The organism is Brevibacillus brevis NBRC 100599, assembly GCF_000010165.1.
Taxonomy (GTDB): Bacteria; Bacillota; Bacilli; order Brevibacillales; family Brevibacillaceae; genus Brevibacillus; species Brevibacillus brevis_D.
Window position 1 is genome coordinate 3,272,806 of sequence record NC_012491.1, and the last position, 57,207, is coordinate 3,330,012.

61 protein-coding genes and 3 riboswitches (2 of these 64 cut by a window edge) are annotated in these 57,207 nt (G+C 46.9%); of the genes, 17 read left to right on the forward strand and 44 right to left on the reverse strand.

From position 1 onward, the window contains the following. Positions 1–58, reverse strand: partial view of an Ldh family oxidoreductase gene (locus BBR47_RS15615; protein ID WP_015891383.1) — the 5' portion only. 1,007 nt of this gene lie to the left of the window's left edge; the window shows 58 of its 1,065 coding nt (coding positions 1–58); it begins with the start codon at positions 56–58; its stop codon lies beyond the left edge, outside the window. A 166-nt stretch (positions 59–224) separates the two neighbouring features. Then, positions 225–3,119 carry a D-alanyl-D-alanine carboxypeptidase/D-alanyl-D-alanine endopeptidase gene (gene dacB / locus BBR47_RS15620; protein WP_015891384.1) on the reverse strand — a complete coding sequence of 965 codons (2,895 nt, stop codon included), beginning with the start codon at positions 3,117–3,119 and terminating at the stop codon, positions 225–227. 179 nt (positions 3,120–3,298) lie between these two features. Between dacB and BBR47_RS15625 the strand changes: the two genes are divergently transcribed. Continuing rightward, entirely contained in the window at positions 3,299–3,841 is a 543-nt protein-coding gene (locus BBR47_RS15625; RefSeq protein WP_015891385.1) for a hypothetical protein, read from the forward strand. Positions 3,842–4,104: 263 nt separating this feature from the next. Here the strand turns inward: BBR47_RS15625 and BBR47_RS15630 are convergent, their stop codons facing one another. The 3 genes from BBR47_RS15630 to BBR47_RS15640 are packed head-to-tail and all read right to left on the reverse strand — an operon-like array spanning position 4,105 to position 6,509. After that, a complete protein-coding gene (locus tag BBR47_RS15630) occupies positions 4,105–4,836 on the reverse strand; it encodes an ABC transporter permease (RefSeq protein WP_015891386.1) in 732 nt (243 codons plus the stop codon). A gap of 12 nt (positions 4,837–4,848) precedes the next feature. Then, on the reverse strand, positions 4,849–5,598 hold the full coding sequence (locus BBR47_RS15635; protein ID WP_015891387.1) for an ABC transporter permease: 750 nt from the start codon (positions 5,596–5,598) through the stop codon (positions 4,849–4,851). After that, the gene (locus tag BBR47_RS15640; protein ID WP_015891388.1) at positions 5,598–6,509 is read right to left on the reverse strand and encodes an ABC transporter ATP-binding protein; all 912 of its coding nucleotides are present in this window, start codon (positions 6,507–6,509) and stop codon (positions 5,598–5,600) included. The genes BBR47_RS15635 and BBR47_RS15640 overlap by 1 nt, the downstream gene beginning before the upstream one ends. Positions 6,510–6,661: 152 nt before the next feature. Between BBR47_RS15640 and BBR47_RS15645 the strand changes: the two genes are divergently transcribed. Then, positions 6,662–7,375 (forward strand): response regulator transcription factor, encoded by a 714-nt coding sequence (locus BBR47_RS15645; RefSeq protein WP_015891389.1) that lies wholly within the window; start codon positions 6,662–6,664, stop codon positions 7,373–7,375. After that, positions 7,376–8,758: a sensor histidine kinase gene (locus BBR47_RS15650; protein ID WP_015891390.1), complete on the forward strand. Its 1,383-nt coding sequence runs from the start codon at positions 7,376–7,378 to the stop codon at positions 8,756–8,758. It abuts the gene before it with no gap. 90 nt (positions 8,759–8,848) lie between these two features. On the opposite strand, the gene BBR47_RS15655 is transcribed toward BBR47_RS15650, so the two are convergent. From BBR47_RS15655 to BBR47_RS15710, 12 genes are all read right to left on the reverse strand, one after another. Further along, positions 8,849–9,880, reverse strand: coding sequence for an ABC transporter substrate-binding protein (locus tag BBR47_RS15655; protein ID WP_015891391.1), 1,032 nt, complete (start codon positions 9,878–9,880; stop codon positions 8,849–8,851). After that, entirely contained in the window at positions 9,877–10,635 is a 759-nt protein-coding gene (locus tag BBR47_RS15660; protein ID WP_015891392.1) for an ABC transporter permease, read from the reverse strand. The genes BBR47_RS15655 and BBR47_RS15660 overlap by 4 nt, the downstream gene beginning before the upstream one ends. Further along, positions 10,635–11,417, reverse strand: coding sequence for an ABC transporter ATP-binding protein (locus tag BBR47_RS15665; RefSeq protein ID WP_041749456.1), 783 nt, complete (start codon positions 11,415–11,417; stop codon positions 10,635–10,637). Before BBR47_RS15665 ends, BBR47_RS15660 begins: the two co-directional genes overlap by 1 nt. After that, the gene (gene tenA, locus BBR47_RS15670) at positions 11,402–12,082 is read right to left on the reverse strand and encodes a thiaminase II (RefSeq protein WP_015891394.1); all 681 of its coding nucleotides are present in this window, start codon (positions 12,080–12,082) and stop codon (positions 11,402–11,404) included. The genes BBR47_RS15665 and tenA overlap by 16 nt, the downstream gene beginning before the upstream one ends. 7 nt (positions 12,083–12,089) lie before the next feature. Further along, a complete protein-coding gene (locus tag BBR47_RS15675; RefSeq protein WP_015891395.1) occupies positions 12,090–13,385 on the reverse strand; it encodes an acetylornithine deacetylase in 1,296 nt (431 codons plus the stop codon). Further along, positions 13,378–14,151 (reverse strand): thiazole synthase, encoded by a 774-nt coding sequence (locus BBR47_RS15680; RefSeq protein ID WP_016743633.1) that lies wholly within the window; start codon positions 14,149–14,151, stop codon positions 13,378–13,380. The genes BBR47_RS15675 and BBR47_RS15680 overlap by 8 nt, the downstream gene beginning before the upstream one ends. A 5-nt stretch (positions 14,152–14,156) precedes the next feature. Further along, a complete protein-coding gene (gene thiS, locus BBR47_RS15685; RefSeq protein WP_007729348.1) occupies positions 14,157–14,360 on the reverse strand; it encodes a sulfur carrier protein ThiS in 204 nt (67 codons plus the stop codon). Positions 14,361–14,558: 198 nt separating this feature from the next. Continuing rightward, positions 14,559–14,669, reverse strand: a riboswitch (TPP riboswitch). Positions 14,670–14,710: 41 nt separating this feature from the next. Next, on the reverse strand, positions 14,711–15,094 hold the full coding sequence (locus tag BBR47_RS15690; protein WP_015891398.1) for a kinase-associated lipoprotein B: 384 nt from the start codon (positions 15,092–15,094) through the stop codon (positions 14,711–14,713). Positions 15,095–15,127: 33 nt separating this feature from the next. Beyond that, a complete protein-coding gene (locus BBR47_RS15695; RefSeq protein ID WP_015891399.1) occupies positions 15,128–16,339 on the reverse strand; it encodes an alanyl-tRNA editing protein in 1,212 nt (403 codons plus the stop codon). Positions 16,340–16,420: 81 nt separating this feature from the next. Further along, on the reverse strand, positions 16,421–16,648 hold the full coding sequence (locus tag BBR47_RS15700) for a hypothetical protein (protein ID WP_041749457.1): 228 nt from the start codon (positions 16,646–16,648) through the stop codon (positions 16,421–16,423). A 96-nt stretch (positions 16,649–16,744) separates the two neighbouring features. After that, a complete protein-coding gene (locus BBR47_RS15705) occupies positions 16,745–18,028 on the reverse strand; it encodes a LysM peptidoglycan-binding domain-containing protein (protein ID WP_015891401.1) in 1,284 nt (427 codons plus the stop codon). Between the two features lie 64 nt (positions 18,029–18,092). After that, the gene (locus BBR47_RS15710) at positions 18,093–18,401 is read right to left on the reverse strand and encodes a thioredoxin family protein (protein ID WP_015891402.1); all 309 of its coding nucleotides are present in this window, start codon (positions 18,399–18,401) and stop codon (positions 18,093–18,095) included. Positions 18,402–18,604: 203 nt separating this feature from the next. Here BBR47_RS15710 and BBR47_RS31590 point away from each other — a divergent pair, with 203 nt between their 5' ends. Genes BBR47_RS31590 through BBR47_RS15720 form a run of 3 tightly spaced genes read left to right on the forward strand, consistent with a single transcriptional unit; the run spans position 18,605 to position 20,417 of the window. Beyond that, the gene (locus tag BBR47_RS31590) at positions 18,605–19,282 is read left to right on the forward strand and encodes a hypothetical protein (RefSeq protein ID WP_050763835.1); all 678 of its coding nucleotides are present in this window, start codon (positions 18,605–18,607) and stop codon (positions 19,280–19,282) included. After that, positions 19,258–19,731, forward strand: coding sequence for a DUF6080 domain-containing protein (locus BBR47_RS31595; protein WP_050763836.1), 474 nt, complete (start codon positions 19,258–19,260; stop codon positions 19,729–19,731). The genes BBR47_RS31590 and BBR47_RS31595 overlap by 25 nt, the downstream gene beginning before the upstream one ends. 56 nt (positions 19,732–19,787) lie before the next feature. Continuing rightward, entirely contained in the window at positions 19,788–20,417 is a 630-nt protein-coding gene (locus BBR47_RS15720) for a LysE family translocator (RefSeq protein ID WP_041749458.1), read from the forward strand. Between the two features lie 93 nt (positions 20,418–20,510). Here BBR47_RS15720 and BBR47_RS15725 read toward each other — a convergent pair whose 3' ends face one another. Both BBR47_RS15725 and BBR47_RS15730 read right to left on the reverse strand, forming a co-directional pair. Beyond that, positions 20,511–21,401: an NAD(P)-dependent oxidoreductase gene (locus tag BBR47_RS15725; RefSeq protein WP_015891406.1), complete on the reverse strand. Its 891-nt coding sequence runs from the start codon at positions 21,399–21,401 to the stop codon at positions 20,511–20,513. A gap of 26 nt (positions 21,402–21,427) precedes the next feature. Then, on the reverse strand, positions 21,428–22,903 hold the full coding sequence (locus tag BBR47_RS15730) for an aldehyde dehydrogenase family protein (RefSeq protein WP_015891407.1): 1,476 nt from the start codon (positions 22,901–22,903) through the stop codon (positions 21,428–21,430). Between the two features lie 99 nt (positions 22,904–23,002). Here BBR47_RS15730 and BBR47_RS15735 point away from each other — a divergent pair, with 99 nt between their 5' ends. Continuing rightward, positions 23,003–25,138, forward strand: a complete 2,136-nt coding sequence (locus BBR47_RS15735) for a helix-turn-helix domain-containing protein (RefSeq protein ID WP_041749459.1) — start codon at positions 23,003–23,005, stop codon at positions 25,136–25,138. 164 nt (positions 25,139–25,302) lie between these two features. On the opposite strand, the gene BBR47_RS15740 is transcribed toward BBR47_RS15735, so the two are convergent. Further along, positions 25,303–26,076, reverse strand: coding sequence for an alpha/beta hydrolase (locus BBR47_RS15740; RefSeq protein WP_015891409.1), 774 nt, complete (start codon positions 26,074–26,076; stop codon positions 25,303–25,305). Positions 26,077–26,490: 414 nt separating this feature from the next. Between BBR47_RS15740 and BBR47_RS15745 the strand changes: the two genes are divergently transcribed. Next, entirely contained in the window at positions 26,491–27,228 is a 738-nt protein-coding gene (locus BBR47_RS15745) for a MerR family transcriptional regulator (RefSeq protein ID WP_015891410.1), read from the forward strand. Positions 27,229–27,310: 82 nt separating this feature from the next. Here the strand turns inward: BBR47_RS15745 and BBR47_RS15750 are convergent, their stop codons facing one another. Next, the gene (locus BBR47_RS15750) at positions 27,311–28,330 is read right to left on the reverse strand and encodes a serine hydrolase domain-containing protein (protein WP_015891411.1); all 1,020 of its coding nucleotides are present in this window, start codon (positions 28,328–28,330) and stop codon (positions 27,311–27,313) included. 27 nt (positions 28,331–28,357) lie between these two features. Beyond that, entirely contained in the window at positions 28,358–29,182 is an 825-nt protein-coding gene (locus BBR47_RS15755; protein ID WP_015891412.1) for a MerR family transcriptional regulator, read from the reverse strand. 293 nt (positions 29,183–29,475) lie between these two features. On the opposite strand from BBR47_RS15755, the gene BBR47_RS15760 reads away from it, so the two are divergent. From BBR47_RS15760 to BBR47_RS15775, 4 genes are all read left to right on the forward strand, one after another. Continuing rightward, positions 29,476–30,030, forward strand: coding sequence for a GNAT family N-acetyltransferase (locus tag BBR47_RS15760; RefSeq protein WP_015891413.1), 555 nt, complete (start codon positions 29,476–29,478; stop codon positions 30,028–30,030). Positions 30,031–30,174: 144 nt separating this feature from the next. Next, positions 30,175–30,942, forward strand: a complete 768-nt coding sequence (locus BBR47_RS15765; protein ID WP_015891414.1) for a class I SAM-dependent methyltransferase — start codon at positions 30,175–30,177, stop codon at positions 30,940–30,942. Positions 30,943–31,175: 233 nt separating this feature from the next. After that, entirely contained in the window at positions 31,176–32,687 is a 1,512-nt protein-coding gene (locus tag BBR47_RS15770; RefSeq protein WP_015891415.1) for an MFS transporter, read from the forward strand. 106 nt (positions 32,688–32,793) lie between these two features. Then, positions 32,794–33,159: a winged helix-turn-helix transcriptional regulator gene (locus BBR47_RS15775; protein WP_015891416.1), complete on the forward strand. Its 366-nt coding sequence runs from the start codon at positions 32,794–32,796 to the stop codon at positions 33,157–33,159. Positions 33,160–33,226: 67 nt separating this feature from the next. Here BBR47_RS15775 and BBR47_RS15780 read toward each other — a convergent pair whose 3' ends face one another. From BBR47_RS15780 to nrdI, 12 genes are all read right to left on the reverse strand, one after another. Next, positions 33,227–33,790: an NAD(P)H-dependent oxidoreductase gene (locus BBR47_RS15780; RefSeq protein WP_015891417.1), complete on the reverse strand. Its 564-nt coding sequence runs from the start codon at positions 33,788–33,790 to the stop codon at positions 33,227–33,229. A gap of 178 nt (positions 33,791–33,968) precedes the next feature. Then, positions 33,969–34,445, reverse strand: coding sequence for a GNAT family N-acetyltransferase (locus BBR47_RS15785; protein WP_231850484.1), 477 nt, complete (start codon positions 34,443–34,445; stop codon positions 33,969–33,971). A 24-nt stretch (positions 34,446–34,469) separates the two neighbouring features. Beyond that, positions 34,470–35,978 (reverse strand): fatty acid--CoA ligase family protein, encoded by a 1,509-nt coding sequence (locus BBR47_RS15790; protein ID WP_015891419.1) that lies wholly within the window; start codon positions 35,976–35,978, stop codon positions 34,470–34,472. A 63-nt stretch (positions 35,979–36,041) separates the two neighbouring features. After that, positions 36,042–37,301: an MFS transporter gene (locus BBR47_RS15795; RefSeq protein WP_015891420.1), complete on the reverse strand. Its 1,260-nt coding sequence runs from the start codon at positions 37,299–37,301 to the stop codon at positions 36,042–36,044. Between the two features lie 46 nt (positions 37,302–37,347). Then, positions 37,348–38,649 (reverse strand): CapA family protein, encoded by a 1,302-nt coding sequence (locus BBR47_RS15800; RefSeq protein WP_015891421.1) that lies wholly within the window; start codon positions 38,647–38,649, stop codon positions 37,348–37,350. A 40-nt stretch (positions 38,650–38,689) separates the two neighbouring features. After that, positions 38,690–39,577: a MurR/RpiR family transcriptional regulator gene (locus tag BBR47_RS15805; protein WP_015891422.1), complete on the reverse strand. Its 888-nt coding sequence runs from the start codon at positions 39,575–39,577 to the stop codon at positions 38,690–38,692. 230 nt (positions 39,578–39,807) lie between these two features. Next, the gene (locus BBR47_RS15810) at positions 39,808–40,809 is read right to left on the reverse strand and encodes a DUF418 domain-containing protein (protein ID WP_015891423.1); all 1,002 of its coding nucleotides are present in this window, start codon (positions 40,807–40,809) and stop codon (positions 39,808–39,810) included. 349 nt (positions 40,810–41,158) lie between these two features. Beyond that, positions 41,159–41,635: an acyl-CoA thioesterase gene (locus tag BBR47_RS15815; protein ID WP_015891424.1), complete on the reverse strand. Its 477-nt coding sequence runs from the start codon at positions 41,633–41,635 to the stop codon at positions 41,159–41,161. A gap of 23 nt (positions 41,636–41,658) precedes the next feature. Further along, positions 41,659–43,950 carry a 5-methyltetrahydropteroyltriglutamate--homocysteine S-methyltransferase gene (metE, locus tag BBR47_RS15820; RefSeq protein WP_015891425.1) on the reverse strand — a complete coding sequence of 764 codons (2,292 nt, stop codon included), beginning with the start codon at positions 43,948–43,950 and terminating at the stop codon, positions 41,659–41,661. A gap of 144 nt (positions 43,951–44,094) precedes the next feature. Beyond that, positions 44,095–44,294, reverse strand: a riboswitch (cobalamin riboswitch). A gap of 86 nt (positions 44,295–44,380) precedes the next feature. Beyond that, positions 44,381–45,331, reverse strand: coding sequence for a class 1b ribonucleoside-diphosphate reductase subunit beta (gene nrdF, locus BBR47_RS15825; RefSeq protein WP_015891426.1), 951 nt, complete (start codon positions 45,329–45,331; stop codon positions 44,381–44,383). Between the two features lie 55 nt (positions 45,332–45,386). After that, the gene (gene nrdE, locus BBR47_RS15830) at positions 45,387–47,471 is read right to left on the reverse strand and encodes a class 1b ribonucleoside-diphosphate reductase subunit alpha (RefSeq protein WP_015891427.1); all 2,085 of its coding nucleotides are present in this window, start codon (positions 47,469–47,471) and stop codon (positions 45,387–45,389) included. Continuing rightward, positions 47,458–47,817: a class Ib ribonucleoside-diphosphate reductase assembly flavoprotein NrdI gene (gene nrdI / locus BBR47_RS15835; protein WP_015891428.1), complete on the reverse strand. Its 360-nt coding sequence runs from the start codon at positions 47,815–47,817 to the stop codon at positions 47,458–47,460. The genes nrdE and nrdI overlap by 14 nt, the downstream gene beginning before the upstream one ends. Positions 47,818–47,978: 161 nt before the next feature. Further along, a riboswitch (cobalamin riboswitch) is annotated at positions 47,979–48,178 on the reverse strand. 336 nt (positions 48,179–48,514) lie between these two features. On the opposite strand from nrdI, the gene BBR47_RS15840 reads away from it, so the two are divergent. After that, on the forward strand, positions 48,515–49,114 hold the full coding sequence (locus tag BBR47_RS15840) for an alpha/beta hydrolase (protein WP_231850485.1): 600 nt from the start codon (positions 48,515–48,517) through the stop codon (positions 49,112–49,114). A 5-nt stretch (positions 49,115–49,119) separates the two neighbouring features. Here the strand turns inward: BBR47_RS15840 and BBR47_RS15845 are convergent, their stop codons facing one another. The 4 genes from BBR47_RS15845 to tlp form a co-directional block, all read right to left on the reverse strand. Next, positions 49,120–49,632 (reverse strand): ACT domain-containing protein, encoded by a 513-nt coding sequence (locus BBR47_RS15845; RefSeq protein WP_015891430.1) that lies wholly within the window; start codon positions 49,630–49,632, stop codon positions 49,120–49,122. A 39-nt stretch (positions 49,633–49,671) separates the two neighbouring features. Continuing rightward, positions 49,672–50,001, reverse strand: a complete 330-nt coding sequence (locus tag BBR47_RS15850) for a hypothetical protein (RefSeq protein WP_015891431.1) — start codon at positions 49,999–50,001, stop codon at positions 49,672–49,674. A gap of 21 nt (positions 50,002–50,022) precedes the next feature. Next, positions 50,023–51,135: a tRNA 2-thiouridine(34) synthase MnmA gene (gene mnmA / locus BBR47_RS15855; protein ID WP_015891432.1), complete on the reverse strand. Its 1,113-nt coding sequence runs from the start codon at positions 51,133–51,135 to the stop codon at positions 50,023–50,025. 139 nt (positions 51,136–51,274) lie between these two features. Beyond that, on the reverse strand, positions 51,275–51,493 hold the full coding sequence (gene tlp / locus BBR47_RS15860) for a small acid-soluble spore protein Tlp (RefSeq protein WP_015891433.1): 219 nt from the start codon (positions 51,491–51,493) through the stop codon (positions 51,275–51,277). Between the two features lie 124 nt (positions 51,494–51,617). Between tlp and BBR47_RS15865 the strand changes: the two genes are divergently transcribed. Beyond that, positions 51,618–51,833, forward strand: a complete 216-nt coding sequence (locus tag BBR47_RS15865) for a hypothetical protein (protein ID WP_015891434.1) — start codon at positions 51,618–51,620, stop codon at positions 51,831–51,833. A 3-nt stretch (positions 51,834–51,836) separates the two neighbouring features. Here BBR47_RS15865 and BBR47_RS15870 read toward each other — a convergent pair whose 3' ends face one another. Together BBR47_RS15870 and BBR47_RS15875 are read right to left on the reverse strand one after the other, a co-directional pair. Beyond that, positions 51,837–52,187, reverse strand: coding sequence for a DUF952 domain-containing protein (locus tag BBR47_RS15870; RefSeq protein ID WP_015891435.1), 351 nt, complete (start codon positions 52,185–52,187; stop codon positions 51,837–51,839). 19 nt (positions 52,188–52,206) lie between these two features. Then, positions 52,207–52,452 carry a hypothetical protein gene (locus tag BBR47_RS15875; RefSeq protein ID WP_015891436.1) on the reverse strand — a complete coding sequence of 82 codons (246 nt, stop codon included), beginning with the start codon at positions 52,450–52,452 and terminating at the stop codon, positions 52,207–52,209. Positions 52,453–52,616: 164 nt separating this feature from the next. Here BBR47_RS15875 and BBR47_RS15880 point away from each other — a divergent pair, with 164 nt between their 5' ends. Then, entirely contained in the window at positions 52,617–53,627 is a 1,011-nt protein-coding gene (locus BBR47_RS15880; RefSeq protein WP_015891437.1) for a glycerophosphodiester phosphodiesterase family protein, read from the forward strand. A gap of 72 nt (positions 53,628–53,699) precedes the next feature. Continuing rightward, on the forward strand, positions 53,700–53,885 hold the full coding sequence (locus tag BBR47_RS30385) for a hypothetical protein (RefSeq protein ID WP_015891438.1): 186 nt from the start codon (positions 53,700–53,702) through the stop codon (positions 53,883–53,885). Between the two features lie 61 nt (positions 53,886–53,946). Here the strand turns inward: BBR47_RS30385 and BBR47_RS15885 are convergent, their stop codons facing one another. Together BBR47_RS15885 and BBR47_RS15890 are read right to left on the reverse strand one after the other, a co-directional pair. Continuing rightward, positions 53,947–54,999, reverse strand: a complete 1,053-nt coding sequence (locus BBR47_RS15885; protein WP_015891439.1) for a P1 family peptidase — start codon at positions 54,997–54,999, stop codon at positions 53,947–53,949. Then, a complete protein-coding gene (locus tag BBR47_RS15890; RefSeq protein WP_015891440.1) occupies positions 54,996–55,556 on the reverse strand; it encodes a GNAT family N-acetyltransferase in 561 nt (186 codons plus the stop codon). The genes BBR47_RS15885 and BBR47_RS15890 overlap by 4 nt, the downstream gene beginning before the upstream one ends. Before the next feature lie 176 nt (positions 55,557–55,732). Between BBR47_RS15890 and BBR47_RS15895 the strand changes: the two genes are divergently transcribed. Further along, positions 55,733–55,966 carry a hypothetical protein gene (locus BBR47_RS15895; RefSeq protein WP_015891441.1) on the forward strand — a complete coding sequence of 78 codons (234 nt, stop codon included), beginning with the start codon at positions 55,733–55,735 and terminating at the stop codon, positions 55,964–55,966. Positions 55,967–56,048: 82 nt separating this feature from the next. Here the strand turns inward: BBR47_RS15895 and BBR47_RS15900 are convergent, their stop codons facing one another. After that, positions 56,049–56,300: a hypothetical protein gene (locus tag BBR47_RS15900; RefSeq protein WP_015891442.1), complete on the reverse strand. Its 252-nt coding sequence runs from the start codon at positions 56,298–56,300 to the stop codon at positions 56,049–56,051. A 199-nt stretch (positions 56,301–56,499) separates the two neighbouring features. Then, positions 56,500–57,207, reverse strand: the 3' portion of a protein-coding gene (locus BBR47_RS15905) for a bile acid:sodium symporter family protein (RefSeq protein WP_015891443.1). It continues 267 nt past the right edge of the window; only the last 708 of its 975 coding nucleotides appear in the window; its start codon lies off the right edge, out of view — the gene reads right to left on this strand; it ends in the stop codon at positions 56,500–56,502.

The following is a 57,207-nucleotide window of genomic DNA, read 5'->3' on the forward strand; positions in this document are numbered from 1 at the left end:
CAAGCACTTCTGTTACGACTTGCTCCAAACGCTTCCAATGAAAGAGTGCAGGGTGCATCTTTTCTTTTTCCCCTCCTTCACCGCTGTTCTATACTTCGTCTGCTTCCTAATCTGAATATAGATATGTCGCCCGTTGATTGACCGCTACAGGCATTGACCCAGTTCAGGAGACGATACCAACAGAAAAAGGAGCACCCAGTAATTGGCACTCCTTTTTCGTATATCTATTCGTAACTGGCTAGTATCGTAATAAGCTGATCCTGCATCTTGGTAAACAGCTCTTCATCCTCGACATAGCCATTAAATAGAATCGAAACGATGAGCTTCTCCCCGCCTTTTGTCGTGATATAGCCTGACAGTGTGTTCACACCCGTCATCGAACCTGTCTTCGCATGAAGATTATTTGCGGCAGGTGTGTCCTTCAAGCGGTTTTTCAGTGTACCATCTATTCCCGCTATGGGTAAAGATTCATCATAAGCAGCAAATGTCGATTCCTTGGTCATCCCTTCAAGCACAGATGCGATCTGCCGAGCAGAAATTAGATTGTAGCGGGTCAAACCAGATCCATCCATCATGTCGAAGGTGGTATTCCCGCCAAGTGAAGCTACGGCTTCCTGAACGACCTCTGCACCACTGGCTGCGCTCCCTTTGCCTTTCTTTGCCGCTCCGAGCGTCTTGAGGAGCATTTCTGCGTAGTAATTGTCACTTCGCTTGTTTAGGTACTGAACAATGTCCTTGAGCGGCAGTGACTCAAATTGTGTCCATTTCACTGCTGCTGGAGGTACTTGCTGGATCAGCACTTCGCTTTTTGGAGCAAACGCAATTCCTTGCTGCTGCAACGTTTCCTTCAGTACGGTCCCCACATACTTGGCTGGCTCCTCCACGGGTACGCGCTCGTAATCCCCTTCGTGATCAAGCGGGAGGTTCCCTAACAGCCTGATGGTATTTGTTCCACGGTCACGCAGGATCGCAAACGTATTTTCTTCCCCTTTTTGTACGGTCTTGGCTTCATTGATCACCTGCACATACGCTGTTTTGGGTAGCACATTGATGTCCACTGGCTTGCCAGCATCGTTAGCGGGCTTGAATTCGATCATGACCGTCCCTCGGTTTAATGCGAGAGCCCCTATGGTCGGGTTGTAATAGTAGCTCTCGTCATCCCATGCCCAGCCGAGGCCAAGCCTTTGTTGATCAAAGTAGCTGTCATCCATCACGAGGTTCCCGTTGATACGCGTGATTCCTTGTTGCTTGAGCCACCCCGCTATTTTTTCAATCGACACACCTTCCTGCACCTGTAGTGCATTCTCCGTATGCAAGGTAGGGTCACCGTATCCTTTCACATACAGATTGCCTTGTTGTATTCCCGAAGAGGTGATAGGGGCATCTCCAAACACTTCTGTTTTAAAGACGTAATCCGAGCCAAGCTGGTTCAACGCGGTTGCGGTCGTCAACAGCTTCAAATTCGAAGCAGGGGTAAGCAGTGTGTCCGCATCCCGCTCGTATAAAACAGGGTCACCTGTTGTATCCAACGATTTGATCAAGATTCCAGCCGTTACCCCTGCTGCTTCCGGCGTATCTAGGATGGGATCGATCATAGCAGAGAGTGGGTACGACTTTTTCTCTGGAAGGCTGAATCCTTCCGGTGCTGCGATATCCGGGTAGGTTGTTAACAAAATTCCGATTCGATCCTGTAGCTCCCTTGCATACTTCGATTTATAAATGCCGTTGATCAAAATTGAGAAGGCCAGCTTATGACCATTTTTTGCCGTTACATAACCCGACATCGTATTGACTCCGCTTAATGAGCCTGTCTTCGCTACCAGGTTCTTTTCCGCACTGGTTCCTTTCATGCGGTTTTTCAAGGTGCCGTCTACTCCCGCGATTGGGAGTGATTTTTCCAGTTCCGTTCGATATTCTTGCTCCTGTAAAAAGATAAGCGCTTCGATCATCTGCTCGGGAGTTATCCAATTAAATCTCGATAACCCGGAACCATCGACCTGGCGGAAGCCTGACTCAATGCCAGCACGCTTCATCACGTCAGCTACTGCTTCACTGCCTGCTTCAAAGCTGCCCTCACCTTTCTGAGTTACGCCCAGCGTTTTTACTAGCATCTCCGCATAGAAGTTGTCACTTTCCTTGTTGAGCTCCACCGTGATCTCACCTAATGGTTTGGACAAGTGGGTATAGAGAGGCACTCCGCTTTGCAGCACGGTTTTTTTCACTTCCGCCTTCGGATGTAAGGCAATCCCTTGTTTTTGCAACTGATCCTTCCATAGATCGCCTACATAAAAAGCCGGGTCTTCCATCGTGACATCTTCATCATAAGGAGCTGCTTGCACCCCGATCGTACCGGATACGATGATTTCACTTTTTCCGCGCGGACGCTCGACAAGCACGTTGCTCTCCTTGCCCGCTGTCGTTTTCAACTGGTTTGTGACTGTTATGTATGTGGTAGCAGGGTTCATCGTCAGAACGGGGGCATCGTTCACCGTTTTTCCTGGGGTTGCGGTTAGGGTCGTAACGTTTTTATTTACGGCTAATCCACTTATCTGAGCGCTGTACCCATACGGTTCGTCATCCCACATCCAGCTCGTGCCCAGTCTGGTCTCATCGAAATAGCTGTCATCGAGTAGCAGATTTCCATTGATTCGTTTGATCCCCAAATCTTTGATGGCTTTTGCCATTTGCTGCAAATCCTCTGGCTTCAGACTTGGGTCCCCATAGCCTTTTAAAATCAGATCTCCTTGCAAAATACCTCCGTTATTCACCTTTCCTGAAACAAACACCTCGGTCTTCCATTGATAATCCGGCCCCAGCTTATCCATACCCGCAATGGTCGTAAACAGCTTCATGTTGGAAGCCGGGACAAAATTACGTTCGGCATTGTGCTTATATACGTACCTTTTTTCGGTTAGATCGTAGACCGCAATTCCAGCGTACATCCCCTTGCTATTCTCATCGTTTTTCAAATCGGCGAGGAATTTTTCTATGTGGAGTGCAAGAGGACTAGAAGAAGTGGCCTCTTCCTTGGCTAGCGCAGGCGAAGCTGCTACCTGCAACAAAAGAGCCAACACGAAAAACCACGTACCGACACGTCGAAAAGCAAATAATTGATTCATGATAACCTCCTTGTCATAGTCTGGGCGATTTCAACCAACAAATCACAGTACGCCACCATGATAGCACGTATTCTATTTATTCGGAATATTACCATTATACTAAAAACATACAGGCATGAACGATACCCATTCCGTTCATACTACCTTCAAGACTTCTTTTGTTTGGAGGAAATGGTTTCATGTTCTATCAATTGCTGCTTTGTCTGTCACTTCTCTGCAGCTTTTCATTCCCTGTCCATGCCCAAACGGACATCGGGCGGGTACAAGTAGATCCCTCCCCCTTTTCTTCCCTTGCGGAGCTCGTCAAAAAGTGCGACTTGATCGTCATCGGGCGGGTAGATAGTACCCATCGGGCGTATCCCACGGGACGCACCCTTCCCCAGGGTAAGATCGTGAACTACACACAAAGACTCCAGGTAAAAAAGGCCGTAAAAGGCACAGCATCCCGACTATTAACAGTGGTTAGCACTGGCGTAGAACCGCTTCCTGATGCCTCCAGTCCGCTCAACCTGCAATATCCTGGGCCGCTGGCGGAAGGGAATTATTTATTGTTTTTACGAAAAGTGAGCGGATCACAGCTGTACAGTACAGCAGGTCTCTGGCAAGGCATTTATCCAATCTATCAAGGAAAAACAATTGCTCTTTCCAACCTTGGCTTTACCGAGCTGAACCAGCTATCACAAGAAGAAGCCATCCGAAAAATAACAGCGATATCCCGCTAGCACCACAGCAAAAAACCGCTCTATGAAACGAGCGGTTTTTTGACGCTTCCATCATGTGCTGTCAGTTGCGCATCACGTAGATAAAAATCACCATAGACACAGCACAAGCGAGTACGCTGAGAATAAACCCCCAGATCACCCATTTGCTATTCGTCTTGTTTATGTGTTTATCGTCCATGGAAAACTTCTCCTCATTCGATCATTCACCTTCTATTATAAGGTTGTTTGACAGGAAAGGGAAACCGTTAATATGGCGAAAACTATTAAAGACCTTCTCTCGTAAGACGACGAATCCCCAGGGCACAACCGCTCGTCACGAACAGTACACACATGACCACAAACGCCCCCAGCTCTCCTAGTGACAAACTTTCTTGACTGAGCACGCCCATGCCAATCGTCAAAAGTGACTGGGGAAAGAACATCCCGAGCCCAGACACATACAAGCCCAACCCTACAAAAACAGAGCAAACACTAATGCCGACAGGTACAGCAAAGCTCTGTATCCGCGTAGAAAGCCATAGCTGGAAGGAAATAATGGTGAGCGAAGCCAGCCAGCCTCGCATAATCCATCCGAACACTTCCGTAGGAAACGAAAAATGTGCGTGTAGTCCAGCGATGAAACCCGCGCAAATATAAAGTACGAAGAAGAAAAACTGCACACCAAAAAGGAGAATGCCAACCACCACCAGCTTCGCGAAAAAAATCGTTGAAGTCGATACAGGCGCTGTCAGGATTACATTCCAGTTTCGGTTTACATGCTCCAATCTGCACGCAAACGAACAGCAAATCGCGATGAGAATGGGCAAGAAAAATTCTCCGTAGAACAAGCTCACCTGTGTCCACAGGCTGTACCAGCCATTTTGCAGGATCGCTTGGTTCATCCAGTAGTTGGCAAAACCGATCAGCGTACTGAAAACAGGAAGCACAAGCAAAACGAGCCATATACGAGAGCGTCGAAGTTTTACCCATTCTGCTCCCAAACATCTGATTAGCATACAAGGTCCTCCCTATACGTCTTGCCGGGATACGTGAATGCTCCCAGCAAGGTAAAATGCGATGCCCATGAGTACGACGATGATCGGTAAAGAAAGACCGATTTCTCGTGTAGTAAACCGCATAGTTTCGTTCACGTACTGATACGTAACGGGCGAAAAGTCTACATAGTACGACCAGATGAAAAGGCGTCCGACTTGTGGTGGAAACAAGCTCGCTGTCATGCCAATGAATCCCCCGATCATCCCGAGGCATAGGCTGAACGCCTGATTTTTGATGGCGAGAGAGACCCATTGTTGCAGTGCAATCACCACGAGTGTTGTCACCGTGGTTCCTACCACAAAGCGGAGTAATAGGCCAATCGGGACTGGCTCGGCTAAACCAAAGCCAATGCCAAAGGCCACGATCGCCAAAGCTTGTAGAATGACGGCACCCCCCATCAAAACAGCCGCAGAGACGAATTTTGCCGCATAAACAGCTTTCCTACTGACAGAAGCAGCCATCAGCAGCTTCCATGTACGCCCTTTGTGTTCCATATCACAAATCCGTGAAACAATGACAGCCGAACCGATCGGCAAAAACAATCCGTTCATGGCTGTAATCGTGACCAGTATGGCGCTCCACGTCTGCGCATCGGGATTTCTTGTCATGGAGATACTGACAGCCATAAACCCCCATGCCAGTTCAATACTCAAAAGAATGGCGAGCATGAGAAACAATCGCTTATGTCGAATTTTATAAAACTCCAGCCAAAGCATCCGCATTACAAACTTCCCTCCTTGCCTGTAAGGGAAAGGAAAATACTCTCCAAGCTTTGTTTGTGCACTTCAATGCGATAAACATCAATGCCCGCCATCATCAACGCCCGGTTTGTCTCGGCTACCTCTCTATCCCCCATCCCTTCCATAACAAGGAAGCCATCTTGGAGACTTGGAGAAAGCTCCCGATCTTGAAGAACTCTTCTCGCTTTGTCATTGTCCTGTGTTTTCATCCAAACACGAGGCTGACTATTCCGTTGTAGTTGCTCCATACTCCCTTGAAACAAGAGTTTCCCCCCGTGGATAATGCCGATGGACGTGGCGACTTGCTCGATTTCCGATAGCAGATGGCTGGAGAGCAAGACCGTCATTCCATACTGGTGTGGCAATGATTGAATCAATTCCCGAATTTCACCGATTCCCGCAGGGTCCAGACCGTTTGTCGGTTCGTCGAGGATGACGAGCTTAGGAAAATGCAGCAAAGCCATGGCAATTCCCAGTCGCTGTTTCATCCCGAGCGAATACTGGTCTACCTTTTTGTTCTGTTGTTTTTCCAAACGAACGATTTGCAGGGCCTTCTCTACTTGTTTGTCCGGGACATCTCGCAACCGCTGCATGACGCGCATATTTTCCAGACCGGTAAGATGACCGTAATAGGAAGGAGCCTCGATCAAGGAACCCGTCTGACTCAATATCTCAAGTCGATTCCTGCTAAAATCCTTCCCGAATACAGATACACTTCCTTCAGTCGGCTTGACTAAGCCTAGCAGCATTTTCAGAGTCGTCGATTTTCCTGCACCATTTGGTCCGAGGAAGCCATAGACCTCCCCTTCTCCTACCGCAAGATTCACCCGCTGGACGCAATAGGCACCTCCATAGTGTTTGGAAAGGTTTTCCGTTCGAATCACCGTATTCATCTCTTCTCGCTCCTATCTGTTGGTCTCTCCTACGAAATCTTAGAGTCCCAACCCGTCGATAAGCTGACAAGAATCTTACAACAACCTTAAATCGACTCCGAGTGGGTAGAACACACAAATCGAGCGAGTATAATGAATACGGGTGATTCAATATGGAAGAGTGGAAACAGAAAAAAGTGCTCATCGTGGAAGATGAGCTGGAAATCAGAAACATGATCGATGGATTTTTACGTAAGGAAGGATTCTCTCGAATTTTTCATGCGGGTAGTTGTAAGGAGGCGTTAGAGATATGCGCTTCGGACAAGCCAGATATCGCGATCCTGGATGTCATGCTGCCTGATGGCGATGGATTTGGACTATTGACTTCGATCCGTCGTTTCTCGCAAATCCCTGTCATTTTTCTGTCAGCGAGAGGGGAAGATGAAGATCGATTGCTCGGACTTGGCCTGGGCGCTGACGACTATATTGTGAAACCATTTTTACCGCGCGAGCTCGTTCTTCGTCTCCTGGTCATTTTACGACGTGTTTACGCCCCTCCCCAAATCGATCGTCTGCCCGTTTTCCAGCTTGGTGACAGTACGATCGATTTGGAGGCAGCAATCGTGACGAGAGATCACCACGAATATGCTCTGACTGCAAAGGAACACGCGCTCTTGCGAAAACTCTATGAAAATCGAGGACGAATCGTCACGAGCGATGCCCTGTGCCAATCCGTATGGGGGGACGATTACTACGGGTATGAAAACACCCTGATGGTTCATATGAGGCGCATTCGCGAAAAGATCGAGCCATGCCCATCCACTCCTGAATTTTTGCTCACGGTAAGAGGACTCGGATACAAATTACTCGTAAAGGAAGAGTTGTAGATGGATGGAGCCGCACGAATTTTACGTCGTTATACAGGTGCTTCTATCCTGATCGCCGTCTTTTTGCTCATCGTCAATTACATCATTCTCGGCACATTTGTTTTCAAAGGGATGAACGAGGGCTCCCCTCCCATTCACGTCACACAAGCTGTCGCAGAGGGTCTTCACAAGAACGGTTCCCACTATACGTTGGAACCAAATGCACAAGAGTGGTTGCAAAAAAGCCAGGCTTGGGCCATGTTGATTGGAAACGATGGGAAGGTCATCTGGGACTACGCCATACCGAACGAATTGCCCCGCACTTATTCTCTGGCAGAAGTGGCGCAGCTCTCGCGAAATTACTTACAGGACTATCCTGTTTTTGTTTGGGAGCATGAGTTGGGGCTGGTCGTCGTGGGCTACCCGAAGGACAGTCTCGCCAAGTACCAGTTTCATTTTCCGATCAGTTGGATAAGCGATTTGCCATACCGCTTACTAGCTTTGCTTTTCGGAAATATCCTGCTCGCCGCCCTTCTCTCTTTGTTCATCGGCTCTCGACTCATTCGGGCAATCCGCCCACTGATTAGCGAGATTCACGCTCTGTCAGAAGATCAGCATACACATGTCGAGGCAAAAGGAATGTTCAGCGGGATTGCGCGAAGCATCAATCATGCATCGTCGCTTCTGCAAAAGAAGAACGCTTTGCTAAAAGCCAGAGACGAAGCACGCTCGAATTGGATCGCTGGAATCTCCCACGATATACGCACGCCACTATCGATGGTGCTCGGGTATGCCAGTGAATTGGAAGAGAGCGACGCGGTGCCTTACGAGCAGCAGCAAAAAGCAAGCATTATTCGAAAGCAAGGGGAAAAGCTCCGGTCTTTGGTCAGCGACTTGAATCTCGTTTCCATGCTGGAATACGAAATGCAGCCGATTCATACCAAACCGATTCGGCTATCGACACTTGCGCGGCAAATTGTCACTGACTTTTTAAACAATGATTTGGCAGAAACGTTTACCATTGAGCTGGATGTCACGACTGAGCAATGCTTCGTAATGGGCGATGAAAAACTTCTCGTCCGCGCCATCACGAATCTGATCCAAAACAGCATCGTGCATAACCCATCGGGCTGTCACATCCACGTGCAAACGGCCCTGTCACCCAACCAGCGCAATGCTCTTTTGATTATCACTGACAACGGAAAAGGCATTGAGCCAAGCATGCTACCTGACTTGGTGGAATTGCCCTATTCGTCGAAAAGAAAATCTCCCTTACAAAATGGTCATGGTCTCGGGTTGCCCATGGTTGCACGGATTGCTGCCGCTCATCATGGACACCTGCTGTTAACAAGCGATACAGGAAAAGGGATGACAGCAGAACTTTGTTTCCCCCTCTCCTCCTAAAAGGAAGACATCATAGAGAAAGCACCTCCTCCGACTCGCCAATGGAGAGTAAACTCTCAAAAGCGTGCAAAGGGGGTGCTTTTTGACTGATTACTTCACGAGATCGCGCATGATCTCTTCTGCTTTGATGTCAGCTGTTATCAGCTTCTCTTTTTTCATCCAATCAATCAGTGTTTGCCAAGATTCGGCCGTCTGGTATGCAAAAGGCTTTTCCCCCGCATCCATCAACGGAATCAGGATATCCAAGCTCTTGGTCTCAATGTCTTTTTCCAGCGGGAAATCGGCAGCCTGTTTGGCAAGTAACAGATCGAGTGCCTTTTCCTTATTATTTTTCACATAATCCTGACCCTTGCCAATCGCCCGCAGGAAACCTTCCACTGCTTTCTGCTTTTTGCCCAAAGTCTCGTCACTTGTTGCCAATACCAGCTCATAATAGTCTGGAACACCAAACTCAAAAGGCTTGAACGCATTGACTGGAATGCCGTGCTTCTCCAAAATCAGTTGTTCATGGTTGATATAGCCACCTACTACGGCATCGACCTTTTTGGCCGTCAATGCCGGGACGATGTCAAAGCCGATATCGGTGAAGGTCAGTCCGGAATCATCGCCACCACCATGCTTCACAACTTGACGTACAATCGATTCATCAAGTGGAAGTGACGGATAACCAATATTTTTTCCAGCCAACTTTTGCGGAGTATCGATTCCACTGTCTTGGCGCGTCATGATCACGTTTAACGGATGACGAACAAGTGCACCTACAGATACGACAGGAACTCCTTCTGCACGAGCTTGGATGAGCTGTGGTTGATAGCTGATGGCCAAATCCACTTTGCCCGCAGCCGCCATCTTTAACGGATCATTGCTGTCCGAAGGCATTTGCATTGTCACCTTGAGGTTCTCGTCTTTGAAATAGCCTTGCTCCTCTGCTGCATACAAGAAGGAATGAACGGCATTCGGATACCAATCGAGCGCAATCGTCAGCTCAGTAGGCGCAGCTCCTTTATCAGCAGGGGCTTGCGTCTGACCAGCATCCGAGCTCGCCTGATTTCCGCAAGCAGCAAGACTTGTTGCCAATGTAAGTGCCATGAATGCTTTCGTCCATTTGTTGAAAGGTTTCATTGTTGTTCTCCTTTGATTTTCATATGCGGGGAAAAATGACGTTCGATTCGTCCAGCCAGCCAAAACAGCAGCATACCGAGAATCGAGAGCAACAGGACCGAGGCAAACAACGCGGGTGCCTGAAAATTGCCGGATGCCCGTCTGCCAAAGTACCCGAGTCCTTCGCTCGCTCCCAGCCATTCCCCAATGGTCGCCCCGGCCACACTATAGGTAGCTGCCACTTTGAGACCACTGAAGAAATGAGGTAAACTCGCCGGGAGTTGCAGCTTGGTGAAAATTTGTCCGTTTGTTGCCCCCATGGTTTTTAACAGCTGAAGCATTTCCTTGTCCGTCGAGCGAAGTCCATCATACGCGTTGACGACAATCGGAAAGAAAGTAAACAGAATCGTAACCGCTATTTTTCCAGATAAATCATACCCGAACCACAGAATGAATACGGGTGATAACGCGATAATGGGGATCGTTTGAGAGATGACGATATACGGATAGACCAAGCGCTCCACAATCCGACTGCGAATCATCGCAAATGCAAGGGAGATTCCAAATACAATCGAGATCGATAGCCCCAGTAATACTTCCTTTAACGTCGCCCAAAGATGTACACCTATTAGAGAGGCGCGTAAATCCCACAAAGACACAATCACAGCGCTAGGCGGCGGTAAAATGAATGGCTGCACCCCGAGGAATCGACATCCAGCTTCCCATACCAGAAGAAAAATGGCGATGGAGATACCAAACCAAATGCCTCTGCCCATCATGCTTCTCTCCTCAACGGCTTCATTGTTGCTTGGCGATCCTGTCGAAGCCGTTCCCAAATCTGTTCACGCAATGCCAAAAATTCGGCTTGGTTGCGGCTGCTCGCCGTTCGCGGTCTGCTCACCGGAACGGTTAATTCGATCGGCTTGGTGATCGGACTACCAGCAAGCACGATAATACGATTGGCAAGTAAAATGGCTTCGTCGATATCGTGCGTAATCATCAGCATCGTGCTGCCTGTTTCCTGCCACTTTTCCATCAGCCACTCTTGCATGTCCATTCTCGTAATTCCATCCAACGCACTAAACGGCTCATCCAACAGCATCATTTCTGCGCCTGAAAACAATGCCCGTAAAAAGGAAACTCGCTGACGCATCCCGCCGGAAAGCTGGGCTGGATAGCTGTCAGCCCAGTCCTGAAGCCCATACCTTGGCAATTGCTGTCTGACACGCTCGTGCGCTTCTTTTTTTGTCATACCTTTGATTTCCAGCGGCAAAGCAGCATTTTCGACAATCGTACGCCATGGCATGAGCAAATCGCGTTGGGGCATATAGCCGACCTGCCCCAAACGATTTGCTACCGGTACACTGCCGAGCCTGATTTCGCCTCGTCCCGGCTCAAGAAGACCTGCGATGAGCTGAAACAAGGTGCTTTTCCCGATCCCGCTCGGACCGATCAAGCTGACGAATTCCCCTTTTTCCACTCGCAGATCAAAATGATCGAGAATCTGCCTGTCGCCATACGAAAAGCTGACGTCGGCGAAAGCTAGTTGTTCTCCCACGGCCACATTTCCTCTCTGTAGGACATGTCCCAGAACATGTACTCCATTTTGGAGGTGTTGACAAAATACTCCTCCAGCTTGGCCAGCTCTTGCTCACTCTTACCTTCTGCCAATTGATTCATGATATCAATCAGCCAGATCGCCAACTGCCCAAATTCATCGGAACTGTACATACGTACCCATTCGCCGTACAGTTCGTGATCCAGTGCCCCTTCTACTTGTGCCAAGCGCTTGCCGATTTCCCAATAGCTCCAAGTGCATGGAAGTAGTGCACTCACCAATTCCGCCAACGACCCTTGATGAGCAACACGCAGCATGTAGCTGGTGTATCCCAGCATCACAAACGAAGACTCTGTCGCTTCCAGCTCCTCACGAGAGATACCAAAGCGCTCAGCATATTGGCGATGCAGCTCCATCTCTGTGTTCAGAGTCGATTCTTGCAAAGCAGCGAATCTGGCGCTTGTTTCCAGATCGTACGCCTTCACACTCGCAATCGCGAACATTTTCGCGTAATCAATCAGGTAGATGTAGTCTTGTTTCATGTAATATTTGAATGCACCGACAGGCAGGCTGCCATCTCCAAGTCCCGTGACGAAAGGATGTTGATGAACACGCTCCCAGATCGGGGCTACACTTTTTCTCAGACGATCAGTAAAGGTTGTCATGCGATACTCACTCCTTCGCTTCCTTTTGGGTATTGCACCAGGTGGCAATAAAGCGGGCCATGATCTGGGCAAAATGAACAAGCTGGTCAGAATCAATTGATTCATCGACGGCATGAGCATGCGTGAGCTCACCAGGCCCGAATAGGACAGCCGGAATGCCTGCATGCGCAAACCAGCCTGCATCGGTCACCGTAGGCGACATGTTAACGATAGGTGTTTGATGCATGTGACTTTCATATGCGGATTGCAGCGTTACCAACCCCGGATGCTTCGTATCCAACTCCAGTGAAGGGAAGATTTCACCGCGCTCCTCAATCATCGAACGTCCACCCCAGCGGAATGTTGGAGGATTGTCTCTCAGCCAAAGATCTGCGGCAGCCGCACGCCCGACGTGATCCTCGATCTCTCGAATAATCTCTTCGTAGGATTCGTTCGGATAAAAATGAACGGTAATCCATAGGGCGCAACGGTCTGCGATGAACGCAGCGTGCCGGCCTCCCTCGATGACTGCAGGATTGATCGTATTGCTGCCTGGCGGGAATCCGGGATAAGACTTCATGACAGCCCAGTCCCGCTCCAGCTCCTGTAGTGCGGTGATCACCTTCGTCATTTTTTCAATGGCAGAAGCTCCCCGGACGCGTCCGCCTGCATGAATGGTCTGTGCACGCATTCCGTCATGCAGCGTCGTCGGACTTTCAATCGTGATCCAGCCTGTAATGACCCCGCCCTGCCCTTGCATCTGCAGATTGCTCGTGTCCACTACAACGGCGTAGTCAGCCTGATAGCCACGCTCGATAGCGACCAATGTCCCCGCTTCACCCGCTTCTTCTCCGATGACGGATTGAAAGAGCAGATCTCCCTGGAGCTCCACTCCGTGTTCGCGCAGCATTTGGATCGCAAACAAGCTTGCTGCGAGTCCGCCTTTCATATCCGCAACTCCACGGCCGTACAAGCGCCCATCCTTGCCGTGTGTCAAAGCAAAAGGTGGATAGGTCCACCCGGTGTCATCACCGACTTCAGCCACGTCGATATGCCCGTTGACGATCAAGCTGTTTGCGTAGGTTGAGGCACTCCCTGATAACCGACCGACAATATTGTCGTCTCCCGGATATACCGTCCAGCGATCTACCTCGAATCCCATCGCTTGCAGCCTGTCGGCGATTGCTCCTTGTGCGGCATCGCTATTTCGCGCGGGAGGACTCACAGTCGGATGAGAAACGAGCTCTGCCAATAAAGCGAACAGCTCTTCTTTGCGGCTGGCGATCGATTCTACCGCTTCTGTCAGTCGATCCACGCTACTCAATCATCCCTTCGACCGGGCTGCTCGCGGACGCGTAACGCTTTTTCGCGATACGACCTGCCAAGAAGCCTTTGCGACCTGCTTCCACGCCGAGCTTCATCGCTTCTGCCATCAGAACTGGATTGTCAGCGAGAGCGACGGCTGTATTCAACAAGACACCATCAGCACCCAGCTCCATCGCTTTCGCGCAGTCTGCCGGCGAGCCAATTCCTGCATCTACGATAATCGGTACTTTGGCATCCTCAATGATAAAGCGGAGGTTGTTTTCGTTGACAATCCCTTGTCCGGAACCAATCGGCGACGCTCCTGGCATAACCGCATGTACGCCAACCTCTTGCAGTCGTCTGGCAAGAATCGGGTCGTCATTGGTGTAGGTCAGCACGATAAAGCCTTCTTCCACCAAGATTTTCGAAGCCTCGAGCGTGCCAATCGGGTCAGGGAGAAGTGTTTTCGGGTCTCCAATAACCTCGACCTTGATCATGTCACACAGCCCAGATGCTTTAGCCAAACGGGCAATGCGCACTGCTTCTTCTGCTGTATAGGCACCTGCTGTGTTTGGTAGCAGGGTGAATTTTTTCAAATCCAGTTGTTCCAAAAAGTTCGGTTCTTGCGGATTTTCCAAATTTAAGCGACGAATCGCAAAGGTCAAAATTTCTGCTTCCGACACCTCTACCGCTTTCCCCTGTGTATCCAAATCAGCGAATTTACCTGTCCCGAGAAGCAAGCGGGAGCGAAACTCGTACGATCCAATTTTCAATGTATCCATCATGATGATCATCCTCCTCCAACAAAATGAACGATTTCTATGCGATCTCCGTCTGCAATCGGTGTTTGCTCGTACGCTGAGCGATCAATAATTTCACCATTTCGCTCAACGACGACAATCTTCTCTTGCAGGGAATAAGAAGCGAGCAAAGCCCGCACTGTCGTGATCTCTTCCGCCAACTCTACTTTTTTCCCATTCAGCTGAACAATCATGGATTACCTCCTTCTACTGGAAAAAAACGGCTTCTCCCGCCTGCCTGAGTCGATTCAGACAAACAGAAGAAGCCGTATACCCATCCCATCTCCCCGGACGAATGGCATAAAAAAACCATCCGCCTCGGATGGTTGAGTGTCATCTTATCATACATGCGCACAAACAAGCATAGTTCCGCTCGGATGCGACACGTGATACTGATTCCAAATACCTCTTCCTCCGCTGGCATGACCCAGGTCAGGTTCAACGGTCAGTAACACACTCGTCACAATCTCAGCCAACGTTGCTTGGCCCCCGTTTGGTAGTAAAGCTATGCAATTATTGTACATTCGAGTACTACAGTACCACTCTATTTCGTGTTTGTAAAGGCTTCCTTGTGCATCTTTTCCAGCTCAACGAGACAACGTTCTGCCCAAGCTGCCATTTTCGAAAGCTTTTCCATTTCTCTCTCCATCGCTTGTCGGACAGATTCCTTGTAGTCTGGAATCGCTCCATTATAGCGAATGAGCCCTTGGACAGGCGTCATGAATTTTTCCATGTACGACAGTGCTGGACGCTGGTGAAACAGCGGCACATCTACTTCGTAGGAAGAATGCAAATCTCCTTGCGTCGGGAATTTGGTAACTGCCAGCACCTTAACCAGCAGCTTCGAATCGTGGATTTCCAATACTTCTGCAATATATTCACCCGTTCGCTGCGCAACGCGAACGATATCTCCCGGATTCCAGTTCATCGCGGTCTCCTCCATTTCTTGAATCGAATGCATTTACAACAGTGAGGCTTCCAGCAGTTTGCGTGCATGCAGTAATACTTCTTCCGCATCCACTACTGCCTGACCGCCACCCTGTGCCATGGCAGGATTTCCCCCACCTTTTCCGTTAATGATCGGCAAGGTTTCTTTCAACACTTGATTGATGGCTACGTTGACATCTTGACCACGACCAAACACGATTTGCATTTTGTCTTCGGTAGTAGCAGCCAAGAGGCAAATCGCATCTGGCGCCAGAGCAGTAGCCAGTTGTGCGAACTGCTGAAGCTGTTGAATGGTTTTGTCTGAGAAGGTACACATAATGAGGCGCGACTGACCGAGTTGGCTAGCAGTAGCTAGTTGTTGATTGACTTCTACTTCCAAGAGCTGCTTATCCACTTCTGCCAATTTTGCCTTTAAGGTGTCGCGTTCTGCAAGGAGGCGTTCTGTCTGTGCGATCAGTTCGCCTTCATTGGTAGCGAGCAGCTTCGCTGTATCACGAACGACAGCTTGCTTTTGGTTGTAGTCCCGCAAAGCTCGCCAGCCACAGATGAATTCCAGACGAATGTTTCCACGATGTCGCTCCCAGCCCAAGATCTTGATCATCCCGACTTCGCCCGTGCGCGCAGGATGTGTCCCTCCACACGGATTGTAATCAAACTCAGGAATCATCACGACACGAATATTTTCGGTCACAGTCGGCTGTTTTTTCAAGGGCAGCGTTGCCAATTCCTCGTCATCAACAAACCGTGCAAGGATGGGATGGTTTTCCAAAACAATCTGATTCGCGCGCTTTTCTACCTTTTCCCATACTTCTGTTGTCAACTCATCCAGTCGTACATCAATGGTGATGCGTTCTTTTCCCAAGTGAAAGGCAACGGTCTCCGCTTGCACAACTTCCAGGAAGGACGCGGATAAAATGTGTTGGCCAGCATGCTGCTGCATGTGATCGAAGCGGCGGTCCCAATCGATGTACCCCGTTACTTCCCCTATGCTTTCGGACAAGGGAGCCTCCAGTCGATGACGAATTTCACCGTCTACCTCTTCCACATCTACCACACGAATCTCTTCCAATACACCCAGGTCGGAAGGCTGTCCGCCTCCAGTAGGGTAAAAAGCCGTTTGATTCAGTACCACGTAAGGTGTCCCATCTTGCTCGACACCAGTTTTTGTCACCTGGGCCGAAAACGTTCTTGTATAGGCATCCTGATAATAGAGTCTGTCGTCCATCGTTACTCCTCGCTGCATGGAACCATGGTTCCAGCCTGATTCTCCCACTTGGGGGCAAAACAAAAAACGTATGTATAAAGCTTAGCCAAACAAGTGATCCATTTGTTTTTCGCGCTCTTGGCGCTCCTCTGGGCTTGCCAGGTCATACTTTTTCAATAAATGAAACAGCTCGTTTAGACGCTCTTGGCTGAGTTCGCCATTCAACTGATTTTTGAATTGACTCACACGCAACTCTGATAAATGTGGAGCTTGCTCTGCCAGTTTTTTGAGTACATCCTCATGGCTGTGATCCAATTTGCATTCTCCCATGATTTCTCCCCTTTTCCTTCCTGTCATCTTCATCATACCATGATTTTTCATTCAAAAAAAAGGCGTACAACCCGCGGTGGAATGTACGCCAGATGACTATGCACGTTTACGGACGCGAAAGTTCTCCTCGATCAACAGCCAATTTTGCGGAAATGGCAAACCGAGTTTCCAGTAGCTGACGCCCCTCAAACCGAGCTGTTTAACCAGATTGAACTTGGCTTGAATCGACCGCGCATCCTCAAACCATACCCGATGTTGCTTGCCTTGATCATCGGTGTACGTAAAAAACGGAGCCTGCGCGCGATAATCATATCGAATGACGGCATTATGCCGCGCAGCCAAAGCAATTGCCGCTTGCGGACTCAACGCTTTCGCTGTCGTCCCTCGCTCGTACGGTAAGGTCCAGTCGTATCCGTACAAATTTTGGCCCATCAAAATTTTATCAGCTGGTATTTCGGTAATGGCGTACTGCAAGACACGCCGCACCGGTCCAATCGGAGAAACTGCCATGGGAGGACCACCACTATAGCCCCATTCATACGTCATAATCACGACAAAATCGGCAAGCGCTCCTATCGCCTTGTAATCATGGGCAGAATACCATTTACCTGCTTGCACCGCACTCGTCTTCGGAGCGAGCGCAACAGACATCATCAACCCAGCCGCATGTATACGTCCCCTTGCTTTTCGCAAGAAGTTCGCGTACTCTTCTGCACCTGTTGTAGGCAAGGCTTCCAGATCAAAATGGATATCCCCCATTCCCAGCTCATGGGCGGTCGCGAGAATATTATCCAGCAATTTGTTCTGGAGTTCTTGATCGTTCAAGATGAGTGCGCCCAATTCCGTACTGAACTGACCTTTTTCCAAATTCGTCACGACCATCATAAGGAGGACTTGGTTTTCTTTTGCGATCGCTGGAAAATTGCTCAGATTTGGTCGTTGGAGGGTTCCATCCCGTTTGATGCGAAAGCTGAAAGGTGCCAAATACGTAAGATGAGGGGCAGCCCTGCGAACATCCGCTTCCATCGCGGGTGGGACAGTGCGGCGCGGTTCCACATACGCATTGAAATCAGCCGCTCGTCTAGGGCGAGGCGGGATATATAGCTTTTGCCCAACTTGTAGCGGTTTATAGGGAGAAATCCCATTGACCCGAGCAAGCTCTGCTGCGCTGATATGGTTACGCTGACCGATGGTATACAACGTATCTCCTTGTTTGACCCAATAGTAGCTTCCTACAATCGGGATCACCATCGCCTGTCCGATTGCCAGTTTATTGGGATCTGGTAATTCATTCGCCTTATCGATCGCTTCCGGCGTTGTGCCGTACGTCTCGGCGATGCTCGCTAAGGTTTGTCCTTCTTCCACCACGTGGATTTGCATACGCCTCCTCCTTCGCATTTCTTCTCTCTCTGTCATATTCATGGCGAAGGGAATAGGTGTATGTCTAGGCCAAAGGTTTCAATACATCGTATAAAAATCCAACGGACTGGATGGCATAATGCCGTGCTACCAATTCGTTTCGTTGAAAAATAAGCAAGGCGGGGACGCTGGTCACTTGCCATTGTTCTGCCAATGCAGGCGCCGTATTAATGTTAATCTGATACAGAGGAACGGTAGGCAATGCTTCTTGCATGATGCCGAGCATACGTGCTGCGAGCTTGCAGGTCCCGCACATCGGTGTATAGACAAAAAGAGCGACCGACTCTTTTTCTTGCAGGTATTGGATCAGTTCTGTTGAGGTTAGTTCTTGCAAGTCGTTCACTCCTTTCAATCTCATCGGACATGTTCATTCATGCTAGACCCACTGATTGTAGCTGTCAACAGCGTGATGCACAGGCTTCGTAAAAAATGGATAGCCAATTGAATGTAAAATTTTGGTGCAGAATTCATTATTTTTGTATAATATAGCTAAAATTCGTTACGTTAATCTCAAAAATACGTTGAGTGTGGATTGGTATGCGTTTTTTCAGCTATTTGTTTCATGATCGAAAAGATAATGTCAGAGCGTTTCTTCTATTTGCCTGTTTTTTCGTGTTTTATTTGTCGATGAATGTGCCTTTTCTCACTTATATGAATCAAAACATCGCTGTTCTTGCCCCGATCAGCCCTTTTTACGGCGTTCCATTTACGCTTAATCTGTTTAATTTTGACCCGACGCTGTACTATAGCTCTAACAACCCGACGGTGATCCATCCGTTTATCAATTTGATTTCTTTTCCTTTGGCTTATTTATCGGAATTTTTCAAGGAAAACTTCTTCTTCGCAGTGGTTCAATCGATCATGAACGCGCTCGGCGTTGTAATGGTTTACTACTACCTGCGGAAGGGATGGAATAGCTTCTATACCCCATTGCTTTTTGCCGTATTTTTCGGGACGGCCTCTTATCAAATTTTCACGGCAATGATTCCCGATTCCTATCCGTACGCGCAGTTCGTCATTCTATTATCGGTACTTTACACGCAGTACAGCCGTGCGGAAAAGAAATTGGCTGTGTGGCCCAACGCTTCATTCGCCCTCGTCAACTTTGGTGTCACCTCAAAGCGATTCATACCGGAGGGTTCATCTACACGGCTCCGTTCTCGTTTTGCAAGCATTGGAAAGCTCTGTATATGCTCGTTATCAGTCCTGTACTGACCCCAGACATCACGCTCGTCGATCCAAAACCGGGGATGGTCGCATTCGCTACGAACCTCACGCTGCCGTATCCATGGTATGTGCATGTCATCGGCTTGACGCTGATCACTCTGGCTATACTCGGTTTCATCAAAGGGATTCGTACACAAGAAGCCTGGTCGCTCGCCGCTTATATCGGGTTTGCTTTCGTGCTGCACATTGTAATAGGGTTCGGACTCGCCACGTTTACATACGATTTGTACTTGTATGCCGGACATTACTTCTTCGCCTTTTTCCTGCTCGCCGCGCGGTTCATCATGCATCTTCGCCATGTGAATGTAAAAAAGACATTACTCGGTCTTATCCTATTGTTCGTCATTGTGACGTTGGGCAACAATGTCGTGAAGCACGATGAGGCTTTGCATGTGATTGAACGGTCTTATGCACAAATGAATAAAGCGAGTAAGTAAATGAGAAGCTGCTTCATGAAAAAATGTTATCAAAAACTGGACGTGAGATATGCAAAGTGGTGAGTTTTGGTACTTTTATTGCCTTTCTATTTGTTTCGCTCGGTATGGTTTGTTCTCCTGGCCCTAACATGATTTACCTCATTTCCCGGACGATTTCACAAGGTCGCAGAGCTGGAGTCATCTCACTTCTTGGTGTCATACTTGGATTCGTGATTTACATGATCGCCACTATGCTCGGTCTCTCTGCTCTTTTCATAACGGTTCCGTTCGTTTACGAATCAGTCAAGTGGGTCGGAGCTGTCTACCTGCTTTGGCTCGCTTGGAATGCAGTAAAACCGGGTGCGACTTCCATTCTCAAGCCTGATACTCTTTCTATTGAACCACCGAAAAAGTTATTTCTAATGGGATTGATGACAAATCTACTGAACCCCAAAATTGCTATTTTGTATGTTTCACTCTTGCCTCAGTTTGTAGATCCTGCGCGGGGTTCGGTGCTCCTGCAAAGTGCTGCTTTAGGTCTCACACAAATAGTGGTCAGCTTTACGATTAACCTGCTTATTGTTCTTGTAGCAAGCAGAGTTGCTGTCTGGTTTGGTACACGACCCACATGGCTACGGGTGCAGCGTTGGCTAATGGCAAGTGTCTTGACAGGTCTTGCTGCTAGTCTTGCTTTCGATCGCAGATAGTGGTCCATACTTTCAGTGAATAGCAACCTACAAAAAAGTAGACTACAAGCAATCGTTGCCGTAGTCTACTTTCTCTTTCGTCAAACTCAACGCTTAACGCGCAATCGTTGTCTGAGCCAGCTCTTCGGTCACGGTACAGACCGCACTCGAATCCCAGCTACCTTTGCCTTGTGCTTTGGCTGCCTCATACATTTGTGCAACCGTTCCTCCAACGAGTACAGGAACTTGCTGTTCACGTGCGGTTTGCGCATAGAGCTGCAAATCTTTGTGCATATGATCCAAGGAGAAGACTGTATTTTCATACGTACCGTACAAGATGTTAGGTCCAAAAACGGAGAGCACACGATTGTGGGCAGAGCCTTTATCCATGACGGCTGCCAGCTTGTGTGGATCAACGCCAGCTTTTGCTCCGACACTGAACGCCTCGCCCAACGCTGCTGTAATGACTGCAACGACAGAGTTGTGACAAAGCTTCGCCACTTGTGCAGCGCCGGATTCCCCCAAGTAAAAAATTTCCTTTCCAATTGCTCTGAGATAGTCCATGATTTCTGGAAGCCTTGTCTCATCACCGCCGACCATAATGGTCAACGTTCCGGCCGCAGAACCCGCGGGTCCCCCACTCACCGGACAATCATAATAGTAGATCCCTTTTTCTACGCCTTGCTGATTCAGACGTTTTGCTGTTGCAGGATCGATCGTACTGGTATCAAATACGAAACTGCCAGCCCCTAATGATAAGAAAAGTCCGTCCGCACCCAGCATGACTTCCTCAACAATCGCAGGACCTGGAAGCGAAGTGAAAACGACACGTGCTACGCTACCCACTGCCAGTGGAGACTCGACGACCGTCGCTCCTTTTTCCTTTGCCCAGGCTTTTGCTGCCGGACTTGGATCGTAGGCATACACGTGGTAGCCTTTTTGCAACAGATTGCAGACCATCCCTTTTCCCATTGCACCAATGCCGATCACACCAATCGCTTCCATCTTCGCTCCTCCTGCTTTCCCTATACTTATGGCCGAATATAAACCGTTTTTGTCTCGACGTAAAAATCGAGCGCTGATTCCCCTTGCTCTCTCGGACCCAATCCAGATATCTTTTTCCCGCCAAACGGAAACTGTGATTCAAAATGAGTCGACGGCATATTGACATGCGTGACACCTGACTGAATCCCTTTGACAAACTGGAAAGCTTTTTGCAAATCGTTCGTAAAAATCGTGGAGGACAAGCCAAATTCCACCTGGTTAGCCACTTGCATAGCATGTTCGAAAGAATCCACATCGATCACGGCGATCACAGGGCCAAAAATTTCTTCGTTGGCAATCGTCATCTCCTGTGTGATGCCGGTAAACACCGTCGGCGCGACGAAATAGCCTTGGGCAAGATCACCATCTACCAGGCGCTTCCCTCCGCATTCCAGTACGCCGCCTTCTTCGATGCCCTTTTGTATATAATGAAGATATAAATTGAGCTGATGCTCGTCCACTACTGGACCATTATGATTGTCTGGATCGAAACCATTCCCGATTTTTAAGCCCTTCGCCCGCTCGATCAGTTTTGCTTTTACTTCTTCGGCTACTTCGGGAACAACCAATACGCGACTGGTCCCCGTACAACGTTGGCCATTATCGAAGAATCCGCTCAGTACGATGGAATCGATAGCGAGGTCAATATCGGCGTCCGCGAGAATAATCGCCGGATTTTTCCCGCCCATCTCCGCCTGAATCTTCCCTCCTCTAGCTCCAACTGCTCTCCCCAAGGCAAGTCCCACTTCAGACGAACCCGTAAATGAAATCCCTTTGACCAGTGGATGATTCGCTAATTCATCCCCGATTACTGCACCTGGTCCTGTTACCAAATTCACAACGCCACTTGGAACGCCACTTTCAATTAGGAGCTCTACTAGCTTTACACTAATCAAGGAGGTGTTGCTTGCTGGCTTGAACACCACTGTATTACCTGCGAGGATGGCTGGAACGATCTTCCACAAGCCAATCCCCAACGGAAAATTCCATGGAGCAATAATCGCGAAAACCCCGATTGGCTCTCGTACCGTGTAACCCACTACCCGTTCATCAAAGGAAGGGACCGTTTGACCTGTCAAGCGAGTCGCTTCTCCGGTCAACTGCTTCATGGAAGTGATTGTCTTGGCAACCTCACCTCTCGCTTCCCGCAATGTTTTCCCGACTTCACGGGTGATCGTTTCTGCGAGCTCTTCTTTGTGTTTTTCCAATAAGTGAATGAGGGAGAACAAGAATTCTCCACGTGTGGGAGCCGATTTTTGTGACCATTCACCAAAAGCATCGGCAGCAGCTTCAATGGCAGAACGCGCATCTAGCCCGTCCGATTTTTGAAAATAACCGAGAACCTCATTCGTATTGGCAGGGTTCGTGCTAGGGAAAACCTGTCCAGTATGGCTCGTCACCCAAGCTCCGGCGATGTAGTTATTGTAAGTTGCTGTCAAATCGTCTCCCACCTTCCGCTTCATATAGGAGTATTGTATCTAGCGAAAATTATGAATACAATGTATATACAGATACTTATTTCCAGATACAAATGTGTATTTCTCTATATGGAGGACACGTGGATGAATTCTTTTTCGCTCCTGCTTGAAAAGCTGCATGAATGGTTTGGTGATCAGCCTTCTTCTATCTGGTTCCAATTTTCGCGTGATCGACATTTTCGGCTTATTTTCTCCTCTTTTCACGAAAACGCTACCACAATTATTCCCCCTATGACTGTACCTCACTGTGATAGCGATGCGAACGATAAGCGTTATACCTATGAGTCCCTTCCCTCCCAACAAATGTACCGTTTTTTCTACGAAAACGAAGGACAAGCTGTTATCTGCCTTGGACATAAAGCAAACCAACCGGTCATCCTAACCGCTGACCAATGGGACCTATTGTGGTTCGGCATTCGTCTGTTGTTGGCAGAAGAAAAAATGACTGCCAAAGCGGAGGAAAGCAAGAAGCTTTTTGAAGGGATTCGTTCCATATCTGCTACTCTCGACGTTGACCAAATCATTCGTGGAATCATTGGTAATGCACTGGCTGTTATCCCGGCTGCAGACGCAGGCCTCCTGCACTTGTATGATCCCTCTATCGACCGATTGATTCCGAAAGCGACTGTCGGTTTTTATGATACCGTGTTCAAAGACCTCAAAATGCGAGTAGGAGAATCCATCGCGGGCAAAGTGTTCGAGGACGGAATCCCACGTATGTACAAAACCAGCCAAGAAACAGCCCATGCAATGAAGGATATCTCTGCTGATAACTTTCATTCTCTGAACCACGCAAAAGCATTGCAAGACTTGAATGGGTTGTTATGTGTTCCAATATCACGTGGAGAAAAACGGATTGGTGTACTTGTCCTGCATCAATTTCATCAAGAAAATGTGTTTACGGAGTACGACCTTGACCTCCTCCAAGGCTTCGCAGACCAAACTTCCATCGCCCTGCAAAATGCCGAGCTCTATGCGGAAGTCAAACAAGCGTATGAGCATATGGCTGCCATTAGCGCGCAACTGCAAGCCAAGCACGATGATTGGATTCAACGCAACCATATCCATGAATCCATCAAGCAGTTGTCCCTGCAAAATAAAGGGGCGGAAACAATCGTAAAAACCCTCAGCAAAATGACCGGACATCCCATCTATTTTGCCGATTGGCTTGAGCAAAAAATGTATCCTGAAAAGAGTCTTTTATTTTTTAGCTGGGATGAACTGTATACATTGCTGAACAAAAGAAGACAGCCTGTTTCCGTCAACCTGTTCTCGCCCGCTTCTGGTGACGATCAACGATTCTGTCTGTATCCACTAATCAATGGAAGCATCTTTCTCGGATGTCTCATGCTTCCCGTAGACGAACGCGGGCTATCTGATCTTACACGTATGACGATCGAACAAGGGAGCGCTGTGCTCATACTTGATTTGGTGAAAAAGCAATCGATCAGCTCTGTGCTGTACAAGCGTGCACACGATCTTTTTCAAGAATTGATCGTAAGCAAAGGCAATGAACTGTTTGACCGCGCCCATTCGATGGGGTTACAGCCACAAGCAACATACTACGTGATCTATGCCCATCTGACGCAGTGCCACGACCTGGCATTGCTAGAAGCAAACATTCACCGACTCATTACCCGTTTCAAATGGGCGTTCAACAAAACACAAATGTTTGTTTACGGATTCCACAACCATGTCACCCTCCTCATCCGGACTCTCGGCTCCCGAGATGGAAAGGACATCCGGGAGAGGCTGCAACAGGCGTACGATGAGTGGGAACTTGGCAAGGAAGCATCGTTATCCATTGGCGTGGGAAGTATGGCAAGCGGGATTGAGCAAATCAGCAAAAGCTACGAAGAAGCCAAGAAAGCCGCTCTCTACCTGACCAACCGCAGCCGTTCTGGTGTGGTTCACTATAAAGACCTGGGTATCAATCGCCTCATGCTGAACCAGAGTCAAGCCGATATTGATGCATTCATTCATGATGTCTTTGCCCCCCTCTGGCAAGACCCGGAAAAATATGAGGAATGGGAACAGACGATCATCACGTATATGAAATGCAGTCAATCCCCTCAACTGACTGCCAAAGAGCTGCACATACACGTCAATACGCTGTATCAGCGTTTGCGCAAAGTCGAGGAGCTTCTTCATATCGATTTGCGAGATCCGGAAGACTTGCTAAAATTACAGCTCGCTTGTCATTTGCGCCAGGAAGGATAAATCGAAATAGGCAGGAGTAGCTTCAGACGGGAAAAGTCCTGAGCTACCACTGCCTTTTTTCTTTACAAAGATTTTTCGCGTGTTCGGATAAAGTGTTTACCATAATTTTGTTATGTAAACGATCTCTTTATGGCTTTTCTATTTGATGAGAATAACACTTCAAATTATTTCAAAACTTTCTTTAATGCTTTTTGTAACGCTTCATTGAAAAAATACCAGTCATGATTGCCAGACCATTCTTCATACTCAATGGAAAAGTTAAGATTCCGCATTTCATTGTAGAATCTTACGTTGCTATCACGCATAAAATCTTCCGTTCCACATGCGATATATATTTCAGGTCTGACTGACTGATCTTTGATCTTGTTAGCTAAGTCCAATATCTCATGCTCATCACTCCACTCCAAGTTACTTCCTAGAATCCCTTGAAAATCCTTGAGCATCTGTTCTCCATAAACCATTCTAAATTTTTCAATCTCTCCATGCTCATCTAAATCCTCCTTCAAAAATAAGCATGGTGATGAAAATGCACAACAATAACCATATTGCTCTGGTTTTGACAATGCACATTTCAAGGCTCCATATCCTCCCATTGAATCACCAATAATGATCGTATCCTCTCTTTCAGAAGATATGTTAAAGACACTTTTGCATATGATTGGTAATTCTTCAATAATATAACTAAAATATTTAAATCCAAATTTCATATCCGAACAAAAACTCCTGGAAATTTCCGGCATGACAAATATTGCATGATAGTCATTTGCATAAACAGGCAACATCGTATAATTTGCCCAATCACCATTACCTCCGCAAAGACCGTGAAGCAGATATACCACTTGATAATTTTGCTCCATATTAAATTTGTTTGGGATAATAACGGTTATTCCGGTTTCAATTTCTAGCATACGAGAAAAAACACTACCTCTTAATATCATTTCTTTGCCTCCGTGTATTCTTCTGGATTATGATTTTTCTTATATTACTTTTAAAAAATCTTATCCAAAAATTTACTCCCAGGCATTTTATCTGTCAACATATTCTTGTTGTTATTCGTGTTTTATTCCATTAATTTTAAATGTTTCCAATTAAATTTCATAATACCGACACATTAAACTAAGTCATCAACCAGCATTTCAAATCTGCCGTCAATTGATATAGTTCGGTTGTATTCTTGCAGCGCCTTTTGTGCGATTTGCTGCGACTGGGCCTCGTCATGCGAATCCCCCCACCCAATAAATGGATCATACGCTTACATTCGGTTGTTTTCGGCCGTACTCCTTTTTTCATTTTTTTCGCTTGACTCCAACCTAAGGTCAGACTGCAAACTCAACTTCAGGAGGTGAATCGCCATGTTGTATACCGTTAACGATGTAGCCAAACTGTCTGGTACCACAATCAAGACACTGTATCACTATCAAAAGATTGGTTTGCTAATGCCAGAAGTCGTTACAGAAAATGGGTACCGCTATTACGGTGAGAATGAGCTCAAGCGGTTACAACAAATCTTGTTTTATCGTGAGCTAGATTTTTCATTGGACAGCATTAAAGCTGCACTAGATCACGAACCAGACAGACTTCGATGCTTATGTGAGCAGCAAGCGATGTTAAAGGCACGCCAGCTACGATTGGAGCGCATCTTGAATACGCTCGAAGAAACAATTCGACACGAGAGGAAGCGAGGAAAAATGTCCACAGAAAACATGTTTGATGGATTGAACGAAGAAGAATGGAAGCAGGCATTCACTCAACAAAATGAGCATTTGCAGAAAGCGTATAATTTTCAATTGGATACAGAGAATCTAGACGTGGCTTCCTTGAATGAAAAAGCTGCCGAAGCGAAGGCTTTCATGACGTTTATGGCCGATGCGCTGAAAAACAACAAAAGTGTCGACGATGACAGTGTGGCTTCTGCGATCGAAAACCATCTTGCTTTTTTACAAAAAGACCATCCGATTGATGCGCGAGCATTTGCCGAGCAGTCAAGATTTTTCCTTTCAGATGAGTTCCACCGCGCAATGTTGGAAGAGCAACAAACGGGTTTAAGCTACTACCTTTGCATGGCTGCCGAAAATTACGCTTCTAAGTAAAGTGTGGTTAAACGATCGTTTAACAAATAAACCGGGTGAGCTGCGACTCCCCGGTTCATTGCTTCCATTCCTATCTGCTGCCTTAGATTACCGCCTCGATAATATGTTCCTTGATCAGCGTCCATCGATCACGAGAATTCGGCATGAATTCCGATGCAATGGCTACGACGAGGTTTTTTTCTGGGATGCAACAGATAACATTTCCGCCATCGCCCAGTGCAGCATAAGAAAAAACACCGTCCTCTTCACGCAACCACCATAGATACCCGTAGTGATTGAGATTCATCGCGGTTGATTCATCTATCCAAGCTACTGGAATGATCTGATGATGATCCCAACAGCCACGATTCAGATAGAGCAAGCCAATACGTGCCATGTCACGGGGAGTTAACGTGAGCCCCCACCCTCCTGTGGAGTTGTTGTCAGGATCTTTTACCCACCCTCTCACATCTTTCCCGAATAAATCTTCAAACCCAAACGCTTTCATTTCATAATCAGGGATTTCTTCTATGCCGATGGGTTTAAACAAGTGTTCGTTGGCAAATTCCCGGGCACTTTTTCCTGTGCTGCGTGTGAGGATGGCTGAAAGCAGATGCGCCCCAGCAGTCGAATACTTAAACCCGCCAATCTTTCCCTTTTGCCCGAGCATATCCAGGGTATATGTTACCCAATCGGACTGCATACACATCTTGTCCAGTGGTTCGTGCCAGTCCTCAAAAGGATAGGGGGCTGTCATCGTCAGGAGATGGCGTATGGTAATTGCTTGTTTTTGCGTTTCCGTATGATCGGGTGCATAGTCTGGGAAAAAATCCAGCACCTTTTGGTCAACATGTTTGATAAACCTTTTCTGTATGGCAATTCCGATGAGAGCAGATAGAATACTTTTCGTTACAGACGCTACATGATGTCTATCTTTCGGTCCATAGCCCTGGTAGTACCTTTCATGGACGATATAACCATTTCTTACAAGAATGATCCCGTTTATGTTGCTGTACGAGGCTTCAATGATAGGGTCTAGCTCTGCTAGTTTTTCAGCGTCTATGTTCAAGAGGGTCGGGTCAACTGCTTGCCATTTTGTAGGGGACCAATCACTTCTTTGCATGATAATTCCCTCCTCCACAAGAGAATGTCATTTTTTTCTAACTGGAAAATACACTTCCGTAACAAGCTCCTCAGGAACGCTGGCATGATCGGGTTCGGTTACATAGACTTCGTAGGGTGATCTCACCAATTCGTAGCCTTCCTTTTCTACCCATTCCCTCAGCCTGGCATATACCGATGTCAATTCTGAGTAAGGTCCCTTACATACAGACTTTGCACAAAGTCCCCCTGGCAAATCTCTTGTTCCCGTTACAGCCTCCGCGACCGGGAGTGCAAACTCGGTATCATTTCCGGCGGGATTGAATTCCGGGCTGTGATAAATCGTTATTGGCGTACCAAGCAAGGTGAGCTTTTCAGTCGCAATCCTTTCATACAGCTTACGAAAATACTTCCTATATCCTGTTGCATAATCATCACTCGTCATCACCTGGCGTAACGAAAGAATATGGATGGGCTGGGTCTCGACAAGCTGTACTTCAATGTTGTCAAGGTATGCCATCATGGGGATCCCCTTCTCCATTTTCAAAAGATCATGGTTCAGTTGTTTGATGGTGTAGTCCAACGCGTTTCGTTTTTCATACATTTCCCTTTGCTTGCGAAGAAGCACGGTAACGAGCTTCTCTTCCGATTGATCTTCTTCCCTTTCCAGCATGGCTTTTATTTCGTCCAGCGAAAAATGATACGATTTCAAACGATTGATGAAGAGCATCTTTTTCAGTTGCTTGATGGAATAATATCGATAGCCATTTTCAGGATGAATCTCGTCCGGGTTCATTAATCCGATTTCGGCATAATAGCGAAGCGTTTTGGTCGTCACTCCGCATATCTTTGAAAACTCTCCGATTGATAGCACAGGCTTACCTCCATTCTTCAATCGATATCCTACTTATACCCCTTCCCCTAAGGGCAAAGTCAACTGCAAGAGCCGTTTTTCAGCAATCGGCCATCATGTGAGATGAATATGATCATTCCCGCATGAAAAGCTGTAGCACCTACTGAGCAATCATTGTACAATTATTGAGAGAATCTTACATACAAAATAATACGAGGAGGTTCTGCAAATGGCGGAGCAATATGTATTCCGTTAAGTCCGCGGTCCCCCTTTCTATCCCTATTCTCACCTTATAAATATAGAGGAGGACGAATATGGATATTTTCATTAGAGAACTGCGGGCTGGTGACGAAGAATGTGGTGCAAACATTGATGGGAGCTTTATCGTAGACTCTACCCTTGTCTTGCAACTCATTGGACAGCAAATCGGATATACGGTGAAGGAGAGACCCCTTAGAACGAAAAGCTACGATGATGAACAGCTTGAAGAAGATACGATTGAGGATTATTCGAACTATATCGGCAATCCCCATCAAATCATTTATATAGCGCTCGTAAACAATCAAGTTGTGGGCCAAATTGTTTTGAAAAGAAATTGGAACAAATATGCCTACGTGGAAGATATCAAAGTTGATAAGCAATTTCGAGGATACGGTCTCGGTAAAAAACTAATCGAACAAGCTAAACACTGGGCGAAGGATGGCGGTATGACGGGAATCATGCTGGAAACACAAAGTAATAATGTCCGCGCATGTAAATTTTACGAAAGTTGTGGTTTTGTCATCGGAGGTTTCGATTCCTACGTCTACAGAGGTCTAGATAAAGATAGTGATGAGATTGCAATTTATTGGTATCTCATGCTTGATTAAAAAGTGCAATGAGAGGAGCACTTCTATGCGATCGATCGAGCACGAGTACTAAGTCCGATCTCCTTATGCGCGTGGCCCACCTGAGAGTATCTGTAAGTGGAGTTTTATTCGATTTGCAGATCACGATTTTGGAGGGACTTGTACATGTGGAGAGAAGACAAGCAATTTGAACGTTGGATGGAGCAAGCGAATCAGCCATTCACTGGTTGGGATTTTTCCTATCTGGTGGAAACAGGGCGAATGAATAGCGACTGCTTGAGATGGTCATACGGTAGCATGGCCATGCCTCTTATGCAGGATGCCAAGTCGATGCTGGATATGGGCACCGGCGGCGGAGAGCTGTTGTCAATGTTGAGGCCGTGGCCGAAATTCGTTTGCGCCACCGAAGGCTATCGGCCGAACTTGTCCGTCGCCAAAGAACGATTGGAGCCGCTCGGTGTGACTGTCCTTTCTGTGGAGGATGACGATCGCCTTCCTTTTGAGACCGGCCAGTTCGATTTGGTGCTGAACAAGCATGAATCGTATTCGCCGCGGGAAGTTCGGCGCGTGCTCACCGTTGGCGGGTACTTCCTCACTCAACAGCCGGGAGGCACCGATTGCTTCGAGATCAACGAACGATTAGGCGTACCGTTAAATTCAGCATTTGCGAAATGGAAGCTCGATGCCGCCATACGGGGAGTGCGGGAGTATCACTTTGAAGTCGAGAAACAGTCTGAGCAGTTTCTTCGTCAACGCTTCTATGATGTCGGCCCATTGATCTATTATTTGAAGGCCATTCCGTGGCAAATTCCGGATTTCGAAGTCGATAAATACAGAGAAGAGCTATACAGCATTCATCTGCATATCGAACAGCAGGGTTACTTCGAGGTGACACAGCACCGGTTTTACTTGCTGGCCAAAGCATTGGCTTAGATTCTATTCAAAATTTATACAAATGGATTTTCTGGAGTTGTCGCACCGCGACAGCTCCTTTTGCTATTTCGCCGATAGCCCCTCTTATAGCAAATTGGTACGCGTGGCTTGTAACGAGGTAAAGTTTTATTTGCAACTGTTTTTTCCCTATTTCTTGGCAACGAAAGCATAAATAATAGTCTTGTAGCGAAGTTTGCTAAATCAATAGAAAAAGAGATAGGAGTTCGCTTTTTATGTCACGATCCGAAAAACGTAACCGTTTCATTATCTTTGCAATGGCACTTGGCTTACTGATGTCATCCCTCGACAATACCATCACCTCAGCGGCCATTAGTCACATTATTAAAGACATCGGTGGCTTTGAAAGCATGAGCTGGGTTTTCACTTCGTACGTATTAGCCGCAACTAGTACGATGCTCATCTTCGGAAAAATGTCCGATCTTTTTGGACGCAAGTTGTTTTACTTACTTGGCATCACGATTTTTCTCATTGGCTCGGCACTTTGTGGCGTTGCCCAAAGCATCGAACAGCTAATTGCTTTCCGTGCCCTTCAAGGAATTGGTTCAGGGGCTCTCTTTCCGATTACTTTCACAATCCTATTTACGCTTTCCTCTGATCCGAAATATACGGCACGAATCTCTGGCGTGTTTGCAGGAATCTTTGGGCTCTCTTCTATCGCCGGACCTCAAGTCGGGACCTTGCTCTCTGATTACTTGGGGTGGCGTTGGTGCTTTTATGTCAATGTTCCGATCGGTTTGTTATCTCTCTTAACGCTTCTGTTTTCCTTGAAAGAATCTCGTTCTCAATCAAAGCCAAAGATTGACTATTTGGGGACTGTTACATTAATCGTCTCCTGTATAGCTGTCATGCTGGCGCTTGAATGGGGAGGAAAAGCATATGAGTGGTCATCGTGGCAAATCATCTCACTATTTGCCCTTGCCATAATAGTAGGGATTGCTTTTATTCTGGTAGAACGTCATGCACAGGAACCGATCCTCCCTCTCCAGATTTTCAAAAACCGTATGGTGGTCGCAACTTGTATCGCGTGTCTTTCTCAAGGTGCCATCATGTTTGCTGCCATCACTTATTTGCCTATTTTCGCTGTGGCCGTGCTCGGGTATCCGAACTCCAATAGTGTTTTGACTCCGTTGATGCTCTCTTTAACGGGAGGTGCCGTGGTATTCGGAATGTTGCAAACAAAGTTTTCCTTCCGATCTCTCATGGCGTTCTCTATGCTCGCTAGTGTAGTAAGTTCTATTTTGCTCATGTACGTTTCAACAGGCATTTCCTTCTTTTTCTTAACACTCTTGATGATTCTGTTCGGGTTTGCTGCAATCGGGCCGTTAATGAGCGTTGCACAAAATGCGATCGTGCATTCCGTCGATAAACCATATATCGGTATTTCTTCCTCGATCGTTGGGTTTTGCCGAAACATGGGAGGCGTACTCGGTGCATCGATCACGGCTGCTGTTGTGAACCAAAATTATGCGAGTATCGTATCCACTGGGGCGTCATTACATGGCATTTCCTTGGAGAAAGTAGCTGATCTGCTTAATCCTGAAGTTCTCATGCGTGAGCCGTTAAAAATCGAGCCGAGTATTCATTCTTTTTTGAGTGACTCTCTAGGTACTGCCATCAATCATGGTTATATCGTGGGATTGATTTTCGCCGTTATTGGTTTCTTTTCTGTACTATACGCAGGCCCTGGCAAGCTTGAGCGCCATCAAAAGAGTGTCGAATCATAAAGGTCCACGGGTTTCTTGCTCCGCATCACTTTCCAAAAATGGCAGTATGATGTATGGTGAAGTATATGCATTTACAAACCATACTTCCCAAAGGAGAGTGTGATTCGTGCGTGAAACCTGTGTTCCGACTGGTGTAGAGCTGAAAGATACTGGTTTTGGTTATACGTTGTCTTTAATCGGCGGTAAATATAAAATGATCATTTTGTATTGGCTCGCTGAAAAGAAGGTGATGCGTCATAATGAGCTAAAGCGAAGTATCGGTACCATTTCTTTTAAAACACTGAGCTTGATGTTAAAAGAGCTGGAGGCAGATGATTTGATCATCCGTAAGGAATTCCCCCAAGTCCCTCCCAAAGTGGAATATTCCTTAACAGAACGTGGTCTTTCTCTCATCCCTTTATTAAATATGATATGCGACTGGGGAGAGAAAAACAGCTTGCAGCCTCAGGAGGGTGTAAAGAAACAGGCATAACGATCGTTTCTAACTGGAAAAGAAGTATCTCCCAACCGCGGAAATACTTCTTTTTTCTTTGGGCTTCTTACAGGTTATCGATGAATTTCACATAATCTTGCGCGCTCTTATCCAATACGCTACCAGTCGGCTCAAGTTCTTGACCAGGTACATTTTCCCCTGACTCAGTCTCCGCACCATAATACGCAAAGAAAGAGCGATAATCCGCGTGGCAGTAGCGGAAGGTTGTTTCAAAAGGGGTCAATATTTGCTCAAGCGTATACCGATACCTTCCCTCTTCCTGATAATCCTCCTTCCTAATTCCCGCTGATACCGCTAATGCAGCTTTGCGATTCTTTAATTTATCGCCTCCTTTTGAACCGTACGCCCACCCGTATGCAAAAACATCGTCGAGCCATTTTTTCAGGAGAGGCGGACAATTAAACCAGTAAACTGGGAACTGTAATACTAGATTCCCATGCGATTCAACCAATTGTTGTTCTTTTTCCACATCAATGTTTCCATCCGGGTAAACCTCATGCAATTCGTGTACGGTATACTTTTCTGGATATTTTTTGAGTTCTTCTACCCATCGCTTATTGATGACGGATGTTTCGATGTTTGGATGTGTGACGATTACAAGTGTTTTCAATGTAAGGTCCTCCTTGAAGTTTGTTGTTTTATGAGTATAAAATGCTTGCTACAAATTTGTAAGTACTCACATTTTGTTCAGTTACTTACATAAAGGTGAGTGTAAAGAACAGAAAAAAGCCTCCCCGCGACCTAATGATTCTAGGTTGGTATCGTTGGGAGACCATTTTGCAAATGGGTTATTTGAGCTGTTTCTCCATGTACAGCGTGCCTTCAATCGGATTGAAACGGTAGGGCTCAATTGGATAGAATTCCAACGAGCGGTAAAGCTGAATCGCTTGTTCCATCGTAGGAAGCGTATCTAATCGGATGAATGAATAGCCTCGAATTTTCGCTTCGTCGATGATCGCCAATGCTAATTTTTTCCCTACTCCTCTTCCCTTCCATTCAGGCTTCACGTACAATCTCTTCATTTCGCAAACTTGTTCATCTATTTTTCGTAAGGCAACACATCCTGCGGGCTGTTCGTTATCTAGTGCCAACAAAATACAGCCGTCTGGTGGTGCGTATTCGCCGGGTATATTTTGCAATTCGATGGCAATGTTTTGAAAGCTCAAATCAACTCCTAATGAATCTACATATTCCAAAAAAAGTTCACGTGCTTGTTCGTATTCATCATCCTCCGTTGCATGAATCAAATGCAGCAATCCAAACACCTCCACATCCCGTCGTGCGATCGTTTACGTGGTGCGTAACGAGCGACGCAAGATTTTCCCTGTAGTGTTTTTGGGAAGCTCCGCTACGAATTCCACCTGACGAGGAACTTTGTATTTCGCCAGCTTGTCACGACAAAACGCCATGATATCCTCTTGAGAAACCGCTATTTCCTTCAATGCCACAAATGCCTTGACTGCCTCGCCATGCACCTCGTCAGGAATTCCGATCACAGCCGCCTCGATAATCGCGGGATGCTGGTATAACACTTCTTCTACCTCACGGGGGTACACGTTATAGCCGTCAACGAGAATCATGTCTTTTTTGCGGTCAACGATGTATACATATCCTTCTTCATCCATACGCGCCATGTCTCCCGTATACAGCCAACCATCTCGAAGCGCTGCGGCCGTATCATCTGGCAAACCGAGGTACCCTATCATGACGTTGGGCCCTTGTACTACCAGCTCACCCACTTCTCCACGTGCGACTTCGTTTCCTTCGGGATCGACGACCTTATTTTTCACAAGCGGGATATCGATTCCAACCGATCCTGGCTTTCTGGTCCCATGCAATGGATTAAATGTTGTAGCCGGGGCTGCCTCGGACAAACCGTAGCCTTCCAGTACCTTGGCATCGTATTTTGCTTCAAACTTGTGCAGGAGCTCGACGGGCATGGATGCACCTCCCGAGCAGTATATCCGGATAGAGGAGAAATCTTCTTTTGTCGCAGTCGGCACCTGTAGCAGATAGTTGTACATGGTCGGAACGCCTGCAAAGCATGTGGCTTTTTGCTCACGAATCGTTTGGAGAACGTCTACCGGATGAAATTTTGGCACGATAATAATGGCTGCACCTGTTTGAATCGGGCCATTCATGCACACCGTCATGCAGAAGACGTGAAACATCGGGAGTACCGCGACCATGCGATCTTCTGGCACCAACTCGAACAATATCCCCATCGCATCCGCATTCGAAGCCATATTCCGGTGAGAGAGCATCGCTCCTTTTGGCTGGCCAGTCGTACCTGATGTGTACAGAATAACAGCGAGGTCGTCTTCGTTTCGTTCCGGCTCCGCGTAGCCTACCTCTGACTCTTGCCCTTCCTTTACAAGCTGATCGATCGTTATTTCATTCTCAATAGATTCCGAGTAGATAAGAAGCTGCAAATCTTCTATTTCGTCCTTCATCGGGGTTAGTACCGGCTGCAACGCCGATAAGGCAATGGCTGCCTTTGCTTTACTGTTCGAAAGAATGAAGCTAATTTCGCGCGCCGTATAGATGGGGTTCATGGGAACAACGACTGCTCCTACGCGGAGTATCGCATAGTAAGCGATTACAAAATGCGGCCGATTATCCATGAGCAGAGCGACAGCATCCCCTTTTCCAATCCCGTGCTGGGCAAGTCCTGCTGCGAGATGTTCGACCTGCTGATTGAATTGTGCATACGTCGTCGTTTCTCCCATAAAGACAAAGGCTGGACGATCCGCAAACTGTTTCGCGCTCTGCATGAGGCTTTCATTCAAATGATACATCGCACACCTACCCCCTTTTCAGAAAATTTTAACACCTAGAGACAAGCCTATAAAGCATTACTTTTAGGAAACATGGGAGATTGGCGGTGCTAATTGACTGACTTGTTCATTGCGCTTCACAAAGAGCAGGAAAAGCACGCCACAAATAATAAATAGCAACCCGTTGACGATCATGGCGTTGCCAAAACCAGTTCCAATATCTCCAGCTGACTGAACAATAGCGCCCGTTACCAACGGCGAGATGATCCCTGCCAATGTAACCAGGCTGGACAACACGCCTACTAAAAGTCCCGTGCGTTCCGGCAACAAGCTGCTGACAATGACTGAGGCAGCTGTCCCAACAGAAAAGGCAAACCCTTTTCCGAGGCACAGGAAGATTAAAACAAATACGGTAGATTGAACGAGAGTCACACCATAAAAGCACAGTCCCCCTAAAATAATCGAAACACCGCCAACCAAAACGTATGATTTACGATAGCTGCGATGCTTTTTAAAGAAACGATCACCAATTGAAGAAATGAGTATGGTCATCAGTCCGGCTAAAAGTCCCGTGCCAGCAATCGCGTAGGCCATTTCCTGATTCGTAAACTGGAAGACCTTGACGAGATAGACAGGCTCCCATACGGATGCGAAGGTCGTCCCCCATATTTGTGCGAAATAGATTAAAAAACAGAATAGAAACGTGGATGAGAGCAAGATACCGGATATATCCGACCATTTCGCTTTTGGCAAGGTAGGAGCTGCGCCTTTTGCAGGAGCGACAGTGACATGTGGTTTTTCTTTTCCAATCCACAACCAGACCAGGAGCCATATCAGACTGAGTGCGCCCATAAACGCCCAGGAAAATCGCCATCCATAGCTATCGATCAGCGCGACAATCATCGGTGCGGAAGCAACCGCACCGACGAAAGCACCGAAGTTCACCGTGGAATAAACCAATCCACGCCTCTCTTCGGGAAACCATTTGTTCAAATGGCTAACAACCGTTGCCCAAAATGGCCCTTCGCCTATTCCAAGCAATACCCGCGCTACGACAAGCATCGGCAAACCCGCGATCGCATAAGCGCCGAATTGGATGACAGTCCAGGATAGTGCCATGATCGCCAGCATTTTTTTCGTCCCGATGCGATCCGATAATGCCGCGCCTACAATTCCGGCAATAGAGAAAAACCAGAAGAAGCTGCTTCCAACAAGTCCCCATTCTTTCTCGTTCATTGAAAATTCAGTCATGATCGGCACGGCAGAATATCCCGCAATCGTTTTATCTGCATAATTGATCATGTATAGCAAAAACAACATAATCATGGTGATTCTGGCCATCATGTGAATCACTCCATTTGTGTAGGAAATAGACTACCGCCGTTTCCCGCTATTTTGAAAGTCGCACGCGCCCAATTCCATCCGTGATCTCGATCACTGTGCCATATGGTTCACTCAAAGCTTTGAGCCCCTCCAAGATGGAGATATCCTCGCTTAATTTCGGCCACCCCATACGATGTGCAGGCAGATCAAAGCCTAATTCAATCGGATGCAGCTCTAGTTCGAGCAGTTCACCATCTTGCATTTTCCACAAGGGAATAACCGACTCCCACACCTCTTTGTGCACACAGAGTCCGCGTGTGTAGTTGGCACTCATCTCTTCCAACGCATCTGCCACATTATGGTTGTGGTCTAAACCATAGTGCTCGTAGAAATCAGCTGGCTGACTCGTAACGGCTTCTGTCTGAAAAATAAAATCCCCCAAGCTGTAAAAGATCGGCCGATTGTTGTAGATTTCAATGCCTCGCAATAAATGGGGGCCATGTCCCACCACTGCGTGTGCGCCCGCATCGATGCAAGCTTTTGCGAACACAGGCAAGAAATCAGCCGCCACTTCCTTCGCATCCCCCTTCATCTCATGCGCGTGAATACTCACGATGACGTAATCAGCCCGCCTTTTTGCCTGCTCAATCGTTTTGACGATTCTGTTCAGATCGCGCGGATGCGGCTGAGTAGTCGTTCCTTCTTCGCCGCTTACCATGAAACGCGCATTTCCGAAGAGAAAGATCTCCTTGCCCGGATCGTTCATGAAGCCTTCCTCGATGAGAAGCTTGTTGAAGGCGTTAATGTCCGTCGACTCCGCAATGGCTTGCAAATCAGCGAGCTTTTCTTCCGTAATGTGGTGTGTCATGATATATCGCATCGGATTGATCCCTGGCCTGCCGATACTATCCGAACGCTGATCTCCGGCCGCCCACCATGGATGAAAAGTCGACGTTGCAGCGATCAAGGCTACCCTGGCTCCTTCGCATTCGAGATAACGCGGCGCCCCCGCTTCAGCGAGATTTTTGCCTGCTCCAGCATGGACGAAGCCATATTCATTGAGATATCGTTCTGTTGCTTCTAGTCCCCCATACAAATAATCGAGCGTATGGTTATTCGCCCACCCAATCATGTTAAAGCCATAATCTTTCATGACTTGCAAAACGGAAGGTGGTGACATTGCCCACGTGCCTCCGCTTTGTGCGCTGGGATAGCCCTCGTTATCGTGTACGGTCGTCTCCAGATTCGCAATGCGTACGTCCGCACGGTGCAGCAAGCTGGATACCTCTTCAAAAGCTTGGTCCCTGTATGGAAGATTGCGTGTAATGAAGCTGTCGCCAGTCGCTGAGAACCAAATCGGCTTGGTCATTGGCAGGATTCCCCTTTCGCTTTTCTCATTTTTACTGTTTTCAATAGATCGAGAAGTCTTCCTCTTCCTCTCCAACAAACGAGTATAGCTTCGAACTGATTTCATCATAGTGCTGCAATCGTTTCTGGACATTTTCCGAGTCGTGGAGCATGACGCCTTTGATCAAGACATTTAGCATGGAGAATAGTGTGGGCATACCACTAGTGGCAACGGGTTGGGGTGTGGTGATTTTCAGGAGATGATCTGCGACTTGGCTGATAGGGGAGAACTCGCCTTCCGTAATCGCCAAGATCTTTGCTCCCAGCTCTTTTGCTGAATGGACCATTGCAACTGTCTCGCTAGGATGACGAGGAAATGAAATCGCAATGACCAGCCATTCTTGATCTCGTTCGGTGAGAAAATAATCGGCGTTATCAACGGCTCCCGTATACAAATGTGTGTTTCCTTTGATCGCATTCAACGCCGAGAACAGCCATTTTGCAGGTATATGGCACCAGCGAAATCCCACCACTACGATTCGGTTAGCCTGCACGATGCTTTTGACCACATCATGGAGCAAGTTGTAATCGATTTGCTGCAAGCCTTGCTGGAGATACGCAATATCACTCTCCATCACTTGATGGGCGTAATTGCTCAGATCGAGCGTAACCTCCGTGTCTCGATATTTCTGGATCGGCCCCTTCCTTTGGTCCCCTATCAAAAGAGACTTTTTGATTTCTTCCTGAAGCTCTGTGTATCCGGAGTAACCCAATGCGTAACAAAAGCGAATGACGGTCGCTTCACTGGTATTCGTAAACTCCGCAATTTTTTTGGCGGTATGGATCGCAAGTAAGCTGGGCTTTTCTATCGCGATCTTACAGATGATTTTTTGGCTTGCTGTCAGCTTTCCATACTGCTTCCGAATCCGTTCTTTTACGAGTTGTGCCATACCTGAAGCTCCTTTGCCATTCTGATTTGTTTTAATTTTGAGAATAGTATATCCTTTGCGATAATTCACTTCAATACTTCTTAGGAAATGTAGTTATTACTTCATTTTGGTGTATGCAAACTGTAAAAAGGGACCTCCACAGTTGGAAGGCCCCTTCTCTTCTCTTCTCTTTTCATTCCGTACTGAGACATTCATTTGGAACCCAGCCCTCAAGCTATATCGTATTTCGCTTATTTCTCAACTTGCTTCGTCTTTTGTATTTGAACTTTACTCCAATAAGTGAAAGATCGTAATAACAGTTCAACCGGTCCCATCTTACAATACTTTAACCATATGGAACTACCAGTGAGTAGAACAGCATGAATGATTAAGAAAGTAATCAAAGAATGAATACTAATCATGGAGCTAAAAACAATTAGTAAGGCACTTTGTGCAAGATAATTTGTTAAGGACATTTGTCCATATAATTTTAATGGAGACAATATAGCTTTTATCTGATTCCATTGCAGAGAAATAATAAGGATGCTAACCATCATCGAGGAAACTAAATAATCTTCTAGTATTTCAATGCCTGCTGGAGTAATTTCTACTGAGATAAATACAAAATATAAAATGACATAAGCACATATTATCCCAATTAAAAAAATCAAAACATGCTTTACTTTCGCATAGATATTTTCCATTATTTTAAATTGGCCCATGGTAAAACCTATCATCATCAGAGATAACCATTTACTAATTGCTGAGATAAGTTCTAGCCATGCAATTCTCTCCCCATAATACGGTTGACAAAAGGCAGTTACGATAGACAAAATGATTAGAATTATCGTTACCACTAAGTTCGTCCATCGATTTGTTTTAAAAAACAGAGCTATAAATAGGCCAAGTACAGCGTACTGCATCAGCACATCGTGAATACCTGACGGTGCATAAAATGTATGGATCAGTCCTAGTACAAATAAGAAGCAGATTCTGCGGAAAAACAGAAGGTAACGGTTCTTTATTTGTTGTTGGGATCGATTCATAAAAAAGTAGCTTCCAAGCCCAAATAAGAAAAATAGAATTGGATAAAATTTACTGTTAAAAATATAATACAGTCCAGCATGTAATTCATTATAATTCGACACATTATTCATCACCTGAAAACTATTCACAAGAAGTACCCCAATCAAGGCAAATCCTCGTAAGTAATCCATAATGTCTATTCTTGTATATGAATTTATTTTATTCATGTAGAATCTCCTCGTTGAAAATATTCATTTAGATTAAACACCTTACCTACCTTTATCTTTTCAACTCCCCAAGTCGGTTTCATGACTTAAACATACACGTTATCTTTAGACAAATGAATGACTGCTGTCTTACAATACAGAATACAATCTTACTAAATCGTAAAATTACCAGAGCACCTCATTTAAAGAAGTTAGCCATAGACGAAAAGGTAAATCGTACGGAAGCGAGAATGAATCCAGTGGCAGAAAACGACTTTCTAAATAGTCATAAAAAAAATACCTCCGGTGACCTGTTGCAACCAAGCTCACCAGAGGCATCTATTCGTTATAGGGGGGATAGTGTCCCCCCTTACATCTCTACCTTCCGCTTCCTTCTCAATACATGACGTTCCTTCGCTTTTTCATACTGAATGCGCTCTTCCTCAGTATCAGGAATGACACCAGGCACGATCGTCGGCTTTCCTTGATCGTCGAGGGCAATCATCGTCAGATACGCGCGTGCTGTCATGCGCTTTTCCCCGGTCAACAAGTTCTCCGCTTCCACTCTCACGAATACTTCCATCGATGTCTTATGGGTCCAGGTGACATATGCCTCGAGGTTGATCGCTTCCCCTGTCTTGATTGGCGCGAGAAAATCGAAGGAATCACTGGACGCAGTGACAACTGGCTTACGGCAATGTCGCATAGCTGCGATGCAGGCGATTTTATCTACATAGGCCATGACTTTCCCACCGAAAATGGTATGGTGGTGATTGGTATCCGGCGGAAAGACGAGATCAGTCAAAAAGGTTCTCGATTGTTGGATCGGTCGTGCTTCTGTCATCATTTGTGTGGCTCCTCTCATCGCGTTCACCTTCCCGACTGAGCTGTCAAACGATTCCGAATCGCTTTCGTTGCCGCAACCATGTTTCGTAATGACTGAACGGTTTCTTCTCTTCCTCTCGTCTTCAGCCCGCAATCCGGGTTTATCCAAAATTGGTCCGGTGGAAGTAGCTGTACGCCTCGTGCTACCATATCTTCCATTTCTGAAACAGCTGGAACTCGGGGGCTATGGATATCATATACGCCGAGCCCGATGCCTTTATCATACGTACCTGTTTCGAACACAGACACGAGCTCTCCGTGGCTGCGTGAGGTTTCAATCGAGATCACATCGGCATCGAGTTCGCTGATGACGTCCATGAAATCATGGAATTCGCAATAGCACATATGTGTATGAATCTGGGTGCTCGGCGCAACAGTGGAAGTCGCTAGACGAAACGCTCTGACAGCCCACTCGAGATAAGCTGCTTGCTCTTCTTTTTTGAGCGGAAGTCCTTCGCGCAGCGCTGGTTCATCAACTTGAATCATGAGAATCCCCGCTTCTTCCAAGGCTTCTACCTCTTTTCGCAATGCCAACGCGATTTGTTCGCACACTTCTTGTCTGGAGACATCGTCTCGAGCAAACGACCAATTCAGAATAGTTGCTGGGCCCGTTAACATACCCTTCATTGGTTTGGCGGTCAATGATTTTGCAAACACACTTTCTTTGACCGTCATTGGTGCCACAAACTCCACATCTCCGTAAATAACAGGTGGCTTCACGCAGCGCGAGCCATATGACTGCACCCAGCCGTTTTTCGTGAACAAAAAGCCATCGAGTTTTTCGCCAAAATACTCAACCATATCTGTTCGTTCGAACTCACCATGGACGAGGACATCCAGACCGAGCTCTTCCTGTATTTTGACCCATTCCTTGATTTGCGCCTGAATGAAAGCGTCGTATTGCTCCACTGTCCAGTTCCCTTTTTTAAACTGCTGTCGAGCTTGACGAACCTCCGCCGTCTGCGGGAAACTACCGATTGTGGTCGTTGGCAACAGTGGCAACTTCCACGTATTTTGTTGAATCTCTCGACGTTCGAGATAAGGAATACTTCTTTCAAGTTTGACAGCAGTGATTTGACGTAAAGCATTCTTCACATCTTGACGATTCCTTGCTGGAGATAATGCGAGCTTCAGCAAGTCCGCTTCATTTTGAGCGATCTCTTTTGAAATGACGTACTTCCCATATCGGAATCCTTGGACTAAAAGCTGTACTTCCCCTAGTTTTTCGTCGGAAAACGCCAATGCAGACACGACTTCCTCTGGCAAATCGCTCTCTGCTTCAACTGTTACAGGAACGTGCAACAAACTGCTAGACGGCTGCAGCCACAGCTTTTCGAGTGGAACGATCTCGGAAATTTCATTGACCAGCTCCCATTTCTCCTCAATGGACGCACGCCATATGTTTCGACCGTCGATGATTCCCGCTGCGAGAATCTTGTCTGCTGGAAACCCGTGTGTTTTCAGATGAGTCAAATTGCGCTTCGCTCCGTGTACAAAATCAAGACCGATTCCTTTTACTGGTAAGGAAACTAGCTCCTTGTACCAATCCACCGCTTCAAAATAGGTTTGCAGCATGCATTGTAGATGCGGTAGTGCTTGACCGATTTGCGTATAGATACGCTTGATGATGGCGCGTTCTTGCTCAGAGACATCCCGTACAAATGCAGGCTCATCGATTTGCACCCATTCCACGCCGTGCAGCTCTAACTCCCGGAGAACGTCTATGTAGAGCGGAACGAGTTGATCCACGATGATCTCAAATTCGTTTTTCTCATATCCTTTGGACAATTTGACAAACGTATACGGGCCTACAATAACAGGCTTTCCGATGATGCCATACTTTTCTTTGGCCTCCAAATAGGCCTGGAGAGGCTTGTTCTCGGTTATGGCTGGTTGTCGTTCACCGAACTCCGGGACGATGTAATGGTAGTTCGTGTTAAACCATTTCGTCATTTCGCTGGCGACAGCTTCCTTCGAACCGCGAGCCATGGCGAAGTATGTGGCTAATGAAACCGGGCCTCCCTCATATTCATAACGCTTGGGGACCATTCCAAACATCACAGCCATATCCAGCATGTGATCGTAGTACGTAAAGTCACCCACAGGGATCAGCTCGACCCCTTTTTCCTGCTGACGTAACAGGTTTTGGTGACGGATTTGCTCCATTTGCTGTACCAGGCTTGCCTCATCGATGCTGCCTGCCCAAAATGCTTCCAATGCCTTTTTCCACTCGCGGTTCTTCCCGATCCGTGGATATCCCAAATTGCTGCTTTTCATGAGCTTCCTCTCCATTCTTCATTCGATCTTGACTTGAATCCGCCCAATAAAAAAGGCATCTCCAACGATCAAAAAGAACGTTAGAAATGCCAAATAAGCACTGAGATCACAGCATCCTAACACCTCCCTATCTCCCGTAGGTTAAACAGTGTCGTCGAAACAGGCAGGTCTCCTGACTTTGGGATCATCATCTGCACATACCTTCCCAATCCGTTTGGATCAGTGGCTAATAAATGTGCCGACTCCCCTCATACAGTGGCGGGACCGTGTCGGATTCTCACCGACTTCCCTTTTCATCCTTGGTCGATCTTGATAACCAAAGAACCTGTTCCCACTCCTATGAAATTATCATGGTTCTGTGAAGCGCCCCAGAAAACGAGCAGGGCAGCACACTGTTCATACAGTAACACAGAATCCATTTTTTGTCATACTAAAATCTAAAATCATCGTCCGTCAACGGCTCTACGTTTAGTGTACGGACATAACCATTTCCTTTTTTCGAGAAGAAGTCATGCTGCTTCGTCTGCGTGCGAATGCCGTTCAGCACGATCGGGTTTACTTCTTCCTCCGGGAATAGCGGGTCCAGACCCAGATTCATCAATGCCTTGTTCGCGTTGTAGCGCACGTAGGCATGAACCTCGTCAGCCAAGCCGATTTCGGTATACAACGAAGTCGTATAGGCCTCTTCATTTTCTTGCAGCTCATGCAAAAGGGCATACAGCTCCTCTATTGCTGCGGTCTGCTCGACCACACTCAGACCTTGGTAGACTTCTTGCGCGAGAACGCCGACATAGAGTCCGTGGATACTCTCGTCACGAACAATCAGGTCGATAATTTCCCCGCTGCTTGTCATCTTTCCTTGCCCCGCCAAATAGAGCGGATAGAAGAAGCCGCTGTAAAACAGATAGCTTTCCAGGAAGACGGACGCTACCATCGCCATGTACAAGTCTTTCGGTTTCTCAATTTCTTGATAGCGTTTGGAGATGAGGGCCGCTTTCTTTTGCAGATGTGGATTGTTTTCTACCCACGAAAAAATACCGTCAATCTCCTCTGTCGATGCCAGCGTTGTAAAAATACTGCTGTACGATTTCGCATGGATTTGCTCCATCATACCCATGAAGGCGAGAACCGCTTTTCTTTGCAGTCCATCGACATGCTCCATGATCTTCGGCATCCCTACTCCACCCTGAACCGTATCCAGCAAGGTGAGACCGCCCAATACTTTTTTATACGTATCCCGTTCAGTCGCACTGAGCTCCATCCAGGCCATCTTGTCATCTGACAACGGAATCTCATCATCCGTCCAGAACTGCATGATGTTTTGATTCCAAAACGTCATCGTAAAATCGTCGTCCGGCCTGTTCCAATTGACTGCTTTCATATGGCGTTCCTCTTCTCTTTTTGCTTGATGCTTTTCCTTATATGAATCGCGTTCACTAAACAGCGCAGCTAATGCACTCTTCTACAGTCAAATGCTTCGTCCGCGTATAGTAGAGCGACTTCAGACCTTTTTTCGCTGCGTAAATGTAATAGCGAGCCAGTTCTCTGGTTGAAATGTTGCTGTTCACGTGCAGCACAGTCGAAATTCCTTGGTCGATGTGCTCTTGAATTTCGGCAATCAGATCAATCACTTTGAATTGATCGATTACATACGCCGATTTGTAGTAAAAATAGTTTTCCTGCGACAAGTACGGCATCGGGTAATACGTCGTAGAGTTGGCATACGTTCTCGTTTCGATATGCTCAACAATTGGCATCACGCTAGAAGTCGCATTCTGAATGTAGGAAATGCTCTGTGTCGGTGCAATCGCCAAACGGTACGCATGATAAACGCCATGCTTTTGCACCTTTTGCTGTAGCTCCGCCCAATCTGCTGGCGTCGGAATGTGCATTCCTTCAAAGAGAAGCTTTGCTTTTTCCGTCCGCGGGCTGTAATCGTTCGTCACGTACTTGTTAAAATAAGTGCCTTTTGCATATTCCGATTGTTCAAAGCCCAAGAAGGTCATGCCTGTTTCCCTTGCAATTTCCATACTTTTTTCCAAGGAGTAGAAGTTCATCATCATGAAGAACGTACGGGCGAAATCTTTCGCTTCTTCACTTTCATAAGCGATTCTGTTCTTTGCCAGATATCCGTTCAGATTCATCGCACCGAGACCTACAGAGTGCAGCTCACGATTTGCCTTTTGAACGCCTGGAGCGTTTTCTACACGCGTCATGTCACTCACGGCTGTAATGGCTTCGATTCCTTCGTGGACAGATTCGCGGATCATTTTGCGTTCCATCACATTGACAATATTGAGCGATGCCAGATTGCAGCTAATATCGCGACGGATGATATCCATCTCGCCGTAATTGGTAATCGTCGAAGTCTCCTGTAGCTGGAAGATTTCCGTGCACAGGTTTGACATTTTTACCGAACCGAGATCTTTCAGAGCATGGTTGTTGTTCGCATTCGTTTTGTTCATGATGTACGGATAGCCCGATTCCATTTGGATCATCGCGATTTTGGTCAACATCTCGCGTGCGCTCATCACGGTCTTTTTCTTGATGCGATCGTTAGCCAAGAGCTCCTCGTACATCTCATCGAGGTCCATATCATCCAGATGCACACCGTATTCTTTGTACACGGAGTACGGAGCAAACACAGTCAATGGCTTGTTTTCCTCAGCCAGCTTGTAGAACACGTTTGGTACGATCAGGCCGATGGACAACGTTTTGATGCGGGCTTTTTCATCCGCATTGATCTTTTTGCAATCGAGAAACTCGTTGATATCCCAGCCGAAGATGTTGTAGTACGCTGCACCTGAGCCTTTTCGTTGCCCCATTTGATCCGCGTAGGAAAACGCATCTTCCAACAGCTTGAGAACCGGCATGACACCTTTTGCCGCGCCCTCGACGCCTTTAATCGGCTCTCCTCGTCCGCGAAGCTTGGACAGGTTCACGGCTACACCGCCGCCAATTTTGGATAGCTGCATACAAGTTCCCAAAATAAAGTTGATGGAATTCAGTGAATCATCCATTTCGAGCAAGAAGCAGGAAACCATTTCTCCCCGGCGGCTTTTGCCTGCGTTCAGGAAGGTTGGTGTCGCTGGTTGCAAGCGTTGGTCCATCATGGAGACCGTTAAACGCTTGGCGAGATCAAAGTCACCTTGTCCAAGTGACAGTGCCACAACGGCCACTCTGTCTGGATACTGCTCCAAGTACATCGATTTATCGTTCGTTTTCAAAGCGTAATCTTTATAAAATTTGGAGATAGCCATATACGAAGCAAATTGAAAATCGGCGTCATAGGCCAAACGGAAAACTTCATCGACCTGCTCAACTGTGTATGTTTCATAGACGTTTTCATAGAAGTCATTCTCGATCAAATAGTCCATGCGTTCTTTGACACTGCCAAAAGTCATCGTGTTGGACTGCACTTCTTCCATGAAGACCGCAACCGCTTCCCGATCCTTTTCCAGTTGATAAAATCCGTCGTTGCCACGCTGCATCAGTTCGTTGTTCAATTCAATATGCCGCAATTGCTGCCACCCCACTCGTAAATTGTTCCACGTCACGGCCGGTACCGGACAATTCGAATTTAGAAATCACCGGAACGCCATATTGGCTCGCGATCGTATCTGCACTTTTGGCAAAGCTGGTTCCCCAGTTGCGGTTGCCGCTGGCAGATACCCCGCGCAGATGGACATGATTTCGCTTCAGGAACGTCGCCACCTTCTCCGGCACTTGTCCGAATCCCGTCGTGTATGTGATCAAAATGAATGGCTCGTCCAGCACCATATCTTGATCAATTTCCACATGTGGCAGATTAATTTTGTTGACGAATCGTCGGACGTTTCCTGTTTTTGAATCATAAGCGATTAGCATGTCCCTCATCCTATCCTTGCTATTTTTACTCTGTATGTATGTTATTTAGCCAAAGTAAAAGCGCATCCGACGTTTACATGCCGAATGCGCGTGATGACTTCCATCTAGCAATTCGCCAATGCGAATTGAGCGCTCGAACACTTCCCTATCTCCCGTAGGGTAAACAGTGCAAGCGGTTAGGCAGGTCTCCTGGCTTTTGGATCATCGCTCCATTTTCACCTTCCCGATCCTCATGATCAGTGGCCTTCTTTCGCAAATGGAACTCTCTCATTACAGTGGCGGGACCGCGTCGGATTCTCACCGACTTCCCTATTAAGTCTACCAAATCTGGCTGGTAAACACCTTACCGCATCAATATGTAGTTGGTAAAACTTACTTTACCTCAATATATCGTAGGAGTCAAGCTCAGTATGGGCTCTTTTCGAAAACTAACTATTCTCCTTTTTCGGCTATTGCCAATCTCTGGTTCTCGTTCATATAATAGATTTTGTGCGTGTTGGTTAGCCTTGGAGAGATTGGAGAGTCGCCCTCATGAAAAGCACCGACTATCAACCTGTCGTCATACCTCGTTCATACCGTAGAATCATGACTTATCAAGAGCGTGACTATCACATTTTCGTAAGTATACCTGCATCCCCCTCCGGAATCAGGCTTTCCCGTCATATATTTGCTAGATGGCAACTCTGTTTTTGCCACTATGACCGAAGCGATACGGATACAATCACGTGGCCCTGAACGAACTGGCGTGTATCCTGCTATCGTCGTCGGGATAGGCTATCCAACAGACGATCCATACCATCCTGCCCGTTTCTATGATTACACGTATGAGGTTCCCGCCTCAGAGCTTCCTGGCAGCCCAAAAGGAGCCGAGTGGCCACAGATGGGGGGAGCCGAGCAGTTCCTAACCTTTTTAGAGGAGGAGCTCAAGCCTAGCATCGAAAACGACTTCCCCATCGATCGGACCCAGCAAGCGATTTTGGGACATTCGCTAGGCGGCTTATTTGTCTTGCATGTGCTACTATCGAGACCACACGCGTTCCAGCGGTATATTGCCGGTAGTCCCTCTATCCACTGGAATGAGAGCGTGCTGCTTGCAAAGGAAAGTCAATTGCCGAGCCTGCTGACAGATGACCTCGACGTCCATGCGCTTCTCACGATCGGCGAGTTGGAAAACGATGGGCGATTCTTGGTCAAAGAAAAATCGCTGGCGATGATCGAACGATTGTCCTCAAGGACTCAGATTCGCCACGAAAAAAACTGCCCGCTACTAACAACGGGCAGTTTTTGTTTTTCATGATTCGCTTACTGTAGAGATAACACTTTGGTGATTTGGGGCAGCTCTTCGATGGCAGATACAATCGTTGGTGTAATCTCTTCATCAGTCACAGAGATAAGCAGGGCATTCTTCCCTTTTTGCTCGCGGGATACATTCAACTTGGAAACATTGATTTGATACTCGGCCAGTTTTCGTGAGACATCATAAATCACGCCTGGATAATCGATATGGCGAACCAACAATCCGTGGGCCCCTGGAGGTATGCGACACGCGCAGTAATTGATTTCACTGATGTACACTTCTCTCCAATCTTGCGCAAAGGTGTACTTGTTCGCTCCTACACGCAAAATCGCCAAATGATTCGCATATTCGCCAGAGCTGTGTTGGACAGGAATCTTTGTCCCGAGTCCTTCCACTAGCAATGTTGCGATTTCCTCTTTATTTTCATGAGCAAGAATACTTAATTGTGCACCCGCTAACTCTGGCTCGAGTCTTCGAATCAGTTCAGCCAGTTCACGCAATCCAGCATATTGGGTCATGTGATGCCTTCACTCTCCCAGTCAGGTTTATCCTCGTTATTACGGCAGAATCCACGCTTCCGGCTCTTTCTTGATGGAGGATTCGTTATCAGCACGATACCAAGCCGTCAACGTTTGCCCATCTTTCGTAAAGTAGATACGGTAGATGGTATTGCCTTTTCCGCTGTTGGTAAAAGGACTTTCATCCATCGGTACCGCTGTCACTCCACCCGCGTTTACAACCCCGCCGTTCTCCTTGATGACGTTTTGGATCGTCGCCATATGCTCTTTACCCATGGAGGCCATCCCGAAATAAGAGATGATCGCCAAGAGAACTGCTCCCGCCAAAAATGAAACGATAATCACTTTTGATTTTTTCGTAGCATCCACCGAGTGCTTCCCCCGTCTATCTTAGTTCTCTTTATCGACTAAGCGTACCTTGTCAATCGTACCTCCACCCAAGCACACTTCCCCATTGTAGAAGACGACAGCCTGACCAGGTGTCACTGCTTTTTGCGGTTGATCAAATACAACTTCTACGTTGCCATCCTCCAGCAGGTGAACGGTTACTCCCTGATCTGGCTGACGATAACGGAATTTTGCTGTACAAGTAAACGTTTCGGATGGTTTCTTATCACTCACCCAGCTCACGTTGGTCGCCAAGAGACTCTTCGAGTACAGACGGATATGATCAGAGCCTTCGCCAACGATCAGGGCATTCCGTTCCAGATCCTTGTCTACAACAAACCAAGGCTGCCCGCTTGTGCCATGACCTCCGCCTATCCCTAAGCCTTGTCGTTGGCCCAATGTATAGTACATCAGCCCGTCGTGCGTACCGATGACTGCTCCATCTACGGTCTCGATATTTCCTTGTTTGGCTGGCAAATAGTTTTGCAGGAACTCGCGGAAGTTGCGCTCCCCAATAAAGCAGATCCCTGTACTGTCCTTCTTTTTCGCTGTATAGAGTCCTGCTTTTTCCGCGATCTCCCTTACTTGCGGTTTCGGGAGATGACCAATCGGGAACATCGTTTTGGAAAGCTGTTCTTGGCCCAATACATTCAAGAAGTAAGTCTGGTCCTTGTTGTTGTCAGCGCCACGAATCAGCTTGTACTCGCCATCGATGTACTTAACCTGCGCGTAATGGCCGGTAGCAATATAATCCGCCCCCAGATCCATGACCTTGGCAAGAAGCTCGCCGAACTTGATTTCACGGTTGCACATGACATCCGGATTCGGTGTACGGCCTCGTTTATATTCATCCAAAAAATACTGGAATACCTTGTCCATGTATTCTTTTTCAAAGTTTACCGTGTAATATGGAATGCCGATCTGTTCACAGACGCGCCGGACATCCTGGAAGTCTTCTTCCGCCGTGCAGTGGCCGAATTCATCGGTATCATCCCAGTTTTTCATGAAGATGCCGATGACGTCATATCCCTGTTGCTTAAGCAGGTAAGCCGTCACGGAGGAGTCGACTCCGCCGGACATGCCGACAACGACGCGTGTATCTTCTGGTCGCTTCATAAGTCTTTCTCCTCTTATTCAATTTGTACCATTACAGATTACCATGTTTCGCAAAACAAATCATGTTTTGTTGCACTTTTGCCCGATAGAATGAAAAAACGCCTGACGCGTAGTTGGCGCCAGACGTTTGGTAGCAAGGTTATGCCTGCGTAGATTCATCCTTGATTTCCGCGCGATATCCCTCGATGCTTTCTTCACGACGATGATTCTTAGCCTCGAGGTTTGCTTTTTCCTCTGCAGAAATCTCTCCAGCATGAGCCGTCAGGTAATCTTCGGACTCACGAATGTTCTCTTCCGTATTGGAAATCATCTGTTGCAGCTTTTCTGCGTTGTCAGAACGGTCATCCGGCTTCGCCATAATCGATACGCCTCCTACAAAGGGTTATATTCAACACCTTTACCATTGTGCGCCAATCATGGTTTCTTTATGTACCCGTGCTATAATAGAAGAAACGGATTAAACGAAAAAGAGGGTTTCACCTATGGCTTCCTTAGATTTGTTGGAAAGAAAGCTGCTTCGGATCATCTCTGATACCGATCCCGTCCGCCTGAAACGACAATGGGTGAAGGGGCAGAAGGTACCTGAATCCGAAGTGGAACAGCGCATGCGAATCGATCTTCTCTTGCGCAGACTCGAAAAGCTACCTGAGGCCAAGCGTCAAGAAGTGCTTGCGCTACTCAAATGGTTTAAATGGTAGAGATTAGCGGATGGACGTTCCCAGACGCCACTGGCCGTCTATCCGATTCATTTGCTTTATATCCACGATCGCCTCTTGATTCAGCGGTCCATAGATGTGCGGATACAGCAATCCATCCTTCGCAGCCTCGTATTTGACTTCCGAAGTCGTTTTCGTTTCATCGACAACGAGTACATACAACTCCTCGTCAAACTGTGCGTAGACGCGGTTTGCTACCTTTTCAAGCAGCTCGTCCCCTTTTGTCGCGTGAATAAAGCCTTCTTGCTCGTAATCGCGCGGTAAGTAGTGATCCTTGTCCATCCACTTTTCCCAGTATGTTTTTGGTACCATGCAGTAAATGATAGAGTCTTGCATGCTTCTCCCCCACATTCGATTATTTTTTGGGCATTGCTTTGTTCAGGTGACGCATAGCTTTATCATAGAACATCTGCTCCATTTGCCCCTGATCGTATCGCCATTGAACGAAGTTACGCAGAGAGTGCAAATCCACCCAGGCATCCTTCGCTTGCGGATTGCGGTCAGGTATCTCTCCCGTTATTTCACCATCGTAGACAAGCTTCGCCATCTCAGTTGGGTGCATGCCGATTTGATAAGCGATTTGATGTAAAGCTATTTTCATGGAACCTCCCCTTGCTCTTCAAGGATACATCTTATCTTCCGTCTATTGTGCCAGTCTTTTCGAATGATGCCAAGCCCCTGGCCCTACTCCCAAAGCAAGTACCTTCCTCCCTTGCGTTTTGCTACAATGAACAGAGCATTTTAAGGAAGGGGTGGTATTCCATCATGTCAAAACAACGAAATCAACCTCGAAAGAAGAAATGGTTCCAACGAAAACGCATCTGGATTCCTCTTCTTTTCATCGCACTCCTGTTTCTGGGTAACAGCTCTTATCTTGCAAAAGAGCCAGAAGGCGAGCCTTTTTTACTTGCTCACCGGGGAATGGCGCAAACCTTTCATATGGAGAACATCACCAACGGAACTTGTACGGCGGAACGGATTTATCCACCGGAGCATCCGCACCTGGAAAATACAATTCCGTCCATGCAGGCGGCTTTTGATGCAGGCGCGGACGTTGTTGAGCTCGATGTACAGTGGACCAAAGACAATCGATTCGCCGTGTTTCATGACTGGACGCTTGACTGTCGGACAAATGGTACTGGTGTCACGAGAGATTATACCTTGGCCGAATTACAACAGCTCGACATTGGCTACCATTATACAGCCGATGAAGGGAAAACCTTCCCCTTCCGTGGAAAAGGGATTGGCATGATGCCTTCGCTCGATGATGTGCTACAAACATTCCCTAATCACTCGCTGCTTATCCATATCAAAAGCAATGACCCACTCGAGGGGAAAGCGTTGGCGGATGTTTTGGCGACCTTGCCTGCAAAACGACTGGCACAGCTCTCTGTTTATGGCGGTGACGAGCCAATCGAGACATTGAAACAACAACTGCCCCAGCTGCGTGTGATGTCAATCGCGACAATGAAAAGCTGCCTGATCCCGTACATCGCTGCAGGTTGGTCCGGATATGTACCACAAGCCTGTGCACATACCCAACTACATATTCCTGATCAGATTGCCCCATGGCTCTGGGGTTGGCCGAATCGGTTCATGGCAAGAATGGAAGCAAAAGACACCCGCGTGATCCTAGTCGCAGGTAGTGGAGAGGTGTCACAAGGCTTTGATGTCCCGAATGATTTAAAACGGGTGCCTGAAAGCTTTACAGGAGGAATATGGACGAACCGGATCGATCTGATCGGTCCAGCTTTTCACGAAAACGTAGAAAAATAATGAAACGGTTCTTTAACATATTCGTATATACTTATACGGTATACACTTCCAACCTAACTAGGAGTGATTGATATGCTCAAGAAGCTTTTAAAAAATTTACTCGGTAATCACTCATCTTCGCATAAGCACCGGAAATACAGCAGCAGCGATTACAAGCATCGCAGAAAGTACAGCTCCAGCAATCGGTACGGACATTCCCATTACGGCAGCTCTCATTATAAAAGAAAGCGCTCCAGCCGTAGCTTCTTCAGCAGTTAAACAATTGTTTAACAAATGATTAGACAGCAAAACTCCGCTTATGCTAGCGGAGTTTTTTCATTTAACGAGACATGATTTCTACGAAACGATCTAGTGGCAATGCATGTACGGTTCTGTTTTTCTGGCCTTGTATCGTTTCCGCCATCAACATGGAGTTCAGGATCGCTTCCTTGACCCCTTCGATCGCTGCTTCAAACAGTGCATCCAGTTGTTCGGACGGAAACATTTTCACTGTGCTCATTTGCTCGTCGCCATATGAATAGCAATTTCCTGTGGAAAAGGTCAGAAAGAAATCACCGCTGCCCTCCTCACCAATCGCGCCGAGTTGTGCCATCGCGAGTGAGGCTCGCTTGGAAATGCGCTTGCATTGAGTCGGCAAGAGAGGCGCGTCTGTCGCAATTGTGACTAAGAAAGAACCATCATTTTCAGGTGTTACCCAAGGCAAAGGAACTTCATTCTCGGAAATCAGCTGGCCCACGGGAATACCATTCACGTTGAAATCCTGTCTTCTGCCAAAATTCGTCTGCACCAATGCCCCGATAGTAAAAGTGCCACATTCAGTCTCGACGATACGTGAAGAGGTTCCGATTCCGCCCTTGAATTCGAAGCAGATCATCCCGGTACCTCCGCCCACATTGCCTTCCTCGACATGTCCTGTACGAGCCTCTACAATCGCTTCTTCCAAATCCTCATACTGAATCTGCGTCTTTTCGAGATCACTTAACCAACCATCCCATGTCTCCGCGACGATTCCGTTAGAAAACGGTTCAAGTCCCTCGATTTTTCTCGTCGCACGAGCAAGATGATGATGTGCCAACCCTAGCAGATGGCTTCCCGTAAATACGATGGGTGTCACCAGCGTACCCGTCTCTTCTATCCAGTGACTTCCCGTAAACTCTCCCGTACCGTTAAAGGAGAAAAAACCAGCAGGAAAATGCTGCCCCTCCAAATGTCCGTCGTTGGGAACGATCACCGTGACACCCGAACAAACGTCTTCCTTGTTAATTGTTTTGTGTCCGACCCTCACTCCTTTTACATCCGTAATTGCATTATACGCACCTGGGATCCCCGTCCCAATCAATACACCACATTCTCTCGCTCGTTTTCTCGTCATGTTACGCTCCTGTCATTTTTGAATCTTCCCATCATAATGGTGTTGTAGTAATTGCCATCGGAAAGAACTTTGTCGTTTTTGAGTACCCCTTCGATTTCAAAACCAAACCGTTTGTACAGCTCAATTGCCTTCTCATTCGTTTCCATTACATTCAACGTCATTTTAGTAATGTGGTTGGCGTCTGCCCAGGCAACCGATTCTTGCAAGAGATTCTTCCCGATGCCATAACCCCAGAAATCTTGTGATACGCATACACCAAACTCTACTTTGTGCGCAAATCTGTTTAAGTAAACACCTGCACATCTGGAAAACCCGACAATTCGCTCTTGAACAACAGCCACTAAAAACAAATTTCTTGGGCTCTCTGCATCCGTTTTGATGATGCCTTCGAATCCTTTCACATCGATGAAAGCCTCTCCTCTTTCTCTGTCCAAATTTTCAGTCTCCCCATCGATTTGCAGCCGAAGGTCCGACAACTGTTGTGCATCTGTTTCCATTGCAGAGCGAATCGTGTAGGATAACCCGTTCACAGAAAGTAGTTGCTGGCTGATTATCATCATTTTTCTCCTATTGGTAAAATTTCGGTCTTTTATTTTATCATAGGTAGAAGTCTTTGTGAATCTTCTCTCTTCCTAAAGAGAAGGAAACTACATTTAGTTTACATAACATTTATTATGTTCACTTATACGTCAACCTGTGGATATGCTACAATAAGGAAAAGGAGCGTGCTCGCATGAATTTTTCTAAATCATTTTACTATACGGTCAACCATTCCAAGGTAGAAGAATATAAGAAGATGCTCGATCTAATGAAAATCCCCTACATCGTGGAAGCACCGATCGTTTTGCTGAATCAAGGAGCGAATGAATACTCCTTCGTTTTTCCTAACATGTCAGGTCGTCTTTATGGAATGGTGAGCAAGTTGTTTCAAGCGGATGCGAAACCATATCCGAAGAAAGGTACATAAGAAAAAAAGACCCAATCATTGGGTCAAAAAAGGAAGTGGAGAGAATGCAGTCGATTTTCATGTAAGGTCTCCGTACGTACACCTATGCATGTACATTGATAATTTTCTCCATCTCGATCCATTGACTCCCCGTTTGGTTCGCTAATTGAACACGTCTCGCCTTCGGGTCTACCCATTTGACCACACCCCACATGCTGCATGTATTCCCTCGCTCCCCCTCAAAGGACACACACCAGCTCACATTTAAGGGATAATTCTCTCTACCCGAATCTCGTAGCATGTACATAAATGCCTCTCTTTCTTCGTGCGTTACTTCAAGATTGCCGTTAGCCACGCTTTTCCACCCGCCTACTTACGAACATTTACATCCAAATCCTCATCTTGTGTGGGAAATTGTACTTACATTATAGCGAATGCGAACATAAGTTCTCAACTCTTTTTTTAGCCACTCCTATCGCCGTGTAAGTAGGTAGCTCAGGTTGTACCAAGAAAAAAGCCGTTTTCCCAGTGGCTTTGGAAAACGGCTCTTCCTTTTAGCTTGATAGTTCCTGTGGTTGAGGTTGCGGTCTTTTCTCGACCAGCTCCAAAAACTTTCCGAAGGTAGAAGCGAGTATTTGCTGAAAAAGCATACCGAGAACAACTGGGAGAGCAACAGGCGCCGGAAAGTACGTGATCGCCATTACTGCCCCTGCACTAATGTTTCGCATTCCACTGTTAAAGGTTAACGTGACAATCACATCGCGCTCCCACCCGAACAGCTTTGCGATCCCCCACCCCATCAAATAACCCAAAATGGCTACTACCAGTACGAGGACAGCCATTCCCACCAGTTTAGCGTCCATCATATGAAAGTAAGACGAAACCATCGAGCTGTTGATCGCGACAACAACACCCATTCCCATCTTCGAAAATGGCGCTAGTTTTGGTGCCAACGTTTTTTTGACGTTCCCTTTTGACAAATGATTGAGCAGCATACCAACTAACGACGGCAACACGATCATATAAAATAAACCCTTCATCAGTTCTGCCAAATCCATCTCGACGGTTGCCCCTAAAAACAAGGACATCCCCAACGGAACAATCAATGGAGAGAGCATCGTATCCAACAATATAATGGATAGCGTCAGGGCGATGTTCCCGAAATAAATCGATGACCACAAAAAGCTCGTGATCCCTGTGGGAATTAAGGCCGCCAGCAAAAAGCCCGTGATGACATGGATATCATCTGGATAAAACAACCG

Coding starts and splice junctions, on each gene's coding strand:
- dacB (WP_015891384.1), bottom strand. CDS start 3,119: ATGAATCAATTATTTGCTTTTCGACGTGTCGGTACGTGGTTTTTCGTG.
- BBR47_RS15625 (WP_015891385.1), top strand. CDS start 3,299: ATGTTCTATCAATTGCTGCTTTGTCTGTCACTTCTCTGCAGCTTTTCA.
- BBR47_RS15630 (WP_015891386.1), bottom strand. CDS start 4,836: ATGCTAATCAGATGTTTGGGAGCAGAATGGGTAAAACTTCGACGCTCT.
- BBR47_RS15635 (WP_015891387.1), bottom strand. CDS start 5,598: ATGCGGATGCTTTGGCTGGAGTTTTATAAAATTCGACATAAGCGATTG.
- BBR47_RS15640 (WP_015891388.1), bottom strand. CDS start 6,509: ATGAATACGGTGATTCGAACGGAAAACCTTTCCAAACACTATGGAGGT.
- BBR47_RS15645 (WP_015891389.1), top strand. CDS start 6,662: ATGGAAGAGTGGAAACAGAAAAAAGTGCTCATCGTGGAAGATGAGCTG.
- BBR47_RS15650 (WP_015891390.1), top strand. CDS start 7,376: ATGGATGGAGCCGCACGAATTTTACGTCGTTATACAGGTGCTTCTATC.
- BBR47_RS15655 (WP_015891391.1), bottom strand. CDS start 9,880: ATGAAACCTTTCAACAAATGGACGAAAGCATTCATGGCACTTACATTG.
- BBR47_RS15660 (WP_015891392.1), bottom strand. CDS start 10,635: ATGGGCAGAGGCATTTGGTTTGGTATCTCCATCGCCATTTTTCTTCTG.
- tenA (WP_015891394.1), bottom strand. CDS start 12,082: ATGACAACCTTTACTGATCGTCTGAGAAAAAGTGTAGCCCCGATCTGG.
- BBR47_RS15680 (WP_016743633.1), bottom strand. CDS start 14,151: ATGATGGATACATTGAAAATTGGATCGTACGAGTTTCGCTCCCGCTTG.
- thiS (WP_007729348.1), bottom strand. CDS start 14,360: ATGATTGTTCAGCTGAATGGGAAAAAAGTAGAGTTGGCGGAAGAGATC.
- BBR47_RS15690 (WP_015891398.1), bottom strand. CDS start 15,094: ATGAACTGGAATCCGGGAGATATCGTTCGCGTTGCGCAGCGAACGGGT.
- BBR47_RS15695 (WP_015891399.1), bottom strand. CDS start 16,339: ATGGACGACAGACTCTATTATCAGGATGCCTATACAAGAACGTTTTCG.
- BBR47_RS15700 (WP_041749457.1), bottom strand. CDS start 16,648: ATGGGAGAATGCAAATTGGATCACAGCCATGAGGATGTACTCAAAAAA.
- BBR47_RS15705 (WP_015891401.1), bottom strand. CDS start 18,028: ATGCAAATCCACGTGGTGGAAGAAGGACAAACCTTAGCGAGCATCGCC.
- BBR47_RS31590 (WP_050763835.1), top strand. CDS start 18,605: ATGCGTTTTTTCAGCTATTTGTTTCATGATCGAAAAGATAATGTCAGA.
- BBR47_RS31595 (WP_050763836.1), top strand. CDS start 19,258: ATGCTCGTTATCAGTCCTGTACTGACCCCAGACATCACGCTCGTCGAT.
- BBR47_RS15725 (WP_015891406.1), bottom strand. CDS start 21,401: ATGGAAGCGATTGGTGTGATCGGCATTGGTGCAATGGGAAAAGGGATG.
- BBR47_RS15730 (WP_015891407.1), bottom strand. CDS start 22,903: ATGAAGCGGAAGGTGGGAGACGATTTGACAGCAACTTACAATAACTAC.
- BBR47_RS15735 (WP_041749459.1), top strand. CDS start 23,003: ATGAATTCTTTTTCGCTCCTGCTTGAAAAGCTGCATGAATGGTTTGGT.
- BBR47_RS15740 (WP_015891409.1), bottom strand. CDS start 26,076: ATGATATTAAGAGGTAGTGTTTTTTCTCGTATGCTAGAAATTGAAACC.
- BBR47_RS15745 (WP_015891410.1), top strand. CDS start 26,491: ATGTTGTATACCGTTAACGATGTAGCCAAACTGTCTGGTACCACAATC.
- BBR47_RS15750 (WP_015891411.1), bottom strand. CDS start 28,330: ATGCAAAGAAGTGATTGGTCCCCTACAAAATGGCAAGCAGTTGACCCG.
- BBR47_RS15760 (WP_015891413.1), top strand. CDS start 29,476: ATGGATATTTTCATTAGAGAACTGCGGGCTGGTGACGAAGAATGTGGT.
- BBR47_RS15765 (WP_015891414.1), top strand. CDS start 30,175: ATGTGGAGAGAAGACAAGCAATTTGAACGTTGGATGGAGCAAGCGAAT.
- BBR47_RS15770 (WP_015891415.1), top strand. CDS start 31,176: ATGTCACGATCCGAAAAACGTAACCGTTTCATTATCTTTGCAATGGCA.
- BBR47_RS15790 (WP_015891419.1), bottom strand. CDS start 35,978: ATGTATCATTTGAATGAAAGCCTCATGCAGAGCGCGAAACAGTTTGCG.
- BBR47_RS15795 (WP_015891420.1), bottom strand. CDS start 37,301: ATGATGGCCAGAATCACCATGATTATGTTGTTTTTGCTATACATGATC.
- BBR47_RS15800 (WP_015891421.1), bottom strand. CDS start 38,649: ATGACCAAGCCGATTTGGTTCTCAGCGACTGGCGACAGCTTCATTACA.
- BBR47_RS15805 (WP_015891422.1), bottom strand. CDS start 39,577: ATGGCACAACTCGTAAAAGAACGGATTCGGAAGCAGTATGGAAAGCTG.
- BBR47_RS15810 (WP_015891423.1), bottom strand. CDS start 40,809: ATGAATAAAATAAATTCATATACAAGAATAGACATTATGGATTACTTA.
- BBR47_RS15815 (WP_015891424.1), bottom strand. CDS start 41,635: ATGATGACAGAAGCACGACCGATCCAACAATCGAGAACCTTTTTGACT.
- metE (WP_015891425.1), bottom strand. CDS start 43,950: ATGAAAAGCAGCAATTTGGGATATCCACGGATCGGGAAGAACCGCGAG.
- nrdF (WP_015891426.1), bottom strand. CDS start 45,331: ATGAAAGCAGTCAATTGGAACAGGCCGGACGACGATTTTACGATGACG.
- nrdI (WP_015891428.1), bottom strand. CDS start 47,817: ATGCTAATCGCTTATGATTCAAAAACAGGAAACGTCCGACGATTCGTC.
- BBR47_RS15840 (WP_231850485.1), top strand. CDS start 48,515: ATGACCGAAGCGATACGGATACAATCACGTGGCCCTGAACGAACTGGC.
- BBR47_RS15845 (WP_015891430.1), bottom strand. CDS start 49,632: ATGACCCAATATGCTGGATTGCGTGAACTGGCTGAACTGATTCGAAGA.
- mnmA (WP_015891432.1), bottom strand. CDS start 51,135: ATGAAGCGACCAGAAGATACACGCGTCGTTGTCGGCATGTCCGGCGGA.
- tlp (WP_015891433.1), bottom strand. CDS start 51,493: ATGGCGAAGCCGGATGACCGTTCTGACAACGCAGAAAAGCTGCAACAG.
- BBR47_RS15865 (WP_015891434.1), top strand. CDS start 51,618: ATGGCTTCCTTAGATTTGTTGGAAAGAAAGCTGCTTCGGATCATCTCT.
- BBR47_RS15870 (WP_015891435.1), bottom strand. CDS start 52,187: ATGCAAGACTCTATCATTTACTGCATGGTACCAAAAACATACTGGGAA.
- BBR47_RS15875 (WP_015891436.1), bottom strand. CDS start 52,452: ATGAAAATAGCTTTACATCAAATCGCTTATCAAATCGGCATGCACCCA.
- BBR47_RS15880 (WP_015891437.1), top strand. CDS start 52,617: ATGTCAAAACAACGAAATCAACCTCGAAAGAAGAAATGGTTCCAACGA.
- BBR47_RS30385 (WP_015891438.1), top strand. CDS start 53,700: ATGCTCAAGAAGCTTTTAAAAAATTTACTCGGTAATCACTCATCTTCG.
- BBR47_RS15885 (WP_015891439.1), bottom strand. CDS start 54,999: ATGACGAGAAAACGAGCGAGAGAATGTGGTGTATTGATTGGGACGGGG.
- BBR47_RS15890 (WP_015891440.1), bottom strand. CDS start 55,556: ATGATAATCAGCCAGCAACTACTTTCTGTGAACGGGTTATCCTACACG.
- BBR47_RS15895 (WP_015891441.1), top strand. CDS start 55,733: ATGAATTTTTCTAAATCATTTTACTATACGGTCAACCATTCCAAGGTA.